Source organism: Hyphomicrobiales bacterium, from assembly GCA_039973685.1.
Taxonomy (GTDB): domain Bacteria; phylum Pseudomonadota; class Alphaproteobacteria; order Rhizobiales; family JACESI01; genus JACESI01.
Genome location: JBDWKL010000053.1, coordinates 1 through 57,671, shown reverse-complemented (window position 1 = coordinate 57,671; position 57,671 = coordinate 1). Strand labels below are relative to the sequence as shown.

At 48.1% G+C, this 57,671-nt stretch carries 56 protein-coding genes (1 of these 56 running past the window's edge); 29 read left to right on the top strand and 27 right to left on the bottom strand.

Annotated features, from left to right (window positions below; genetic code table 11):
• On the top strand, positions 1-2,088 hold the 3' portion of the coding sequence (locus ABJO30_14685) for a hypothetical protein (protein ID MEP3234069.1). Its footprint begins 1,413 nt before the window's first position; 2,088 of the gene's 3,501 nt are visible here — the last part of the coding sequence; the start codon falls outside the window, past its left edge; the stop codon is at positions 2,086-2,088.
• Between the two features lie 24 nt (positions 2,089-2,112).
• Here ABJO30_14685 and fliP read toward each other — a convergent pair whose 3' ends face one another.
• Together fliP and ABJO30_14675 are read right to left on the bottom strand one after the other, a co-directional pair.
• On the bottom strand, positions 2,113-2,973 hold the full coding sequence (gene fliP, locus ABJO30_14680) for a flagellar type III secretion system pore protein FliP (protein MEP3234068.1): 861 nt from the start codon (positions 2,971-2,973) through the stop codon (positions 2,113-2,115).
• Positions 2,973-3,644: a hypothetical protein gene (locus ABJO30_14675; GenBank protein ID MEP3234067.1), complete on the bottom strand. Its 672-nt coding sequence runs from the start codon at positions 3,642-3,644 to the stop codon at positions 2,973-2,975. The genes fliP and ABJO30_14675 overlap by 1 nt, the downstream gene beginning before the upstream one ends.
• 305 nt (positions 3,645-3,949) lie before the next feature.
• On the opposite strand from ABJO30_14675, the gene ABJO30_14670 reads away from it, so the two are divergent.
• The 9 genes from ABJO30_14670 (at position 3,950) to ABJO30_14630 (ending at position 13,040) form a co-directional block, all read left to right on the top strand.
• Entirely contained in the window at positions 3,950-4,366 is a 417-nt protein-coding gene (locus ABJO30_14670; protein ID MEP3234066.1) for a flagellar basal-body rod protein FlgB, read from the top strand.
• A 31-nt stretch (positions 4,367-4,397) separates the two neighbouring features.
• Positions 4,398-4,808, top strand: a complete 411-nt coding sequence (gene flgC / locus ABJO30_14665; protein MEP3234065.1) for a flagellar basal body rod protein FlgC — start codon at positions 4,398-4,400, stop codon at positions 4,806-4,808.
• Between the two features lie 26 nt (positions 4,809-4,834).
• The gene (locus tag ABJO30_14660; GenBank protein MEP3234064.1) at positions 4,835-5,164 is read left to right on the top strand and encodes a flagellar hook-basal body complex protein FliE; all 330 of its coding nucleotides are present in this window, start codon (positions 4,835-4,837) and stop codon (positions 5,162-5,164) included.
• Positions 5,165-5,195: 31 nt separating this feature from the next.
• On the top strand, positions 5,196-5,459 hold the full coding sequence (fliQ, locus tag ABJO30_14655) for a flagellar biosynthesis protein FliQ (protein ID MEP3234063.1): 264 nt from the start codon (positions 5,196-5,198) through the stop codon (positions 5,457-5,459).
• Positions 5,460-5,463: 4 nt separating this feature from the next.
• Positions 5,464-6,225 carry a flagellar biosynthetic protein FliR gene (fliR, locus tag ABJO30_14650; GenBank protein ID MEP3234062.1) on the top strand — a complete coding sequence of 254 codons (762 nt, stop codon included), beginning with the start codon at positions 5,464-5,466 and terminating at the stop codon, positions 6,223-6,225.
• A 9-nt stretch (positions 6,226-6,234) separates the two neighbouring features.
• Positions 6,235-7,314: a flagellar biosynthesis protein FlhB gene (gene flhB, locus ABJO30_14645; GenBank protein ID MEP3234061.1), complete on the top strand. Its 1,080-nt coding sequence runs from the start codon at positions 6,235-6,237 to the stop codon at positions 7,312-7,314.
• 159 nt (positions 7,315-7,473) lie between these two features.
• Positions 7,474-10,065 carry a response regulator gene (locus ABJO30_14640; GenBank protein MEP3234060.1) on the top strand — a complete coding sequence of 864 codons (2,592 nt, stop codon included), beginning with the start codon at positions 7,474-7,476 and terminating at the stop codon, positions 10,063-10,065.
• 198 nt (positions 10,066-10,263) lie between these two features.
• Positions 10,264-11,484 carry an aminopeptidase P family protein gene (locus ABJO30_14635; protein MEP3234059.1) on the top strand — a complete coding sequence of 407 codons (1,221 nt, stop codon included), beginning with the start codon at positions 10,264-10,266 and terminating at the stop codon, positions 11,482-11,484.
• Positions 11,485-11,732: 248 nt separating this feature from the next.
• Positions 11,733-13,040, top strand: coding sequence for a lipopolysaccharide biosynthesis protein (locus ABJO30_14630; protein ID MEP3234058.1), 1,308 nt, complete (start codon positions 11,733-11,735; stop codon positions 13,038-13,040).
• A gap of 30 nt (positions 13,041-13,070) precedes the next feature.
• Here the strand turns inward: ABJO30_14630 and ABJO30_14625 are convergent, their stop codons facing one another.
• Positions 13,071-14,075, bottom strand: a complete 1,005-nt coding sequence (locus ABJO30_14625) for a radical SAM protein (protein ID MEP3234057.1) — start codon at positions 14,073-14,075, stop codon at positions 13,071-13,073.
• Positions 14,076-14,625: 550 nt separating this feature from the next.
• Here ABJO30_14625 and recA point away from each other — a divergent pair.
• The 3 genes from recA (at position 14,626) to ABJO30_14610 (ending at position 19,025) form a co-directional block, all read left to right on the top strand.
• A complete protein-coding gene (recA, locus tag ABJO30_14620; protein ID MEP3234056.1) occupies positions 14,626-15,720 on the top strand; it encodes a recombinase RecA in 1,095 nt (364 codons plus the stop codon).
• 259 nt (positions 15,721-15,979) lie between these two features.
• Complete coding sequence (alaS, locus tag ABJO30_14615) at positions 15,980-18,634, top strand: alanine--tRNA ligase (GenBank protein ID MEP3234055.1); 2,655 nt, start codon at positions 15,980-15,982, stop codon at positions 18,632-18,634.
• A gap of 145 nt (positions 18,635-18,779) precedes the next feature.
• Positions 18,780-19,025: a hypothetical protein gene (locus ABJO30_14610; protein MEP3234054.1), complete on the top strand. Its 246-nt coding sequence runs from the start codon at positions 18,780-18,782 to the stop codon at positions 19,023-19,025.
• Between the two features lie 67 nt (positions 19,026-19,092).
• On the opposite strand, the gene ABJO30_14605 is transcribed toward ABJO30_14610, so the two are convergent.
• Entirely contained in the window at positions 19,093-20,304 is a 1,212-nt protein-coding gene (locus tag ABJO30_14605; protein ID MEP3234053.1) for an NADP-dependent isocitrate dehydrogenase, read from the bottom strand.
• 160 nt (positions 20,305-20,464) lie between these two features.
• Between ABJO30_14605 and ABJO30_14600 the strand changes: the two genes are divergently transcribed.
• The 3 genes from ABJO30_14600 to rpsD all read left to right on the top strand — a co-directional run bounded on the left by ABJO30_14600 (position 20,465) and on the right by rpsD (position 22,879).
• Positions 20,465-21,301 carry an RNA methyltransferase gene (locus ABJO30_14600; protein ID MEP3234052.1) on the top strand — a complete coding sequence of 279 codons (837 nt, stop codon included), beginning with the start codon at positions 20,465-20,467 and terminating at the stop codon, positions 21,299-21,301.
• A complete protein-coding gene (gene murI, locus ABJO30_14595) occupies positions 21,294-22,070 on the top strand; it encodes a glutamate racemase (protein MEP3234051.1) in 777 nt (258 codons plus the stop codon). Before ABJO30_14600 ends, murI begins: the two co-directional genes overlap by 8 nt.
• A gap of 191 nt (positions 22,071-22,261) precedes the next feature.
• The gene (rpsD, locus tag ABJO30_14590) at positions 22,262-22,879 is read left to right on the top strand and encodes a 30S ribosomal protein S4 (GenBank protein ID MEP3234050.1); all 618 of its coding nucleotides are present in this window, start codon (positions 22,262-22,264) and stop codon (positions 22,877-22,879) included.
• A 132-nt stretch (positions 22,880-23,011) separates the two neighbouring features.
• Here the strand turns inward: rpsD and ABJO30_14585 are convergent, their stop codons facing one another.
• A complete protein-coding gene (locus ABJO30_14585) occupies positions 23,012-23,422 on the bottom strand; it encodes a DM13 domain-containing protein (GenBank protein ID MEP3234049.1) in 411 nt (136 codons plus the stop codon).
• Positions 23,423-23,621: 199 nt separating this feature from the next.
• Between ABJO30_14585 and ttcA the strand changes: the two genes are divergently transcribed.
• The gene (gene ttcA / locus ABJO30_14580) at positions 23,622-24,506 is read left to right on the top strand and encodes a tRNA 2-thiocytidine(32) synthetase TtcA (GenBank protein MEP3234048.1); all 885 of its coding nucleotides are present in this window, start codon (positions 23,622-23,624) and stop codon (positions 24,504-24,506) included.
• A gap of 19 nt (positions 24,507-24,525) precedes the next feature.
• On the opposite strand, the gene ABJO30_14575 is transcribed toward ttcA, so the two are convergent.
• Positions 24,526-25,710 carry an aromatic amino acid transaminase gene (locus ABJO30_14575; GenBank protein ID MEP3234047.1) on the bottom strand — a complete coding sequence of 395 codons (1,185 nt, stop codon included), beginning with the start codon at positions 25,708-25,710 and terminating at the stop codon, positions 24,526-24,528.
• A gap of 112 nt (positions 25,711-25,822) precedes the next feature.
• Positions 25,823-26,860 (bottom strand): zinc-dependent alcohol dehydrogenase family protein, encoded by a 1,038-nt coding sequence (locus ABJO30_14570; GenBank protein MEP3234046.1) that lies wholly within the window; start codon positions 26,858-26,860, stop codon positions 25,823-25,825.
• 141 nt (positions 26,861-27,001) lie between these two features.
• On the opposite strand from ABJO30_14570, the gene ABJO30_14565 reads away from it, so the two are divergent.
• Positions 27,002-27,478, top strand: coding sequence for an Lrp/AsnC family transcriptional regulator (locus ABJO30_14565; protein ID MEP3234045.1), 477 nt, complete (start codon positions 27,002-27,004; stop codon positions 27,476-27,478).
• 150 nt (positions 27,479-27,628) lie between these two features.
• Here ABJO30_14565 and ABJO30_14560 read toward each other — a convergent pair whose 3' ends face one another.
• The 7 genes from ABJO30_14560 to purC form a co-directional block, all read right to left on the bottom strand.
• The gene (locus ABJO30_14560; protein ID MEP3234044.1) at positions 27,629-28,174 is read right to left on the bottom strand and encodes a hypothetical protein; all 546 of its coding nucleotides are present in this window, start codon (positions 28,172-28,174) and stop codon (positions 27,629-27,631) included.
• A gap of 267 nt (positions 28,175-28,441) precedes the next feature.
• Positions 28,442-28,774: a Grx4 family monothiol glutaredoxin gene (grxD, locus tag ABJO30_14555; protein MEP3234043.1), complete on the bottom strand. Its 333-nt coding sequence runs from the start codon at positions 28,772-28,774 to the stop codon at positions 28,442-28,444.
• 37 nt (positions 28,775-28,811) lie between these two features.
• On the bottom strand, positions 28,812-29,045 hold the full coding sequence (locus ABJO30_14550; GenBank protein MEP3234042.1) for a BolA family transcriptional regulator: 234 nt from the start codon (positions 29,043-29,045) through the stop codon (positions 28,812-28,814).
• Between the two features lie 34 nt (positions 29,046-29,079).
• A complete protein-coding gene (gene purL / locus ABJO30_14545; protein MEP3234041.1) occupies positions 29,080-31,278 on the bottom strand; it encodes a phosphoribosylformylglycinamidine synthase subunit PurL in 2,199 nt (732 codons plus the stop codon).
• A gap of 5 nt (positions 31,279-31,283) precedes the next feature.
• Positions 31,284-31,952 (bottom strand): phosphoribosylformylglycinamidine synthase subunit PurQ, encoded by a 669-nt coding sequence (gene purQ / locus ABJO30_14540; protein MEP3234040.1) that lies wholly within the window; start codon positions 31,950-31,952, stop codon positions 31,284-31,286.
• Between the two features lie 10 nt (positions 31,953-31,962).
• Entirely contained in the window at positions 31,963-32,202 is a 240-nt protein-coding gene (gene purS / locus ABJO30_14535) for a phosphoribosylformylglycinamidine synthase subunit PurS (GenBank protein MEP3234039.1), read from the bottom strand.
• Positions 32,203-32,249: 47 nt separating this feature from the next.
• Positions 32,250-33,014 (bottom strand): phosphoribosylaminoimidazolesuccinocarboxamide synthase, encoded by a 765-nt coding sequence (gene purC, locus ABJO30_14530; GenBank protein MEP3234038.1) that lies wholly within the window; start codon positions 33,012-33,014, stop codon positions 32,250-32,252.
• Between the two features lie 234 nt (positions 33,015-33,248).
• Between purC and ABJO30_14525 the strand changes: the two genes are divergently transcribed.
• Positions 33,249-33,572: a DUF1476 domain-containing protein gene (locus tag ABJO30_14525; protein MEP3234037.1), complete on the top strand. Its 324-nt coding sequence runs from the start codon at positions 33,249-33,251 to the stop codon at positions 33,570-33,572.
• Positions 33,573-33,931: 359 nt separating this feature from the next.
• Here the strand turns inward: ABJO30_14525 and ABJO30_14520 are convergent, their stop codons facing one another.
• On the bottom strand, positions 33,932-35,209 hold the full coding sequence (locus ABJO30_14520) for a porin (GenBank protein MEP3234036.1): 1,278 nt from the start codon (positions 35,207-35,209) through the stop codon (positions 33,932-33,934).
• A 507-nt stretch (positions 35,210-35,716) separates the two neighbouring features.
• Between ABJO30_14520 and ABJO30_14515 the strand changes: the two genes are divergently transcribed.
• Positions 35,717-36,496 carry an aldolase/citrate lyase family protein gene (locus tag ABJO30_14515; protein ID MEP3234035.1) on the top strand — a complete coding sequence of 260 codons (780 nt, stop codon included), beginning with the start codon at positions 35,717-35,719 and terminating at the stop codon, positions 36,494-36,496.
• Here ABJO30_14515 and ABJO30_14510 read toward each other — a convergent pair.
• Positions 36,480-37,031 carry an alpha/beta fold hydrolase gene (locus ABJO30_14510; protein MEP3234034.1) on the bottom strand — a complete coding sequence of 184 codons (552 nt, stop codon included), beginning with the start codon at positions 37,029-37,031 and terminating at the stop codon, positions 36,480-36,482. The genes ABJO30_14515 and ABJO30_14510 overlap by 17 nt on opposite strands.
• A 196-nt stretch (positions 37,032-37,227) precedes the next feature.
• Between ABJO30_14510 and ABJO30_14505 the strand changes: the two genes are divergently transcribed.
• Positions 37,228-37,827 carry a DUF2314 domain-containing protein gene (locus tag ABJO30_14505; protein MEP3234033.1) on the top strand — a complete coding sequence of 200 codons (600 nt, stop codon included), beginning with the start codon at positions 37,228-37,230 and terminating at the stop codon, positions 37,825-37,827.
• Between the two features lie 6 nt (positions 37,828-37,833).
• Here the strand turns inward: ABJO30_14505 and purB are convergent, their stop codons facing one another.
• The 7 genes from purB to ABJO30_14470 form a co-directional block, all read right to left on the bottom strand.
• Positions 37,834-39,135, bottom strand: a complete 1,302-nt coding sequence (gene purB, locus ABJO30_14500; GenBank protein ID MEP3234032.1) for an adenylosuccinate lyase — start codon at positions 39,133-39,135, stop codon at positions 37,834-37,836.
• A 124-nt stretch (positions 39,136-39,259) separates the two neighbouring features.
• Positions 39,260-39,778, bottom strand: coding sequence for a hypothetical protein (locus ABJO30_14495; protein MEP3234031.1), 519 nt, complete (start codon positions 39,776-39,778; stop codon positions 39,260-39,262).
• 2 nt (positions 39,779-39,780) lie between these two features.
• Positions 39,781-40,461, bottom strand: a complete 681-nt coding sequence (rpe, locus tag ABJO30_14490; protein ID MEP3234030.1) for a ribulose-phosphate 3-epimerase — start codon at positions 40,459-40,461, stop codon at positions 39,781-39,783.
• A 132-nt stretch (positions 40,462-40,593) separates the two neighbouring features.
• Positions 40,594-41,565, bottom strand: a complete 972-nt coding sequence (locus ABJO30_14485) for a dienelactone hydrolase family protein (protein MEP3234029.1) — start codon at positions 41,563-41,565, stop codon at positions 40,594-40,596.
• Positions 41,566-41,815: 250 nt separating this feature from the next.
• Positions 41,816-43,033, bottom strand: coding sequence for a pilus assembly protein TadG-related protein (locus ABJO30_14480; protein ID MEP3234028.1), 1,218 nt, complete (start codon positions 43,031-43,033; stop codon positions 41,816-41,818).
• 381 nt (positions 43,034-43,414) lie between these two features.
• Positions 43,415-44,521 carry a branched-chain amino acid ABC transporter substrate-binding protein gene (locus ABJO30_14475; protein ID MEP3234027.1) on the bottom strand — a complete coding sequence of 369 codons (1,107 nt, stop codon included), beginning with the start codon at positions 44,519-44,521 and terminating at the stop codon, positions 43,415-43,417.
• A gap of 26 nt (positions 44,522-44,547) precedes the next feature.
• Positions 44,548-45,435 carry a uracil-DNA glycosylase gene (locus ABJO30_14470; GenBank protein ID MEP3234026.1) on the bottom strand — a complete coding sequence of 296 codons (888 nt, stop codon included), beginning with the start codon at positions 45,433-45,435 and terminating at the stop codon, positions 44,548-44,550.
• 155 nt (positions 45,436-45,590) lie between these two features.
• On the opposite strand from ABJO30_14470, the gene ABJO30_14465 reads away from it, so the two are divergent.
• Positions 45,591-47,255, top strand: a complete 1,665-nt coding sequence (locus ABJO30_14465) for an electron transfer flavoprotein-ubiquinone oxidoreductase (protein MEP3234025.1) — start codon at positions 45,591-45,593, stop codon at positions 47,253-47,255.
• A gap of 77 nt (positions 47,256-47,332) precedes the next feature.
• Here ABJO30_14465 and ABJO30_14460 read toward each other — a convergent pair whose 3' ends face one another.
• Positions 47,333-47,728 carry a hypothetical protein gene (locus tag ABJO30_14460; protein ID MEP3234024.1) on the bottom strand — a complete coding sequence of 132 codons (396 nt, stop codon included), beginning with the start codon at positions 47,726-47,728 and terminating at the stop codon, positions 47,333-47,335.
• A gap of 143 nt (positions 47,729-47,871) precedes the next feature.
• Here ABJO30_14460 and ABJO30_14455 point away from each other — a divergent pair, with 143 nt between their 5' ends.
• The 5 genes from ABJO30_14455 to ABJO30_14435 are packed head-to-tail and all read left to right on the top strand — an operon-like array spanning position 47,872 to position 52,592.
• Positions 47,872-48,783: a MoxR family ATPase gene (locus tag ABJO30_14455; GenBank protein ID MEP3234023.1), complete on the top strand. Its 912-nt coding sequence runs from the start codon at positions 47,872-47,874 to the stop codon at positions 48,781-48,783.
• 6 nt (positions 48,784-48,789) lie between these two features.
• The gene (locus tag ABJO30_14450) at positions 48,790-49,986 is read left to right on the top strand and encodes a VWA domain-containing protein (GenBank protein ID MEP3234022.1); all 1,197 of its coding nucleotides are present in this window, start codon (positions 48,790-48,792) and stop codon (positions 49,984-49,986) included.
• A 30-nt stretch (positions 49,987-50,016) separates the two neighbouring features.
• Complete coding sequence (locus tag ABJO30_14445; GenBank protein ID MEP3234021.1) at positions 50,017-50,343, top strand: XdhC family protein; 327 nt, start codon at positions 50,017-50,019, stop codon at positions 50,341-50,343.
• Positions 50,344-51,000: an XdhC family protein gene (locus ABJO30_14440; GenBank protein MEP3234020.1), complete on the top strand. Its 657-nt coding sequence runs from the start codon at positions 50,344-50,346 to the stop codon at positions 50,998-51,000.
• The gene (locus tag ABJO30_14435) at positions 50,997-52,592 is read left to right on the top strand and encodes a molybdopterin-binding/glycosyltransferase family 2 protein (protein ID MEP3234019.1); all 1,596 of its coding nucleotides are present in this window, start codon (positions 50,997-50,999) and stop codon (positions 52,590-52,592) included. Before ABJO30_14440 ends, ABJO30_14435 begins: the two co-directional genes overlap by 4 nt.
• Here the strand turns inward: ABJO30_14435 and radC are convergent.
• From radC to sfsA, 3 genes are all read right to left on the bottom strand, one after another.
• On the bottom strand, positions 52,589-53,347 hold the full coding sequence (radC, locus tag ABJO30_14430; protein MEP3234018.1) for a DNA repair protein RadC: 759 nt from the start codon (positions 53,345-53,347) through the stop codon (positions 52,589-52,591). The two genes, ABJO30_14435 and radC, sit on opposite strands and share 4 nt — an antisense overlap.
• Before the next feature lie 4 nt (positions 53,348-53,351).
• Positions 53,352-54,179, bottom strand: a complete 828-nt coding sequence (map, locus tag ABJO30_14425) for a type I methionyl aminopeptidase (GenBank protein MEP3234017.1) — start codon at positions 54,177-54,179, stop codon at positions 53,352-53,354.
• An 85-nt stretch (positions 54,180-54,264) separates the two neighbouring features.
• Positions 54,265-54,975, bottom strand: coding sequence for a DNA/RNA nuclease SfsA (gene sfsA / locus ABJO30_14420; GenBank protein MEP3234016.1), 711 nt, complete (start codon positions 54,973-54,975; stop codon positions 54,265-54,267).
• Positions 54,976-55,101: 126 nt separating this feature from the next.
• Between sfsA and ABJO30_14415 the strand changes: the two genes are divergently transcribed.
• Complete coding sequence (locus tag ABJO30_14415) at positions 55,102-55,644, top strand: RNA polymerase sigma factor (protein ID MEP3234015.1); 543 nt, start codon at positions 55,102-55,104, stop codon at positions 55,642-55,644.
• A partial coding sequence (locus ABJO30_14410; protein MEP3234014.1) for a VWA domain-containing protein occupies positions 55,641-57,671 on the top strand: 2,031 nt, incomplete at its 3' end. The genes ABJO30_14415 and ABJO30_14410, both read left to right, overlap by 4 nt.

Sequence of the window (57,671 nt, the reverse complement as noted above, 5' to 3'; positions counted from 1 at the left end):
CTCCAAGTTCCTCTGGAAAATTCTGCTGGTGTTGTAGAAATTGTTGATCCAATTGTTGGTGATACCTTGCATATCTTGTTGGCTCATGCGCCTGCCCGAGGGCTTTTGCGAGCGCAGAGCTTTGTCAAAGTTGAGATGTTGCCATCGGCGCATGCCTTTGCTGTGGCAACACTCGCCGATGATATTAAAGTCAAACGCCATAAGAAATATGTCGAGATTTTTTCAGAAACTTCATTGAATCTTTCCCCTGTAAAAAACCTTCGCTCTTCTTCGAGTGGAAAATCTGAACAGGCTGAATGGTATGATGTGCCGCTTGAATATGATCCGGCAAATTATGCGGAGCCAGCCGCTTTCCTGCGGAGAGAGGGCGAATTTATTAAGGCCGTTATTACCAGTGGAAAAGAAGATTTACCAAAAGCTCAAATGAAATTGGCGGAGTTTTATGTGGCCAACAACTATGGCCCAGAAGCGCTGGCTGTTTTGGAGCGAGCGATCAAAAGCCAGCCGTTGCTGGAGAACAAACGTCTGTTTGTTTTGATGAAAGCGGCTGCCCAAATTGCCATGGCTCGTAATGAGGAGGCATTGAATACGCTAGCGGTTGAATCGTATTCAAAAGATCAGGATGCCGCCGTATGGCGAACGATTTCGGCAGCAGGTGCGAGTAAATGGGAAATTGCTCGAAAGAATGCGACGCTTGGGCGGTCAAAATTAGCATCCTATGATGCCGATACCAAACAATCGTTCTACTTGTCGGCGGCAACAGCCGCCTTGAAACTTAATGATCTCAATGATGCGAAACGGTACCTGGGCAATATTATCCTTCGGAATGCGAAAGACCAGCAACGGGGAAAATATGAAGTGCTGCAAGGAGAATTAGCACTTGCTGAAGGGCGTCTTGAAGACGCCCGTTTTTTCTTTAACCGTGCTAACGCCATTGACGATATTCGCGTTCAAGCCGAGGCACGTTTGCACCTTGCAATGCTTAATCATGAAACTGGTAAAGCAAACAATCAAGAAACGATTGATGAACTTGAAGCCTTCGCTGCCGTTTGGCGCAATGATGATTTGGAGCTATCAGCATTAAGGTTCTTGGGTAAGGTTCTTGCGGTTGAAAAGAATTATCGGCGGGCTTTTCAATTGGTTGAGACAGCTGCGATTTCTAATAATGAATCACCCATTACCCGTGCCCTTCAAGATGATATGAAAGAGTTGTTTATTAGCTTGTTTCATGGTGGCAAAGCGGATGGACTGGATTCAGTAGATGCTTTGAGCCTCTATTATGATTTTCGCAATCTAATGCCGATTGGTCGCATTGGTGATGAGATCGTGCGTAATCTTGCCCGCCGTTTGATCGATCTTGATTTATTGCCACAGGCAGCTGAACTGTTAGAGCACCAAGTTGAAAAACGCCTAAACGGTGTTGCACGCGCTCGCGTTGCTGCTGACTTGGCGGTCGTCCAGCTTTTGGACAATAAGCCTCACCGTGCTTTGACGACATTGCAAAAATCACGCTCGGCCAGCTTGCCTGCCTCTTTGCGTCGTCAGCGTCGCTTGGTCGAAGCTTATGCCTTATCTGAGATAAACAGATTTGATGTTGCTCTTGAACTACTTGATCCATTGACTGGTGATGATGTGAATCGACTGCGTGCCAATGTGAATTGGGATGCACGCAGATGGAGTGATGCAGGGGAGCTGTTAGAGAAAGCGCATGGTGGCCGCTGGTCTGATGTTGCACCGTTGGAAGCTCATGAGCGCTTAGATATCATGCGTGCAGCGATCGCTTACTCTCTTGCAGACGATGATTTTGCTCTTAATCGGTTGAACCAAAAATTTAGTCAGAAAATGTCTGAAAGTACGGATGCTGGGACATTTGGTATTTTGACTAAACCTCTGACCAATCGTAGTTTTGAACGGGATGTCGCGGTTGATTCAATCTTGAATATCGGCACCACCGATTCCTTCCTTCGCGATTATCGCAGACGCTATTTAACGCCACGTGCGCGACTGGCAAAACCGCGTAAGGCAACGCCAAGTCCAGCTGTTCAAAACGATAATCAACCTGCTGCGCCAAAGGCTGCATCAAGTTAAAGTTTATGCGTTGAGGAATGGCAGCTAACCGCTGCTGAAGCTTCGTACCAAGCTACCTGCGACCAAGTGCCAACCATCCACCAAAACAAAGAAAATTAGCTTGAACGGTAGTGAAATCACAATCGGCGGTAGCATCATCATACCCATCGACATCAAGATGGAGGCGACCACCAAGTCGATGATGACAAAGGGCAGATAGAGCAAGAACCCAATCTCAAAGGCGCGCTTAAGTTCGCTGATCATAAAGGCCGGGATCAAGACGCGCATTTCAAGCTCTTCTGGCGTGTCGGGTAAATCCACCCCGCTCATATCTTGAAACAGTTCCAAGTCCTTTTCACGCACATTGCCTCGCATGAAGGCGTGAAAGGGTTTTGACGCGTTGACCATTGCTTCACTGAGTTCAACCTCTTCCTTGATCAATGGATCAAGGCCGGCGTTATAAGCCTCTTCAAGCGTCGGCATCATAATGAAAGAGGTAAGAAACAACGCCAGACCAATCATCACAGAGTTGGGCGGTGCTGTTTGTAGTCCAATAGCTGACCGTAAAAGGGATAAAACCACCACGATACGGGTGAATGATGTCACCATCACAAGCAGCGACGGTGCGAGGCTTAAAACAGTGACCAAAGCAATGATTTGTATGGCACGCTCGGTGACCGAGGTACCTTCATTAAAATCAATCGTAATCCCCTGCGCGTAGGCGCCGGTTATTGCAATTGTGCAAACACAAAATGAAACCAGAAAACCAATTGCACCATGGCGAAAGATTGCCGTGGATAAATTGCGAAATTGCCGTAAACGGTCCTTAAAAGGGCCTGAGTTACGATCAATTTCGTCTGTTTGTTTTGTTGTTTGCCGCGTGTTTTTACATCGCGGAAGCCACATTATCCCTTAGAGTCCCCAGCTATTTGGTTGAGAAGACGATCCATATCGTTCCCAACCTTAGCTGAGTCGCTAGGTGGCGTTATCACTGGTGTTGTTGTTTTGGGTGGTACAGCTGCTTGTTGCGGTTGTGCAGCCGGTGTTGGCTGAGGTGCTACCGGTGCTGCTGGCTTTGGCGCTGGGGCTTGTTGGGCAGGTGCTTTTGCTTGTTGTGCAGGTGCTTGTTGAACCGGCGCTGGTGCAGGTGTCGCCGGCGTGGGCGCACGTTGTGCAGCAGCTTGTGGCGCGGCACTTTGTGTAGGCGTGGGTGCTGCAGGGGTAGGGGTAGCGGCCATTCTTGCAGCTCCCGTTGGTGCTGGTGGTTGGCTCGGTCGTGGCCCTGCTGCTGAGCGATTTATGCCAGCTTCAACCAAAATGTCGCTGGTTCCACCAATCATAATGAGGTGCTCAACATTATCGCGGCGAACAAGCACGAGGCGGCGTTTGTTATCAACGGCTGCTGCTTCAATAACGCCAAGTCTGTTCTGGCTCTTGTTACCAAACATACCGCCGGTAAATGAGCGTAATACGCGCAATAATATGATGATCAATACGATGACTATTAGAAGGCCAACCCCGATGGCGGCATATGTGCCGACAGCTTCACCCAAAACGCTGTTAAACCACTCTATCATTTTTAATCCCCATTTTTCGGAAAGCTTATCTTGTGCGCAGCATCTTTCCGCCAAATAGTCATAACGCAAATAATGGACTTTCGCGCAATGGTTGTTTTTTGAAAAGCTGCAAAGTGTTGCGAAATTATCGACAAATTCTGATAAAAAACGAAATTTTAAGACTTTGTTAACTATAACTAGGCAAAAATTGCCCAGTTGGTGGTGCGTTTAGGATGATGGCTTGGCGAATTATGGTTCGCCTCCTTGCAGCCTCGTTTTATCGACATCACCTCGATTTTTGCAGCGTATTGCTGGGGAGCAACGCTATGGACTTTTTAGGTTTGCCTGTTTTTGCAGCGCTAAAAGGCAAGATGCAGTGGCATCAAGCCCGTCAAGGTGTGTTGGCTGAGAATATCGCCAATGCGGCGACGCCTGGTTATGTCGCTAAAGACATGGCTCCAATGGGCAAGGGCGGCCTGAAAATGGCGAGCGCTAATGCAACCTCTGGTTTTGCTGCGTTGGTCACCAACTCGAAACATATCCCCGCTGCTATTGCACCAACGAGCGGTCTTAGCGGCGCACGACCTTCCTCCTCTTTCGAGATTACACCAGACGACAACTCGGTGGTTTTGGAAGAGCAAATGATGAAAATTGCCGGTAACCAAATGGATTATCAGGCAGCAACCTCGCTCTATACGTCAAACCTTGGCTTGATCAGGACCGCAATCGGTCGTGGCAGCTAGGTTTTGGTAGAGCACAGATAGGACGTTCACTATGGATTTTATGAAGTCACTTTTCGTTGCTGCTTCTGGTTTGAAAGCACAATCTGGGCGCATGCGGGTGATCGCGGAAAATATCGCAAACGCGGATTCCACCGGACGCACACCAAATGCGGACCCTTATCGTCGTCGTATCCCGACGTTTGAAAGCATTTACGATACCAAAATGCAGGCAAACAAGGTTGAACTAGGCCGTGTTGAAACGGACCGCAGTGATTTTCGTACCCGCTTTAATCCCTCCCATCCAGCGGCTGATACGGAAGGGTTTGTGAAAATGCCAAATGTTGATCGATTGGTGGAAGCCGTCGATATGCGCGAGGCGCAGCGAAGTTATGAGGCAAACCTCAACGTCATTTCTTCGACACGAACCATGCTTGCAAGAACACTCGACATTCTTCGCGCTTAATAAGCCTTAGCTAAAGGAAATTTTCCATGACGGTTCCAACAACAGCTGCAACCAATGCTTATCAAGCAACAGCAAAGCTTGCTGAATCTATCGCTAACGGCGGGAATCAGGCAGGAAGTAATCCAGCATCAGCGATTGGCGATAGTTTTACAGACATTCTAGGCCAAGCGGTTAGTAGCGTTAGAGAAGGCGGCAATAATGTGGAAACACAAACATTGGCCGCAGTACAAGGTAAGGGTGACATGATTGATGTGGTGACAGCGGTTGCTGAAACCGAGGTCGCCCTCCAATCGATGGTTTCCATTCGAGATCGTGTGATCTCGTCTTATGAAGAAATTATGCGGATGCCAATCTAACGCATCCGCCCTAACGGGTTAGGAGAAGCGTGTGACAGGCCAAGAAGTTCTCGACCTTGCACAAGACAGCATATGGACGCTGCTTTATGTCGGGCTGCCGATCATGCTGACAGGTCTGTTTGTTGGTCTGATTGTCGCGCTTATTCAGGCTTTGACACAGGTACAAGAGCTTACCCTCGTCTTTATCCCGAAAATTATCGCAATGTTTCTCGCTGCGATTATTGCACTGCCATTTATGGGGGCGATAATGAACAGCTATACCGAGCGAATTTTCGAACGGATTATATCAGGATAGATGCGTGACCATTGATTTCCTGCCCCAGATTGCCTTTGCTTTCATCTTGATTTTTGCGCGGGTGGCAATGATTGCGACCTTGATCCCGACGATCGGCTCGCAATCCATTCCGCAAAACATACGGCTAGCGATCGCCCTCTTAGTGACATTGCTTCTCGTGCCAGTGGTGTCCGATGTAATTCCACCTATGCCGACCACGGTTCCGGGGTTGGCGTTTTTAATCGTGGGTGAGATTATCATCGGGTTCTTTATTGGTGGCACGGCGTCAATGCTGACGGCGGCGTTGGAAACGGCGGGTGCGACGATTGCGTTTCAAACCAGTTTGTCTGCGGCGCAAAATACCAATGTGCAAACGCAAGTGCAGGGTACCTTGGTTGCAAGTTTCCTTTCCATCATCAGTGTGACCTTGGTCTTCGCAATGAATATCCACCACCTCGCACTCGCGGCCATGCATGACAGCTACCAGCTGTTTAAACCGGGCAACTTGATGCCTGTGGGGGATATGACGACGGCTGCTGTCGATGTGTTTTCTAAATCCTTCAAAATAGGGATACAGCTGTCTGCGCCGTTTATCGTCATTGGCTTTGTTTTTAACGTGGGCGTCGGTATTTTATCGCGCTTAATGCCACAGTTCCAAGTCTTCCTCGTTTTGCTACCAGCCAACTTGCTTATTGGCTTCCTTGCATTGGCCGTGCTGATTGGCACGATGATGATGTGGTACGTTGAACATCTTCGCGATGGCCTTTCCATCTTCTTGGTCAATTAGGGGACGGGTATGGCAGAAGAAGCAGAAGATGGTGGTGAAAAAACCGAAGACCCAACCGACAAGAAATTGCGGGACGCGCATGAGAAGGGCGATGTTGCCAAAAGCCAAGAGGTCAATGCTTGGTTTGTGATGGCTGCTTCTCTGGTTGTTGTGGGAGGCTTTGCAGGCGGTACAGCCTCAAAGCTGATGGTTTCTTTTCGAGGTATCGTTGAACAGTCGGATTCGATTTCAGTCGATAGCGCGGGTTTGGCGAAACTTTGGTCGGAGATGGGTAACGTCCTTATGCTGCCCATGCTTTTGCCGATGCTGGTTATTGGCTTTGCAGGCTTGATGGGCAATATGATCCAGCATGCCCCGCTCTTATCCACGGAACCGATTACACCTAAGCTATCAAAAATTTCGCTGATTGCTGGATTTGGGCGCTTGTTTTCCAGCCAAAGTCTTTTGAACTTTGGCAAAGGCGTGATGAAGATTGTACTTGTCACCATGGTTATGGTGGCGGTGTTGTGGCCGCAGCGCGATCGCCTTGATTTGATGGTGCATACAGATTTGAACCTGCTCTTGCCGATTGTCCAAGAGATGACGGTGCAAGTGGTTGGCGCGGTCCTCATCCTTTTCACTGTTATTGCTATTGTTGATTTCATTTATGAAAAGTGGAAATGGATGCAAAAGCAAAAAATGACGCTGAAAGAAATCAAAGACGAACATAAAGCGCAGGAAGGTGACCCACAGCTTAAAGGTCGTATCCGCCAAATTCGCTTAGAACGTTCGCGCAAACGGATGATGGCGGCTGTTCCTAAAGCCGATGTTATCGTCACCAACCCGACCCACTTCTCAATCGCCTTGAAATATGAGCGCGGTATGAATGCGCCGGTGGTGCTTGCTAAGGGTGTTGATGATGTGGCGTTTCGTATTCGAGAAGTTGCCAATGACCACAAAATTCCGCTCGTGGAAAACCCACCACTCGCGCGTGCACTTTATGCGACTGTCGATATAGATCAGGAAGTGCCAGAGGAGCACTACAAGGCTGTGGCAGATGTTATTAGCTATGTCATGAAGCTGAACCATCGAGCGGCGTGGCGCTCATAAAGCACTCAAATCAAGTTGGAATTAAAAATTCCGTGAATAGCGACGATTTCACTGAACTATGGTTACGCTTTTACCGCGACTTAAAGGTTTCGCTTGCATACAATATGCCAACGAAATCAGATCGAATCAGTTGATTTTTACCTTAAAGGGCGAAGTGCCGTGAACGCCAACGAAAACAAGAATGAAAAAACCGAGTACAACTTGGTACCTGCTTATGGCGAACAGCGCATGCAGTTGAAGAAATCAGGGGTTGGTTTGCTCCTCCTGATTGGCATTCTCATTGCGGCCCTCGTTGGCACCTTCATCTATCTTGGTGAAGAAGTGGCGCGCCCATTTTTGCTATTCATTTTGGGCGTTTTAGCTGTTTTCGGTATTTTCACCTTGTTTGCAGCAGCCGTTGGTTTGTTACGCTTTGGCGAAGGTGCGCCAGTGCGCCGCCATGAATATCCGTTTTTGGAATCTTTAGAAGGTGCACACACCATCACCAACAAAGATGGCCAGATGATTTTTGCAGATCTCACCTATGCCAAACTTATTGGTGCGGTGACGGAGCAAGACATTCGCTCTGTAGAGCGGGTATTTGGTTTGGAAGAGGGGCTTTCAGAACCCATTTTCAGGCTTTCTGTTGCGGCCAGTGAAGGGCGTCCTGTTAGCGAAGAAGTTCGCTTGGAAAATGCGATTGGTGAAACAAACCAAGATACGAACGAACCGCGTTGGTACCGTATTTCGGTGCGTCCAGTGCGTTCAGCGAACAACGATAAACTTGACATGGAAGCCAGAACTATCTGGCGTGTCGAAGACATTACTCGCGATCGCGAAGACCAAGAGTTTGCCTTCCAAGAATTGCAAAATGTCATCAATTATCTTGATCACGCTCCGGCTGGTTTCTTCTCCGCACAATCTGATGGCAAGATCACTTATCTCAACGCAACGCTTGCTGGTTGGTTGGGGCTAGACCTCACTGAGTTTGAACCGGGTAAACTGCATCTTCACAGCATCGTACGTGGCGATGGCGCTGCGCTGTTGAATGCGGTGAAGGCATCTCCAGGCGAAGTGCGTACTGAGACTATTGATCTTGATTTTGTTAAACGCAGTGGCCAAAGCCTGCCTGTTCGATTGCTGCATTTGACACCGTTTAAAGCTGATGGTGCGCCAGGCCCAACGCGGACCGTTGTTCTTAATCGTTCAAATATTGAGCAAATGGACGACGCCAATGTTGATGGCGGCGCTCGGTTCCAACGGTTCTTTAATTCTGCACCGATTGCGATTGCAGGCATTGACCGCCAAGGTCGATTGGCGCGTGCCAATGCCGCTTTCATTCGTCAGTTCCAAACGGGAGCCTTGGAAGACAATCAAGTGCAACTGCTCGACCTGATTTCTGACACGGATCATGAAAAGCTGACATCCGCTATTGGGGCGGCAATGGATCAGCAAAGCGAGATTCAACCGGTTGATGCAGCCTTGACTGGCGAAGAGCAAGGCAATGCGCGTTTGTTCATCAGTGCGGTAACAGGCATCGCAGCGCAAGGTCCATCGGACCAAGAAGTGGCGGTTGTTTATGCGATAGACACCACACAGCAACGCGCGCTTGAACAACAATTTGCCCAAGGCCAGAAGATGCAGGCAATTGGCCAGCTTGCTGGCGGTATCGCGCACGACTTTAACAACATGTTGACGGCGATCATCGGGTTTTCAGACCTTATGCTGCAAAATCACGGACCGAGTGACCCGTCGTTCCAAGACATTATGAACATCAAAAATAATGCAAACCGTGCGGCCGGACTTGTTCGTCAGTTGCTTGCATTCTCACGTCGCCAAACGTTGCGACCAACGGTTATTGATCTTCGTGATGTGATTGAAGATTTGAGTATCTTGCTTGAGCGTTTGCTGGGTGAAAATGTTCGTCTATCTGTCACTCATGGCCGCGACTTATGGGCGGTGAAGGCTGACCTCAACCAGCTTGAGCAAGTGATCATCAACCTTTCCGTCAACGCCCGCGATGCGATGCCGGATGGCGGTGATCTAACTATCTCAACTTACAATCTTACACCTGCAGAGTGTGACCCACTGCAAATGAAGGGGCTGATTGCTGCTGAATATGTGGTGATCAATGTCACGGATACAGGCACGGGCATGACGGAAGAGGTCATGGCTAAGATCTTTGAACCGTTCTTCTCGACCAAAGATGTGGGCAAGGGGACAGGGCTTGGGCTTGCGACTGTTTATGGCATTATCAAGCAAACTGGTGGCTATGTTTATCCAGTCAGTGAAATTGGGACGGGCACAAGTTTTAAAATCTTGCTGCCACGCCACATTCAAGAAGAGGTCGAGGAAGAAGTTCAAGTGGTGGAGCCGCCACGTGATCTATCTGGTTCTGCCAGCATTCTTTTGGTGGAAGATGAAGAAGCCGTTCGTGCGTTTTCCGCCCGTGCCCTCCAAGCGCGCGGATATACCGTTCATGAAGCCTCCAGTGGTGTTCACGCTCTTGAGGTGATGGAAGAGGTGGAAGGCGAAATTGACCTTGTTGTCTCTGACGTTGTGATGCCGGAAATGGATGGCCCGACTTTGTTGGGTGAGCTGCGTAAAGTGCGCCCAGATTTGAAGATCATCTTTGTGTCAGGCTACGCAGAAGAAGCATTTGAAAAACACCTTGCAGAAGGGGAGAAATTCCACTTCTTGCCGAAGCCATTCTCTTTGAAGCAACTGGCGACCAAGGTGAAAGAAGTGCTGGATGGTTCTGAAGTGCTGTAAGGCTATCGCTATTCTTTAGGCGATGGAATTTTATTGCCTTTTGAAAAATTTCGTTTTAAATGGACTAGCTCGCGATGATGGCGTTGTCGCACATGAGCATGTGTTTTTGCTGCCCTAGCGCAGTTTTTTCACTGTCCTGTACGCCCGGATTTTTACCGGGTTGCTTGACCAAATGCCCGGTGCAATTGGGAGAGCATTATGCCAAATTCTCAAACACGACCTGATTTCTTTGTCTCGCATAATGGTGAGAAAGCTCGACTGCCGTTTTCTAATGTGGAATATGAAAGACGACTTAAAACTTTGCGCTCCATTATGGATCAGCAGGGTTTAGAGGCCGTATTGCTGACCAGCATGCATAACATCGCTTATTATAGCGGCTTCTTATATTGCTCATTTGGGCGCGCTTACGGCTGTGTGGTGACGAAAGATCAATGCACCACCATTTCCGCCAATATTGACGCTGGCCAACCGTGGCGGCGGTCGTTCGGTGACAATCTAATTTATACAGATTGGCGCAGGGATAACTATTGGCGAGCTGTCGCTCACGTTCTTGGCCCTCAAAAGCGGCTTGGTATCGAGGCGGACCATATGACGCTGGCAATGCGCGAAACACTGGCATCCATGCTCAATGCGCCTGATGTGATTGATATTTCATCTGCTACTATGGAAGCGCGGATGGTGAAGTCTGCTGAAGAAATTACCCTGATCACAGAAGCCGCCCGCATTGCCGATATTGGCGGGGAGGCGGTTCGTGATGCGATTGGTATTGGTGTTCGTGAAATTGATGTGGCCATGGCAGGGCGCGATGCGATGGAGCTTGCGATCTCTCAATCGTTTCCAGATAGCGAAATGCGCGATAGTTGGGTTTGGTTTCAATCGGGTTTGAATACTGATGGAGCGCACAACCCTGTAACTTGCCGCAAGCTTGAACGGGGCGATATTCTAAGCCTCAACACATTCCCTATGATCTCAGGTTATTACACCGCGCTTGAACGGACCTTGTTTGTTGGTGAAGTGGATGATGCAAGTTTGAAAGCATGGGAAGCTAATGTGGCGCTTCATGAATATGGGCTTTCACTGATCAAGCCGGGTGCCTCATGTTCTGGAATTTGCGCTGAGCTGAATGAACGGGCAGAGGAGCTTGATATTCTGCAGTACCGCTCCTTCGGATACGGCCACTCCTTCGGCGTTCTGTCCCACTACTATGGTCGCGAGGCGGGGCTAGAGCTTCGAGAGGATATCGATACAGTCTTGGAACCGAATATGGTTGTGTCCATGGAGCCGATGATTTGGTTGCCTGAAGGCATGCCGGGTGCAGGTGGATATAGGGAGCATGATATTTTGGTAATTGGCGCGCAAAGTGCTGAAAATATTACAGGTTTCCCTTATGGGCCTGAGCATAATATCATCGCTTGTTAATCGAAAAAATAGTTACATCGGCAAAGGTTTTTAGGAATGTTTGTCGATGTGACGGCTTTGTTAGGCGTTGGTTTACCTAGCTGAAATTTTTCGGTGCCCGTTTAGGCAGGTATATCTCATAATTAACTTTAAGGTGGTAAGTTCTGAGTTCTTGGGACGAGCGGTGTGGGGTCGTATCTTTTTTGAAGATGCGTCGAGTACTGCCAAATTAAAGCATTACGTTTATGAACCGAACCTTTCGACCTATCATGAAAGCCACCAAAAACGAGAACCTGGTAGGGATCGTTTCTGCTGTTTTGTTGAAAGCGTGCGCTGCAGCTTGTTCCTTTTTGTTGTTTTCTTTGGCCTCCAACACCCGTTCAGGTGATGAATTTGGTACATTCGCCATTATTTTGAGCGCAGCGTCCATGATGATGGTGCTTGCAGCCTTTGGTCAGGAAATGATGGTCATTCGCATCTGGAATGAACATGGAGCATCCAATAATTCATCGATGGTCAAGGGAGGCATCCTTTCAGGATTTTTCACTTGTTTGTTTGGCGGGGCGTTAGCGGGCATTGTTCTTGGTACTTATTTTGGGGTGTCAGAAAGTGCAGGGCTTGGCGTGGCTGTTGGGCTTTTTGTTGCCAGTTTGACCCTCTTAGCATTTACCACTCATATAGGGCGCGTTGTTTTTGGTGTTCTTGTTGGTGATGGTAATCGAGATATTCTCGTGCTGGCCCCTGTTATCATTGTATTGGGTTTGTCCCTTTTCTTCCTTGGGGATTTTTCTAACACCAGTATTTTATTCATTATGGCTGGTTCGAACTTTGTGGGCGTGATTGGTCTTTTGACCGCAGTCTACTTTAGAATCAAAAGAGATTTCCCTGCCGTTTTGGAGGCAAAAGCCGGTTACGACTTTAAAAAGTGGCGCTCTACATCTGTAAGTCTTTGGGGCGCCAGCTTGCTAGAAAGCTCTAATCAATATCTTGATGTTGTTTTGCTTGGTATCTTGATGAACCCTATGGCTGCAGGCATCTACTTTATTGCGACTAGATTAGCGAATGTATTTTTAACAGCAGCTTCTGCTATGCATGCGTTCGGTTCCAAAAAGATCCCGCATAACTATTATCACAAGCTTGAAAACGAGATGGCGCAAACCCTTAAAACCATGGCCTTTATGACGGGCTTAATTGTCTTGGGTGGTTTGTTGTGTGTCGCAGTTCTAGGTGAGTGGGCACTTGGTATATTTGGTGCTGAATATGTTGAATTTTATGGTGTGTTGATGGTTTTGTGTCTCGGCACCGCAAGCGTTACAGCGATTGGTGCCTCTCCTGTTATTTTGATGGTAACTGGATATGAGAAGAACTATCTGAAAGCGCTCGCAATTAGTGTCGCAACACGCCTTGTTGGTTTTGTGGTGTTGGTTCCTATATGGGGCATTTATGGGGCGGCAATTGGCGCAACATTTTCACTGGTGTTGATGGCTTTGCTGCTTGCAACCAGCGCAAAACGCCTGACCGGCCTTGATGGCACAGTCTTGCGGTTTTTAACGGCGACACCTGTTGTTCGCTCGTAACGACTTCATCTGATCAAATTGATAGTGCAGCTATTCTGAAACGCTACAAGCACCACCGCCAAGCACACAGAATTTCGAACAAAACGAATGATTGAGCTGCACCCGTTTGCTGCTTTCTTTCAAGGTTGAAGCGAATTCAAATTCATCTTCATAAGGAAGCAATGTGCAGGCGATAACGGCAGGTTTGTCCGCCCCTTTGCGCTTCACAACCATGCGTGAGCTTGCGCACATGATAGACTTGGGATCCACGTTCAAAATGCCCCAGCATTCGTTGGTGATTTCCGGTACTTCTTTGTTTGGTTCCATCTCAGGAAAGAGCACCAGTTGCTTGCGGCTTGATGCGTCTAATTGAATATCATTCTCAGTAAATAAGCCTGCATAGCCAGCACGAAGTTCGTCTTCATCTTCGCCCCAGCGGGTGCGGCCAGCAATGTCGATATTAAACTTGTTATGAGAGAGCCATGTGAGGCCCTTGAGCATCGGTTCCCATGTTTTGGGGCCACGTTCTTCTTCGTGCAGTTCAGGCGAATAGTGATCGACGGAGATGCGTAGCGTTAGCTGGTCGCCAAAGCGCTCGTTCAACTCAATTAGCTGCTCGGTAAAGCGCATCATAGGGCGCATGGCGTTTGTGAGGACAATCAGGTTAAATCCGCGCTCTAAGCAAGATGTCATGATCTTGAGAATGTCGCGGTTCATAAACGGTTCGCCGCCGGTTATGCCAATTTCCTTCGTGCCAAGCTTGTCGCTTTTGATCTCATCAAGATAGGCGAGAACCTCATCATGGGTGATGTAGACTAGACGATCGTTGCGGGGCGACGATTCGATATAGCAATTCACGCATTCAATGTTGCAAAGGGTGCCGGTGTTGATCCACAGCGTATCGAGAGTGTTCAAATCCACAAAGCCACGCTCTTCCCCTTTTGCAGTGATATAGGGGTCAACAAACTTCTCAGCCGGACGTTTTACAAGGGCTGTTTCCGTTGGTTCTGTCTTCTCATCGTCTTGCAACGCATCTTTATAAGTCAAATTTTCCATGAAATATTCTAGAAGCCCTTTAGTCGCTGAGAATAAGGGTTATCATTTCCTCATTATCACAAGAAGCAGAAATTGGCACAATCGTTATTATCTCACCATCAATCTAATGTCATGCACACAAAGCAGGCATTTAAGCTTAGCGCATTCAAAATTGTTCACTAAAAAGAGCCCTTTGTATGATCATCGTGCAGGCGATCGGACGCCAATCAAGTTTTGCCTCAATGCTTTAACGGCGGAGCATCATTGCGAACAACCAAAATTTATACTGATTCTCTGGCCCAATTCACATGTTTGATCGTAAGGCATGAGGCAAACGCAGGCTTCTTAGGTGTTGGCGTGTGTTTTAGAAACTATGAACAGGTTTGTTTGTCCTGAATTGCGGGGGAAAATGACCGTGAACAAAAAATGAATAAAAGTATATTAGTCCATATATTTCAATAACTTGTATGGGTGTTGTAAAATGAGAACAAAAGTGGTACATTGTTCTCAAGTCAAGCAGTGCTTGAAAAATGATTACAACCAACTTGTGTGAAAAATAAAGGGGATTATCGTGGGCCAAAATGCATTGCGATTGGTGGAAGGTACCAGCATGGATAAAACAAAGGCGCTAGATGCGGCTTTAGGTCAAATTGAGCGAGCTTTCGGCAAAGGCTCGATTATGAAGCTTGGTAAAGCGGGCACAGAACTTGATATTGAAACAGTATCAACAGGCTCTTTGGGGCTTGATATTGCGCTTGGTGTTGGTGGTTTGCCACGCGGACGTATTATCGAGATTTATGGACCTGAATCATCTGGTAAAACAACGCTTGCTCTTCATACCATAGCAGAAGCACAAAAGACGGGTGGCATTTGTGCCTTCGTTGATGCGGAACATGCACTTGATCCTGTTTATGCTCGCAAGCTTGGTGTTGATCTTGATGAACTTTTGATCTCTCAGCCTGATACAGGTGAGCAGGCTTTGGAAATTACCGACACATTGGTGCGCTCAGGTGCGGTTGATATTTTGGTGATCGATTCTGTTGCTGCTCTCACACCTCGTGCGGAGATTGAAGGCGATATGGGCGATAGTCTGCCTGGTTTGCAAGCACGGTTGATGAGCCAAGCGCTTCGTAAACTCACAGCATCTATTGCGCGCTCGCGTACAATGGTGATCTTCATCAACCAAATTCGTATGAAAATCGGTGTGATGTTTGGTAGCCCTGAGACCACAACAGGTGGTAATGCGCTGAAATTCTATTCATCTGTTCGATTGGACATTCGCCGTATTGGCGCGATCAAAGAGCGTGATGAGGTGACAGGTAACCAGACCCGCGTGAAAGTGGTGAAAAACAAAGTTGCGCCGCCATTCAAGCAAGTTGAATTTGACATCATGTATGGCCAAGGCGTTTCCAAGACTGGCGAGCTGCTTGATCTTGGTGTGAAAGCAGGGCTTGTCGAAAAATCTGGTTCTTGGTTCTCTTATGACAGTCAACGGCTAGGGCAGGGACGAGAAAATTCGAAACAGTTCCTGACTGATAATCCTGATTTGGCCAATGAGATTGAAACGGCGATCAGGCAGAATGCTGGATTAATCGCTGAAAAATTCTTGGAAGAAGGCTCGCCTGAACCTGAAGTTGACAGTCCTGATGGGGATGATTTGGAATAAAGCGACAAGCTTTTTCATGGCTCAATGTGTTCCTTGCTTAAACACATTGGCTAAACAAGAATGAGACCAGATGAACACGGGATATGCGCTATCATACGCATATCCCGTTTTCATTTGTGGTGTTGGTGCGTGTTCTTAGTGGACAAGCCCCGCGGCTCTTACTAAGAAGTAGGCCTGAGAATAGTGAGAAGAAAAATGGTCATTTGATCATTCATGATTTTGCGATCAATTGAGCAAGCAAGCTGGAGACGTAAGTGCAATGACGGGTGTCAACGATATTAGAAAAGGCTTCCTGTCTTATTTCGGCGGTGAGGGCCATGAAGTGGTCAACTCTGGACCATTGGTTCCACGCAACGATCCAACCTTGATGTTCACTAATGCGGGCATGGTGCCGTTCAAGAATTATTTTACTGGCCTTGAAAAACCCACTTACCCAAGAGCTGCAACATCGCAAAAATGCGTGCGCGCTGGCGGTAAGCATAACGACCTTGATAATGTCGGATATACCGCTCGCCATCATACATTTTTTGAAATGCTGGGTAATTTCTCATTCGGAGATTATTTCAAAGACCAAGCGATCGAACATGCGTGGAATTTGATCACCCGCGATTTTGAAATCAACAAAGACCGTTTGCTCGTGACCGTCTATCACGATGACGATGAAGCATTTAAACTTTGGCAAAAAATTGCGGGCCTGCCAGAAGAGCGCATCATCCGCATCGCCACGTCAGACAATTTTTGGTCAATGGGCGAAACAGGGCCTTGCGGTCCTTGCTCGGAAATTTTTTATGATCACGGCGATCATATTTGGGGCGGACCTCCCGGCAGTGCAGAAGAAGATGGCGACCGCTTCATCGAGATTTGGAATTTGGTGTTCATGCAATATGAACAAATTTCAAAAGATGAGCGCATCGATCTGCCAAAACCGTCCATTGATACGGGCATGGGCCTTGAACGTATTGCAGCGCTTTTGCAAGGAAAGCACGACAATTACGACACGGATTTATTCCAATCGTTAATCGCAGCATCCGTTGATCTAACCGGCGTTAAGGCCGAGGGCGAAACACAAGCAAGCCACCGGGTCATCGCTGACCATTTGCGGGCGACTAGCTTTTTGATTGCAGATGGTGTGTTGCCTTCCAATGAAGGGCGCGGCTATGTGCTTCGTCGTATCATGCGCCGTGCCATGCGCCATGCTCACTTGCTTGGTTCGAAGGATCCACTTGTCTATCGCTTGGTTCCAACGCTCATTTCTGAGATGGGGCAGGCCTATCCAGAATTGGTGCGCGGTGAAGCATTGATCACTGAAACATTGAAGCTTGAAGAAGAACGTTTCCGCAAAACATTGTCGCGCGGCCTTGGCTTGCTTGATGATGCAACATCAAGCTTCAGCGCTGGTGATGAGCTAGACGGTGAGACAGCCTTCAAACTCTATGACACATATGGTTTTCCACTTGATCTAACGCAAGATGCTTTGCGTGCCCGTGAAATTGACGTCGACCTTGATGGCTTTAAAACGGCGATGGAGCGTCAAAAAGCAGAAGCGCGCGCCTCTTGGTCGGGGTCTGGTGATGCAGCGGCGGAGACTATTTGGCTCACCCTGCGTGAACGCCTCGGTGTCACTGAATTCTTGGGCTACGAAATGGAACAGGCAGAAGCCGTTGTGACGGCCATCGTCAAAGATGGGGCAGAAGTTTCAACGCTTAATGCTGGTGATAGCGGCGCGATCATCTTCAACCAAACACCGTTCTACGGGGAATCGGGTGGTCAGGTTGGTGATCATGGTTCTGTTCGCGTTGGCGACAATCTTTTCCGCGTAACCGATACGCAAAAGAAAGCTGATGGTGTTTTCGTTCATCACGGCAAAATGGAAAGCGGTGCGTTGTCCATTGATGATGCCGTGGAGCTTGATGTCGATCATCAGCGCAGAACCCGCGTTCGGGCAAATCACTCTGCCACTCACTTAGTACACGAAGCCTTGCGCGAAGTGCTGGGTGACCATGTGGCTCAAAAAGGTTCGCTTGTCTCTGATGAGCGACTGCGGTTTGATTTCTCGCATCCAAAACCAATGAGCGAAGAAGAGCTCATCCGCGTAGAAGAAATCGCCAATAACATCATCTTGCAAAATGCTGAGGTTTCCACTCGCGTCATGGCTGTGGATGATGCGATTGAAGCGGGCGCTATGGCGCTGTTTGGTGAAAAATATGGCGACGAAGTTCGTGTCGTATCCATGGGGCTTGTGGATGAAGGCGATAAGGCAGGCGACATTTATTCGCTCGAATTATGCGGCGGCACCCATGTAAAACGCACCGGCGATATTGGTCTTGTGAAACTCGTGCAAGAATCGGCAAGCGCTGCAGGCGTTCGTCGTTTAGAAGCTCTCACAGCAGATCGCGCCCGTGAAGAATTTGGCGCACAAGATCGCCAACTCAAAGAAATTGCCTCCTTGCTGAAGGTCGGTGTGGGCGATGTATCATCGCGCATTTCAACCCTTGTTGAAGAACGCAAACGCCTTGAAAAAGAGTTGAAAGATGCCAAGAAGCAATTGGCCCTTTCAGGCGGAGCAGGGCAGACGGATGACAAGCCTGTGGACGTCAATGGAACTCAGTTTATTGGTCGTGTTGTGCAGGGTATTGCGCCGAAAGAGCTGAAGGGCATTGTTGACGAAGCCAAGCAGACGCTAGGGTCTGGTGTCGTTGCGCTTGTTGGTGTTTCTGAAGATGGTAAAGCTGGCATCGTCGTCGGCGTGACATCAGATCTAACAGACAAATTTAGCGCTGTAGATTTGGTCCGTGCAGGCTCTGAAGCACTCGGTGGCAAAGGTGGCGGTGGCCGACCTGATATGGCACAAGCCGGTGGTCCTGATGCAGAAAAAGCAGAAGCAGCTGTTGAAGCAATTCGCTTGATGCTTTGAGGTTGTTACAAAACCAACTTTCCTAAATTGAGAAAGAGACGCTAAGCCAACTGTTGAGTTGATGCATTAGAGTTATTCAGCTAACAAATAGCGCGTTGATGCATCGTCGATCTGTGAATTGTTGGAAAGTCTCGTAGGAATAGAAATGAAACGTATCGTTGTAATGAGTTTTGTCGTTAGTTCTTTGCTGTATCCCAGCATTTCATTGGCTGATTTCAAGGTTGCCGAGTTTACTTTTTTGCCAGTTAAATCAAAAAATGTGATCAAAATTAAATCGACAGTTCGCGATTCACTTAAAAAAGACCGCAGTCAAAAACAAATTGATCAAGATATTAAGTTGAGTGACAAGCAGATTGAAAAACTCATAGGCAATATCGTTTTGAATAAATAAAAACACCGCCATAAAGGCGGTGTTTTATTTTGTATATCAAAAGCTTCGGGTATTCGAAGCTGAGCTATTAGCTCATTGCTTTTTGAAGGTTCTCATCAACTTTATCAAGGAAGCCGATTGTTGAGAGCCATGGCTGATCTGGGCCGATCAACAAAGCCAAGTCTTTTGTCATAAAGCCTGTTTCAACTGTGTTGACGCAAACCTCTTCAAGAGTTTTAGCAAACTTCGCCAATTTTTCGTTCTCATCAAGTTTGGCACGGTGAGCAAGGCCACGTGTCCAAGCGAAGATGGAAGCGATTGAGTTGGTCGATGTTTCTTCACCTTTTTGGTGCTGACGGTAGTGACGTGTCACTGTGCCGTGGGCTGCTTCTGCTTCCACAGTTTTGCCGTCTGGCGTCATCAATACAGATGTCATGAGACCGAGTGAACCGAAGCCTTGAGCAACCGTGTCAGACTGCACATCGCCATCATAGTTTTTACAAGCCCAAACATAACCACCAGACCATTTAAGGTTTGATGCAACCATGTCATCAATCAAACGGTGTTCGTAGATGATGCCAGCAGCGTCAAATTTTTCTTTGAATTCTGCTTGGTAGATTTCTTCAAAGATGTCTTTGAAACGACCGTCATAAATTTTCATGATGGTGTTCTTCGTTGAAAGGTATACAGGCACATTGCGCTGAAGGCCGTAGTTCAATGAAGCGCGGGCGAAATCAACGATTGAGTTATCAAGGTTGTACATGCCCATTGCGATACCTGAAGAAGGGGCATCAAAGATGTCGTATTCTTCTTCTGTGCCATCTTCACCAACGAACTTCATGGTGATTTTGCCTTTGCCTGGGAATTTGAAATCCGTCGCGCGGTATTGATCACCAAATGCGTGGCGGCCAACAATCACTGGCTGTGTCCAGCCTGGAACCAAACGAGGAACGTTTTCGCAGATGATAGGCTCGCGGAAAATAACGCCACCAAGAATGTTACGGATTGTGCCGTTTGGCGAACGCCACATTTGCTTGAGGTTAAACTCTTCAACACGGCCTTCATCTGGTGTGATGGTCGCGCATTTGATGCCAACGCCATACTTTTTGATGGCTTCAGCCGAATCGATTGTGATTTGGTCATCTGTACGATCACGTTCTTCAACACCGAGGTCGTAGTAGTGAAGGTCCACATCGAGATACGGGTGAATGAGCTTTTCTTTGATGAATGCCCAAATGATCCGTGTCATCTCGTCGCCGTCTAGCTCGACGACTGGGTTTGCTACCTTAATTTTATCCATAATATACCTCTTTGGCGCTGCCTGCGAGGAGATGCAGGCTTGTTTCGCCCCCCCTATAACAAAGCAAAGGCTTTGCTGAAAGACCTCTTTAGTCAAAAATCTGTTGGTTCTGACGATTGGCTTTGTTAAACCCACCTCAATCTTGATCAAGGTAATGGAAATGTCAGGCACAGCAAAAGACAAAACACTGCTAACGGGCGGACCTGTGGTCATTCTCGTCGAGCCGCAATTAGGCGAAAATATTGGTACTGCGGCACGCGCTATGGCAAATTTTGGATTGTCTGACTTGCGATTGGTCAATCCGCGTGACGGTTGGCCGTCTGAACCCGCACGCAATGCGGCCAGCGGAGCGCATCATGTTATTGATAGTGTTCAGGTTTTCGAAACGCTGGAAGAGGCGATTGCGGATCTTCATTTTGTGCTGGCAACAACGGCGCGAGAGCGTGACATGAACAAAGCTGTCTCAGAACCACGGGCCGCCGCCGAAGGCTTGTTAAAGCGAGAGCAGCAGGGGGAAAAATGCGGTATTTTATTTGGTCGCGAACGTTGGGGGCTTAAAAACTGGGAAGTTGGCCTTTCAAATGAAATCGTCACATTTCCTGTTAATCCAGCTTTTGCCTCGCTCAATATCGCGCAAGCTGTGTTGTTGATGTCTTATGAGTGGATGCAGACCAAACGCGCTCATGATGCTGTGGATGTGGAAATCGGCTTTGAAACCCGCGAAATTGAACCAGCGACCCGTGAAGATATGGTTGGACTGCTTGATCACATGGTTGAGGCGCTGGACCGCGTGGATTATTTTTATCCAGAAGGGCGGCGGGAGCCTTTGACCCAAAATTTACGTCTTACCTTATCAAAAGCGAACTTCACCCAAATTGAAGCAAGAAATTTTCGTGGGGTGATTGCAGCACTGGATCGGCGCAAGACACGCGGGCAGTTGGCAGATTTAGCGGCTCTTAATAAGGATGAAGAAGAAGGCAACACGAGCGATGAGTGACGTGCAGGGGGAGGCCAAAACGGTTCTAACCTTTGATTCTGGTTTTGGCGGCTTGTCGGTGTTTCAACATCTGCGCGAAGCTTTGCCAAACTGCAATCATGTCTATGTGGCTGATGATGTTGGCTTTCCTTACGGTGATTGGGAAGAAAGTGCGCTGATTGATCATTGTGCTGAGACGATGGCGACGTTGATCGAACGCTTTAAGCCTGACATTGCTGTGATTGCCTGTAATACAGCCTCAACCGCGCTTCTGCCCGTTTTGAGAGAAGCCCATGATATTGAGTTCGTTGGCACTGTTCCTGCTATTAAACCTGCGGCAAACCTTTCAAAAAATGGCATGATTTCTGTGCTTGCAACACCTGGCACAGTGAAGCGGGATTATACGCAAGCGTTGATTGATACATTTGCAACCCACCAAGACATTACTCTTGTTGGTTCCCCCCATCTGGCAGCCCTTGCTGATCAACATATGGCAGGTGAGCCAATTGATGAGGATGATATTTTTCGCGAGATATTGCCGTGTTTTCAGGAACAAGATGAGCGCCGCACAGATGTGATCGTTCTTGCTTGCACACACTATCCACTTTTGCTTGGCTTGTTTGAGAAATTGGCACCTTGGCAGGTGACGTTTGTTGATTCTGGTTCTGCTATTGCGCGGCGGGTGGCAGACCTTTTACCAACCTTTGATGGTAAGGCGCGGGCTCCCCGATTTGAGTTTACCTCTGGTGCAGATTTTCCCACGGGTTTGGTCGCGCGATATTCTGCTTAAATAGGGTCTTAAAACCGCCCGTTTGGTTGACATTTAAACTGAGTCCCCATATATCTCCGCCACTTGCTTCAAAGGGAGCAGGTGACCCCCGTGAAATGATGGCACCGCTGCTGGAGTTTCTGTCGTCTTTTTCTCAATAGAGAGAAGGAAAAGGAGGGCGTGTTTCTTAAAACCTAATCAAGGAAACCACGATGGCAAAGCGTGAACAAGCTAAGTATAAAATTGACCGCCGCATGGGCGAAAATATCTGGGGTCGTCCAAAGAGCCCGGTAAATCGTCGCGATTATGGCCCAGGCCAGCACGGTCAGCGCCGCAAAGGCAAACTCTCAGATTTCGGTCTACAGCTTCGTGCAAAACAGAAGCTTAAAGGCTACTACGGCAACATTTCAGAAAAACAATTCCGCCGCATCTACGGTGAAGCTGTTCGTTTGAAAGGCGATACATCAGAAAACCTAATTGGTCTTCTAGAGCGCCGTCTTGACGCGATGATCTATCGCGCGAAGTTCGTGCCAACTGTTTTTGCTGCACGTCAGTTCGTTAACCACGGTCATGTGACAGTGAACGGCAAGAAGGTGAACATTCCATCTTACCGTTGTAAAGTTGGCGACGTGATCGCAGTGAAAGAAAGCTCTAAGCAGCTTATCATGGTGATTGAAGCAACAGGCCTCACAGAGCGTGAAGTTCCTGAATATGTTGAAGCAGATCACAACAAAATGGCTGCAAGCCTTGTGCGTGTGCCTACATTGTCTGACGTTCCTTACCCAGTAGTGATGGAACCAAACCTAGTGGTCGAGTTTTATTCTCGCTAAGGTTAGACAAAACCAGAATTCAAAAAGGCCGCCTCATGGGCGGCCTTTTTTATTGCTGTCTGTTTGTGCTGAATAAAAAAAGCCACCCAGAAAACTGGGTGGCTTTAAAAGTTTTCTTAGAAGCTCGAAAGCTTAGCTAAGAGGTGCAACAGCTAGGATCACTGTGAATTTTTCGCAGTAGATGTATAGCTCTTTATATTTGCTTGTATCGATACCTGCAGGCACGGTGAATGTTGCTTCACCTTTTTTCACTGTAAGGGCATCGTGAATTTTTGAGCCTTTAGCGTATTGCTCGCCGTTACCGAAACCAATTTTGATGTCTGGTGGGTTTTTTGTAGGGTCAAATAGGTAATCGCTACCTAGAATAACTTTTGTTCCGCTACCTGATTTTTTAACAGTCACTGAACCCTTAACTTTGTAACCTTTACGGCCGCTAAGTGAACCAGTGCGTTTTGAACCTGCAAGTGCTGGTACTGAACCAGTTGTAACAGCAACAGCTGCACCAACGGTAAGACCTGCGAATTGACGACGTGTAAGAGACATGATTGCTCTCCCCTGTAAATTAGTTTCAAGTGGGTTAAATGTAGTCATAGATGAGAAATTACCAAAGCACGTGTTATGACAATTACTCACGAGGACTTGAACAGGCGTGAGGCTATGTCAATGTTGGTGATAGTCAAAGCCTGGCTTATTCCATCATTTCAACAGTTGACGATGAAGGGTGGGACTGACAAAAAGCCTTATGAGCAAAGCATTAGACCCAATAGTTACGCCGGAAACTGAGAGCATGGATGTATGCCATCCATTGTTTTTAACCGCACCGTCCTCTGTTACATTTAAGAAAGTGCGCAAGCGCCTTTTGCGGCAAATGCAAGCCGCGATGGATGATTTCGGCATGGTGCAAGAGGGTCAGAAGTGGCTGGTTTGTCTTTCTGGAGGGAAGGATTCCTATACTTTGCTCTCGCTTTTGCTCGATTTGAAATCGCGCGGCGTTTTGCCCGTTGAGCTTTTGGCTTGCAATTTAGATCAGGCGCAACCCGGTTTCCCGCAGCACATATTGCCAGCATTCTTTGAAAAATATGACATCCCAAACCGGATCGTGCGGGAGGATACTTATTCAATCGTCAAAGAGAAAGTGCCGGAGAACTCGACTTATTGCGCGCTATGCTCACGATTAAGGCGCGGCAATCTTTACAGAATCGCACGAGAAGAGGGCTGCTCTGCTGTCATCCTTGGTCACCACCGTGATGATATTTTGGAAACCTTCTTCCTCAATCTCTTCCACGGCGGGCGTTTGGCCTCCATGCCGCCAAAGCTTGTGAATGATGAAGGCGATCTCTTTGTGATGCGCCCGCTTTCTTATTGTGCGGAGGAAGATATTGAGAAGTTTTCTAACGGCATGGAATTCCCCATCATCCCGTGTGACCTCTGTGGCTCGCAAGATGGGCTGCAACGCAATCTCATGAAGCAAATGCTGAGTGACATTGAAGCGAAGATGCCAGGCCGCAAAGACGTGATGATCCGAGCCCTCACCAATGCCCGCCCGTCACATTTACTGGACCGGAAGCTGTTTGATTTCGCGGGGCTGTCTTTGGATGGATTGGCGAAAGGTGAGGCGGCTGAGTGAGAACTTGCTCAAGTAATGTTTAAGCCCGCAACATCACATCATGCACTGCATTGGTTAGTTTGCTTATATCTTCAGGGCTGAGGCGGGCGAGATTGACCCGTCCACCACTGACAACATGAATTCCATGATCACGCGTCAGCGCGATTTCTTGTGGCTTGGTAAGCGGCAACAGGGAGAACATGCCCGATTGCTCCGCAATGTAAGACAATGTGTCCGTTCCAAAGGTATCACGCTCTTTAGCACTCACCTCTTGGCGCACCTTTGCTACTCTTACGCGCATCAAATCAAGTTCTTCAAGCCAGAGTTTCTTTAAATCTTGATCTTGCAAGATCGTGCGCACCACAGATGGCCCATGATCTGGCGCATGAGACGCCCCAGATCGCACGATGGCAGATACGGCGCGTTCAACGCGGGCTCGGTCGGCGTTTTTTGTTTTGATGAACAAAGCGCCTGCACGGTCTCGGTAGATGCCAAAGGATTTCGACAAGGTGATGCAAATGATACATTCGGGAAACCTTGCCGCGATTTTACGGGCCATGGTGCAGTCAGCTTCGAAGTTTTGCCCAAAACCTAGGTAGGCCAAATCAATCCATGGGATGATGCCCTTTGCCTCTAACAAGTCCAGTACTGTATCAAATTGCTCAGCCGTCATGTCCGCGCCGGTCGGGTTGTGACATACCCCTTGCATCAAAAATACATCGTCCGATTTAGCTGCTTTGAAACCGTCTAGCATTTGCTCAAAAGTGATCTTGCGTTCGATGGCATCATAATAGGGCACATGCGAATAATGTGCGCCAGCGGCATTCATGATTGGCTCGTAGTTTCCATATGTCGGGGTTTGCAACCAGATCGTGGGTTTTTGCGGCATTTGAGACAAGAGATCGGCCATAACGCGCAAAGCAACCGCCCCACCAGAGGTCTGTGCTGCAACCCACTCGTCATCGTAAGCCGTGCTCATCAAGGCTTTCCCAAGCACGCTGCAATAGTCTGCATCACCAGTTAGGGCGAGGTAGGATTTGCTGGTCTGGGTTTCCATTACCTGCTTTTCAGCCAGTTTCACGGCCTTTAGAACGGGGGTTTGACCTGCGTCATCTTGGTAGATACCGACAGTTAGGTTTAGCTTATCTTGGCGCGGGTCCTGTGCGAAATAGTTTGCCCCGATCATGATTGGGTCGACAGGATAGTCCTCAACTTGATCAAACATATCTTATCCTTTTCCCAGCTCTATGGCGTGATCATGTCAGGCTGCGATGGTGGCAGCGCAAAGTGTCGTTTGCAAAGTTAGTGGTGCCGATGAAAGCAATCTTTTCCACCCCTTAGAAACTCGAAATAACGGTGGCGCCGACGGAGGCAAATTTATCCATATTCATAAGCGCCTGTGGTGCATCGTTTATCCCGATTTTGTCTCCCACCAGCTGAGCTGGATCCAGCTTGCCGCTTTTGACCATATCCAGCATCGCCCCATAGCGGTGCGCTTGCATTCCGTGGGATCCCAAAATTTCAATCTCTTGCCCAACAATTTTAGGCATCGGCACATTGGGGGTGGAATGCTCGCCCAACATCAAACCGACCTGAATGTGTTTGCCTCTAGGGCGCAGGCAAAGGATTGAATTGGTCATTGTTGTTGGGTGGCCTAGTGCATCTAACGATACATGGGCACCGCCCTTTGTTACATCGTGTATTGCTGGTGCAACATCTTCCACAGCTCCGTTGATCGTGGCGACCGCGCCAAATTCCTTGGCCAGTGCAAGCTTGGCTGGATCGATATCGACAGCAATGACATTGGCTCCAATCGCATTGGCAATCATCACGGCTGAAAGGCCAACGCCGCCGCAGCCATGGACTGCGACCCATTGTCCTGCAGATACCTTGCCTTGGTCTACAACGGCCCGAAATGACGTTGCAAAACGACAACCAAGGCTGGCAGCAGTCGCGAAATCCATCTCCTCTGGCAGCGCCACCACATTTAAATCTGCCTGATGTATCCCGACATATTCTGCGAAGCTGCCCCAATGGGTGAAGCCGGGCTGTTCTTGATGCAAACAAACTTGTTGATGGCCTGCGTGACACTCACTGCATGTACCGCAACTGCAAATAAACGGCACCGTCACTCTGTCGCCAGCTTTCCAATTGGTGACATCCTTACCCACAGCAGCAATCACACCTGCCAATTCGTGGCCTGGGATGTGAGGCAGATCAATATCGCTGTCATGGCCCATCCAGCCATGCCAATCACTGCGGCAAACTCCCGTTCCTTCGACTTTCACAATAACGCCGTGTGACTGCGGGGTCGGATCATCCACGGTGACCACTTTGGGCGCTTCTTGGAATTTTTCGAACAGAACAGCTTTCATGACAGGATCTTTCAACATGTGGACTAGATAAGAAGGTTTATAATACTGAATTTAGAAATCACCTTGCTAAACTCCCCTTGTTTGTCCATGAATAGGGCAATTCATGCTATAAAAACATTATAATATAGGGATTTCTAGCTTATGTTTGAAATTGACGCTACGAACGCTCATATCCTCGACCTCTTGCAACAAGATGGTCGCATGACCAACGCAAAATTGGCTGAACAGCTTCAAATGACAGAGACCCCCTGTTGGCGGCGGCTTAAGCGGCTTGAAGAAATGGGCGTTATTGAAGGATATCAAGCCAACGTGAACCGCCGCAAACTGGGCCTTGGGGTCATGGCGTTCGTTCAAATCAGTTGCTCAGAGCACGATCAAGCCTCGATGGCGGAATTTCAACGGATTATCGAAGCGACGCCTCAAATCCTCTCTTGCCATAACACAACGGGTGAAGATGATTTCTTGTTGATTGTGGTGGCCCGCGATTTGGACGATTACAGCGCTTTCGTTGATAAAACCCTGCGGCGGTTGCCCGGTATATCGAGCATTCGCTCAAACCTATCATTGAAGGAAATGAAAGCGTCAAGCAAATTGCCCATTAGAGCTGTTAAGGCTTGAATGAAGCAAACAGCAGCTTTTTGGGGGTGCTAGATGTTTGGTCACTATGTCGCCAAAGCTTACGAACGATGAAAGCGTCTGAGTAGGGGGGCTGGGTTAGGGGTGTTAAAGTCCGCTTCGAGCCCAAGTTGGACATTCGGAAAACCAAATTTAGTTTGTCACAATTTTAATCCATTCTTTTGGATGCGTTCCTGTGTCATCCGGATAATTGAGGGTGTCAGGCCCCACAAACAAAACCTCTCCATCAAATAGTTTTTTGAGTCTAACGAATTCAGTTGCCGCAGTCTTTACTCCGCGCTTAGGCTCATCGCAACTGAGTATTGGCTCGCGATAGGAAATATTTTCCAAGTCCAACTTATCATCACGTTTATCTATCATCAGTTTTAGGTGAAGCTGGAGACCGCATTGTGTGGGTCGATATTCAGCATTGAGCATTGTGATCTTTCCACTTTTAAAAAGTTCGAGGTACTCTTCTGCTGAATAACTCCGTCTCCGTTCTTGCTCCACCGAACTATCTGACCATACAGAGTTACGCAAATCTGCTTTTAATGGTGCGTCAGTAAGAGCGCGCAGCCCAGCATCCATATTATCATTCGATATGCTCGGTAAATAACCTACGAAAAAACACATGCCATGATTACTTATTTCATCGATGATGTAATCAAATTCCTGCCAAAAGAGTTCAAAATTAAACATAATAATAATTCTTACAATAAATCGGCTTTGAGATTGTTACCAATTTGAGCAAATATGCACTTTAGAACAAAAATCGGCAACGGCAGAAAAGTCCGCATAGCCGCCATTTAGCAAACTTGTCTGATGTGATGAATTCTGCTGCGCTACTCTGGATTACTGGATTACTGGATTACTAGATTAAGTCAGGTAATGGCGAAGTAGGGAGGAACCTGCCCAATAAAAAACCCGCCGAAAGGCGGGTTTTTAAATTCGATAGCTAAGCCAGCGTTACGCCGTTGCTTGGCCTTCCATAGGGATGCCTTGTTCTTCTAGGTAGCTTTGAAGCTCGCCTGCTTGGAACATTTCACGGATAATGTCGCAGCCGCCTACAAACTCACCTTTGATGTAGAGCTGTGGAACGGTTGGCCAGTTTGAGAAATCTTTGATGCCTTGGCGAAGGTCATCGTCTTCCAACACGTTAATGCCTTTGTAATCAGTGCCGAGATAGTCCAAAATTTGGATGACTTGGCCAGAAAATCCGCATTGTGGGAAGTTCGGGGTGCCCTTCATGAAAAGCACCATGTCGTTTGCTTTCACTTCGCCTTCGATGAATTCTTTCATTTCGATCTCCTTGGAGTCGTCGTTTTGTGTCTATCTACTACTTGGGTGCACTTGTCTGTAATGCAAGGGCGTGCAGGACGCCACCCATATTTCCTTTAAGCGCATCATAAACCAGTTGGTGCTGTTGCACACGGGTTTTGCCCTTAAACGCTTCGGAGACCACATTAGCACGATAATGATCACCATCACCTGCTAAATCCTCTATCACGATCTCGGCATCAGGAAGCGCTTCCTTGATCATGCTCTCAATATCAGCCGCACTCATTGGCATTGAAACGTCTCCATCCGTTTTTAAAAAAGCTCGTTCAGCCCATAAATTCTGGGAACCAACCTTCATATGCTTCGCGCAAGGTTTCAAGAGAAATCGTACCACCAGCTTCAAGATTATTGCCGCCAGTCTTACCAATGGCTTCAATTTCAATGCCTGCTTTCTCAGCGGTGTCTAACACGGCATCGCGTTGTTCGCGTGTACAGGTGATGACATAGCGCGCTTGATCTTCTGAGAAGAGGGCGGTTGCAGCGTCACCGGGTAGGGTGATTGAAGCGCCGATATCGCCTTTAATTGCCATTTCAGCAACCGCAACACCAAGGCCGCCTGATGAAATATCATGGCAAGCAGTCACAAGACCTTTGCGGATGATGTCACGAACGAAATCGCCGTTTTTCTTCTCTAATTCAAGATCGACAGAAGGCGGTGGACCAAAGTCGCCGCCTGTTAGTTCACGAAGGGCTAGGGTTTGGCCCATATGCGAACCGTGACCACCGACAAGCAGCACAGCGTCATTGTCATTTTTAAAGGCAACAGTCGCCATTTGATCAACATCTGGCAAAATGCCAACGCCGGCCATGGTTGGGGTCGGCAAAATGCCAACGCCGTTAGTCTCGTTATATAAAGACACATTGCCAGAGACGATCGGGAAATTGAGAGCGCGACATGCTTCGCCAATGCCCTTAATGGCATGAACGAATTGCGCCATGATTTCTGGACGTTCTGGGTTGCCGAAATTGAGATTGTCGGTTGAAGCGAGTGGCTCAGCGCCGACAGCTGAAAGGTTGCGCCATACTTCGGCTACAGCCTGCTTGCCGCCTTCATAGGGGTCTGCTTCGCAATAGACAGGGTTTACGTCTGAGGAGAAAGCGAGCGCTTTCTTGGTATCGTTACCATCTCTATCAGGAACACGTACCACGCCTGCATCACCGCCAGGGCGTTGAGCTGAATTGCCTTGGATGTAGGTGTCGTATTGCTCATAGACCCAACGGCGTGAACTGCCATTTGCTGATCCGATTAGCTTTACAATCAAATCGGACACCGCTTGGCCTTCTGGCATCTTTACGTCAGGAATTGGCGCGGGCTTTGGTGGCTCGGTCCAAGGGCGGTCATATTCTGGTGCTTCATCGCCAAGTTCTTTGATCGGCAAGTTTGCAACTTCTTCGCCATCAAACATAATGCGGAAGCGTAGATCATCTGTGGTGACGCCAACAATCGCAAAGTCGAGGCCCCATTTTTCAAAGATTTTTGAGGCGACTTCTTCTTTTGATGGATCAAGCACCATAAGCATGCGCTCTTGGCTCTCAGATAGCATCATCTCATAAGGTGTCATGCGCTCTTCACGCACAGGCACGTTGTTGAGGTTTAGCTCGACGCCTAAATTACCACTTGCACCCATTTCAACGGCAGAACAGGTAAGACCAGCAGCACCCATATCTTGGATGGCGATCACAGCACCCGTTTTCATCAGTTCAAGACAAGCTTCAAGCAAGCATTTCTCGGTGAACGGGTCACCGACCTGAACGGTTGGGCGTTTCTCGTCAATGTCATCGCCAAATTCAGCAGAGGCCATGGTTGCGCCACCAACACCGTCACGGCCCGTTTTCGCACCGAGATAGACAACGGGAAGGCCGACGCCTTTGGCTTCTGACAAGAAGATTTTGTCCGTATCAGCAAGGCCAGCAGCAAAAGCGTTTACGAGGATGTTGCCGTTATAGCGTTCATGGAATTCAACTTCGCCGCCCACTGTTGGTACGCCGAAAGAATTGCCGTATCCGCCAACGCCTGAAACAACACCAGATACAAGGTGCTTGGTTTTAGGGTGATCTGCTTCACCAAAGCGAAGCGCGTTCATGGCAGCGATGGGGCGTGCGCCCATGGTAAAGACATCGCGCAAAATGCCGCCAACACCAGTGGCAGCACCCTGATAAGGCTCAATGTATGACGGGTGGTTGTGGCTTTCCATTTTGAAGATGACAGCCTGACCGTCGCCAATATCCACCACGCCTGCATTTTCGCCTGGCCCAAGGATGACACAGTCACCCGTTGTCGGCAGTGTTTTTAGCCAAATTTTGGAGGATTTATAAGAGCAGTGCTCATTCCACATGGCCGAGAAGATACCAAGCTCGGTAATGGTCGGCTCACGGCCAATAAGATCGAGGATACGCTGATATTCATCCGGTTTGAGGCCGTGTTCAGCAATTAGATCATCAGTAATTTCAATAGAATTTGTCACGGGGCTTAAGCCACTTTGGTAAGAGCGCTTTCAAACAGACCGCGGCCATCCGCGCCGCCATGAAAGGCTTCAATGAGGTTTTCAGGGTGAGGCATCATGCCAAGCACGTTGCCTTGTTCGTTTAATATGCCAGCAATGTCGTTGATCGAGCCATTAGGGTTGGTACCCTCAGCATAGCGGAAAGCAACACGGTTGTTGTTCTCTAACTCATCAATGACAGACTGTTCTGCAAAGTAGTTGCCATCATGGTGGGCAACAGGGCAACGCAAGATATCGCCTTTTGCGTAGTGATGAGTAAAGGCGGTGTCTGCATTTGCGACTTCGAGTTTCACTTCGCGGCACACAAATTTTAGCGAGGCATTGCGCATTAACGCACCAGGCAACAAGCCTGCTTCGCACAAAATTTGGAAGCCATTACAAACGCCAATAACTTTCACGCCTGCTTCTGCCTTTTTACGGATTGTATCCATAATAGGAGAGCGGGCAGCGATCGCGCCTGCGCGTAGATAATCACCGTAAGAAAAACCACCGGGCACGACGATAAGGTCGACATCGCCGATCTCAGTATCTGTGTGCCAGATTTTTGCAGGTTCCTCGCCAGAGATTTTACCGAGGGCGGCGATCATATCGCGGTCGCGATTGAGGCCTGGGAAAAGGATGACGGCTGATTTCATCAGTTCTCTCCTAGACCCATTCGATGGCGTAATCTTCAATCACCGTGTTGGCGAGAAGCTTTTCGCACATTTGCGCGACTTGGTTTTCAGCAGCCGATTTATCGCTTGCTTCAATGTCCAAATCGAAGACCTTGCCTTGGCGCACGCCATTGACACCAGAAAACTCTAGTGAGGAGAGGGCGCCTTCAATAGCTTTACCCTGCGGGTCCAGTACGCCATTTTTAAGCGTTACAGTCACACGCGCTTTCATGTTTCAAATCTTTCTTTTGTTATGTAACCAGACTTATGTATTCAGGCTTATGTAACCAAGCGAGGGCCTGTGCCCTTAACAGGTTCATTTTCCATCAAAATTCCAAGACGTTTTGCAACTTCACGGTAGGCTTCTAACATGCCGCCCAAATCTTCGCGAAAACGATCTTTGTCCATTTTGTCTTTGGTTTCAGTGTCCCACAAACGGCAGCTATCTGGCGAAATTTCATCCGCGACGATAATCCGCATATTGTCGTTTTCCCAATGGCGACCACATTCCATTTTGAAATCGACAAGCTGGATGCCGACGCCGAGGAAAAGACCTGACAAGAAATCATTGACGCGAATGGCGAGTGCCATCATGTCGTCTATCTCTTGCGGGCTTGCCCAACCGAAGGCCGTGATGTGCTCTTCAGATACCATCGGGTCATTCAGCTCATCGTTCTTATAATAGAACTCGATGATTGAGCGAGGCAAAACGGTGCCTTCTTCAATGCCAAGGCGTTTTGATAAAGAGCCAGCTGCGATGTTGCGAACGACAACCTCAAGCGGCACGATTTCGACTTCTTTGATCAATTGCTCGCGCATATTGAGGCGACGAATAAAGTGGGTCGGGATGCCGATGTTATTGAGATGGCCGAACACGAATTCTGAAATTCGATTATTCAGCACACCTTTGCCATCAACAATTTCATGTTTTTTGGCATTAAAAGCGGTGGCATCGTCTTTGAAGAATTGAACTAGAGTTCCAGGCTCTGGACCCTCATAGAGAATCTTGGCCTTGCCCTCGTAAATACGGCGGCGGTTTTTCATGAATTTTACCTGTCGTTTGAGCATCGTCATGCTGAACGCAAGGTGAGAATAAGTGCTCACCCAACTAAGCTGATAGTTAGTGCAAGTGGTGCGGTGATACAATCGTGAAAAGGGTAGAATTGGCCAACAATTGCGTTTGCCCGCAACTTTTTTATGTTTTGCTGGGTGAATGCCTTCAAACTACCATAAGTTATTCCTATATCAGGGGTAGAACTTACGTAAAAAGGGGTTGATATGACCGGAATTGATGATCGTGGTGACGCGTTTGAGAATAAATTTGCCCACGACGAGGCATTGCAATTCAAGGCAATGGCGCGCCGCAACAAATTGTTGGGTGTGTGGGCTGCTGAAAAACTCGGATTGAGTGCGGACGAGACTGCTGATTATGCAAAGTCTGTTGTGCGCTCCGATTTTGAAGAACCGGGTGAGGAAGATGTCTATCGCAAGATTAAAGGAGACTTTGATGAAGCGAATGTTGATGTTTCAGAAGCTGACATTCGTGCGGCGATGAGCGACTTAATGGTTCAAGCGCAAGAGCAAATACAAAACGAGGGGTGATTTTATCACCTTTAGATAAGTAAAATGCCCAGGAAATTCCTGGGCATTTTTGTTTTCGCTAAAAAGTTTTCTCAAGTTTTTTGCCAGTCTTTTCTTCAAATATACCCGGTCGCTCGGGGATTTCTTCCCCCTGCGTAAATAAGTCAGGGTCATTATCAAAATCCACTGCAGTTGATGCACATCCGGCCAAAAGAACGGAAATTAGTATCATTGTCGTGAGATTGAGTAGCTTAGAGATCAACATTTGGACTTTTCTCTCGGTGCTCAGTGCTGGTGAGTAAATTGTGCCACAATCAGTACATAAAAGAAAAGGCCCTTTTGGGGCCTTTTCCGTTGTCTTTAAAATTTAAGCTGAGAGCTTAGAATTTGATACGGCTACCTGCGATCACTACGTTGATTGCTTGAGTGTCAACCGCGGCTGCACCTGAAATATCAGCATCATAACGGATGTATGAAACGTATAGTTCAGCAGACAGGGCATCAATTTTCTGGACCAAGTTCACGTCAATCCAGTCGCCATCAATGTCTGTTACGCCAGCTGGAGCAGCTGCAGCAGTTGAGTTATCAGCACTGTAGTAACTTGCCGCAATTGCGGTTTTACCAAGGTCAGTGAGGTTACCTTGCCAGCCACCACGAACGAACCAAGCAAACTCTTCAGCGTCTACAACGTCTGAATCGCCATCGTCTGCGCTTAGAAGGCCACCAACTGCACCTGTTAAGCTAAGACCAGTTGCTTTGTGAAGGACAGAAAGTGAGCCTGAAGCAAAAGTTTCAGCATCGCGTGAGTTTGCAGCATTTTCGTTGTTGTTGCTTTCGAAATAAGCAGCTTTCGCTTTAACAGCAAAACCATTCAAATCTTTGGCAGCATAGCTTAGCGCCACATCAAACGTTGCTTCTGATTCAATACTTGCAGAAAGTTGGAAACCACCAAATTTAGGTGAGTCGTAGCGAAGGCGATTGTCACGTGACAAGCCATCAAAGCCACCAAAGATTGAACCAACGGAGAAGCCTGTTGCGCCACCGAGTTGGTCAACGAAATCTAGGCCGCCGTCATCAACTGTTGAGTCACGAACAACTGAAGTACCTGAGAGGTCTTGCTCAAAAGAGCCATCAGAGGCTGTTGCGCCTTGACCGAGAGAGAGTGAACCGAACACTTTGTCGATGAACACAACTTCAACTTTACGGAAATCAAAGTTTGGAGAATTGGAGTTATTACCCGCTGCTTCACCAAAGTCTTGATCAGTTAAGTCAATTGCTGAACTTACGTTTGTTTCAACATCAAGTTCGATGTTTGTTTTCGCTGAAAAACGATCATTCAATTTCGCTTCACCGAGAATACGGAAGCGTGAAGAAGAAGCATCGTTGTCAACAAACTGAACGCCAGAATTTTCGCCATCACTAGCAAAGCGAGCTGCTGTGTTGATTTGACCGTTCACTGTAACGCGAACTTTGTCTGTGCCGCTGCGTACAGCTTTTTTATTGCCAGGGCCGATGATTTTCTCAAGGCGCTCGATGCGCGCTAGAAGATCGTCGTCTGACAAGTTGTCGAGATCAGCTGCGCTTGCCACGTTTGCTGTGCTCAACAGCGCGAAAGATACGGCAGTACCTAGAAGCGCTTTTGTCGAAAAAATAGTCATTTGCATGTCTCCGGACATCTTAAATTTTTGAACTCTGAACAGGATCTATATAGCCATCATCTTAAGTCAGATTTGTGACACCAACACCGCTCTCCACCAAAACGCCACAAAAAAGCCAATATGTAAATGGTTGCTTGACCCTCACCAAATGGGGTCAAAGATTGAAGCCTGCGGGCAAAACGAGCAATAACTTGCGCATTTTTGTCTAGTTTTCTCTATTATTGCCTAAAAAATAGGCATATACTGAAAAAACCATTTATTTCATGAGGTGAATCTAATGATGTGATGGGAACAATGCTCTTTGGCGATTGTATTCAACGACTGCTAATTTCAGTAAAATGTAAGGTTAGTGAAAGTATGTTGTAAATAAATCACAGCATTGAGAGGCGCATTGTCTCTAAATTTGCTTTAGATAACTGGTTTTTCGCTATTTGAGCAATTTAGGGCAATAGTGAACTGAAGAAGTGATTCGTTTGATGTGAAACACGCTTTTTTTGAGGGGATTTAATGGAATATCTTGCAGATAAATTGAGGGCAGATCGGACAATCTATACATCATGGCATGGGATTGCTCATAGCGATGTCGTTGATGCGGTCGCGGCTGGTGGTCTTGAATGCGTGGTGTTGGATGTGCAGCACGGCGGCATCGACTTTGCGAGCTTATTGTCGATCATTCCCGTTGCAACTTATGGCAATTGTGCTGTTGGTGTTCGGATCGCAGCAGGGGATTATGCGTTTGCTGCAAGAGCTGTTGATGCGGGTGCTCAGTTGGTCATCGCACCGCTGGTCAATACTGCAGATGATGTGCGTGAGCTGGTGCAAGCGGTTAAATACCCGCCTCTCGGTGGCCGCTCTTGGGGGCCGGGGCGTGCTATGCGTTACACGGGGATACAAGATCCGCGCGAACAATTGGCACGTGCCAATGATCATGTGCTTGCTTTTGCGATGATTGAGACGCTTGAAGGGATTGAAAATGTTGATGAAATCATCGCAGTCAACGGACTAGATGGAATACTCGTCGGCCCTTCCGACCTATCAATTGCTCTTTCTAATGGTGAAAAATTTGATGCCTTTGGAGAGCAGTCGATGCCCGTAATTAAAATGATAGGTGAGAAGGTGAGGGCGGCAGGCAAACTTGCAGCAATCTTTTCCATTGATCCAAAAGACACAGTGACAAGTGAGAAACTCGGGTTTCGGTTGATCTCAATTGGCATGGATAAAGGATTTATTGCGAGCGGCTTAGCTGCTGCGTTGGAAGCGATCGAAAAAGCTAAAGCGTCGACATAAAATTCGCAAAACTAAGCAAGCCTTCAGGCCACGGACCTTGGCCGCTTTCTGAATTGATGTGACCGCTTTCACCGGCGTTTTCAAATTTTGAACCCCATGCATAAGACAGGTCTTCTGCAACATCGAAAGCGCAATAAGGGTCGTCGGTGCTGGCCACTAGAACAGATGGGTAGGACAACGGAGACGTAGGGGTAGGGGCAAATTCAGCCGTCTCTGGATAGTCGTCAACCAGCGTGTTCATGTCAGGGGGCGCAACAAAATATCCACCCGCGACTTTTTGGTGTGGAAACTGAGGGCTGGCGTGAATAGCCAGCATGACACCAAGCGAATGACCAACCAGAACGACAGGCTTCTCGGCTTGCTCAACAGCGTTGATTATTTGCTGGTTCCACGCTTCTAAATCCGGTTTGTTCCAGTCGGCTTGTTGGACACGTTTTGCTGATTTTAATTTGGCTTCCCAACGTGCATACCAATAATCTTCAGTGCCACCGCCAAGGCCAGGTAAGATAAGTATTTCTGCTTCTGATATCTTCATTTCATTTCCATGACCTAATATAAATGTAACTTATATTACGCTGAATTGTAGTTGTTGGTAATATTTCGTTTGCAACTTTGTGGCAAAACGTCCTTGCATTTGCGCCTCTAGTTTTGTTGAGCATGCGGCCCTAGGGGATAGCAAATGCGAGTTTAAAACTATCGTACCAATGTACGTTGTTTTTTGGAAAGCCGCGATGAAGAACTTTAAGACTTATGCACCAATTGGCACCGGATTTTTGTCGGCGCTCTTGCTTGGCTTCGGCTTATGGAGTGTCGCTCCAGTCGAAGGCAATCATGAAGATATTGCAAGTTTTGGTATTGACCAAACAACCGTCGCTGCGATTCCCGCTAGCACTGCGCCAGATACCACTGCGCGAGATAGCGTGGCCCTTGTTGCTACAGCCCCCAAAGCACCATTCGATGATCCCTTAATGAATGAAGCTGTTCGAATTTCTCATCTTCATCTCGATAAATTCGATGCTAAGTTTAACCAATGGCCTGAAGCAACATTCTGGGTTGAAGCTGTTTTAAGTGACGGTAATCGCAAAGAGCTGCTTTGGTTGAAGGTCTCTGAGCGTGTGATTGACGGATATATCGCAACGGTTGATGAGGCATTTGGCATGTCGAACATTGTGCCAAAAGGTGACCCAATTCATTTGTCGCAAGCTGAAGTCGTCGACTGGCGCATTGATAATGCAGGCACGCTTTACGGCGCCTACACAACACGTGTGCGGTTGAGCCAAGTGGCCAGCCCCGCTGCACTTAAAGTGCTTTCCCAGTTTAAAGACCTATAGGCGGCTCTAGCCAAACACCCGCTTGAAGATCGTATCTACATGCTTTGTGTGATAGCCAAGATCAAACTTTTCGCGGATTTGCTCTTCTGACAGGGCAGCAGTGACTTCTTCATCACCTAGCAATTCTTCCAAGAAATCAGCACCTTGCTCCCAAACCTTCATCGCGTTGCGCTGGACGAGGCGGTAGCTGTCTTCACGGCTTTGACCTGCTTGCGTTAGAGCAAGCAACACGCGCTGTGAATGCACGAGACCACGGAACTTGTTCATATTGGCCATCATGTTGTCTGGGTAGACGACCAACTTGTCGATAACACCAGTGAGGCGGCCAAGGGCGAAGTCTAGGGTGACAGTTGCATCTGGCCCGATCATACGCTCAACAGAAGAATGCGAAATGTCGCGTTCATGCCAAAGCGCCACGTTCTCCATGGCTGGCAAAGCCATACCGCGCACCAAGCGAGCAAGACCGGTTAGGTTCTCAGTCAAAACAGGGTTGCGCTTGTGCGGCATTGCAGACGAACCTTTTTGGCCCTTTGAGAAAAACTCTTCGACTTCTAGCACTTCTGTACGCTGCAAATGGCGCACTTCGGTTGCGAGCCGCTCAATGGATGAGGCGACAACGCCGAGTACTGAGAAGAACATGGCATGGCGGTCACGGGGGATGACCTGTGTTGATACAGGCTCAACTTCCAGACCCAAAGCCTTTGCAACATGCTCTTCGATTGCCGGATCAATATTGGCGAACGTGCCCACGGCGCCTGAAATCGCGCAAGTGGCAATTTCTTTGCGAGCCATTTTCAAGCGTTCCAAGTTACGGTCAAATTCTGCGTAAGCTTGGGCTAGTTTCAAGCCGAAAGTCACAGGTTCTGCGTGAATGCCGTGTGAGCGACCGATAGTTACCGTGTCTTTGTGCTCGTAGGCGCGGCGCTTCAAGGCTTCGAGCAGCTTTTCGACATCTGTGATCAAGAGATCCGCAGCACGAACCAATTGCACATTAAAGCAAGTATCCAAAACATCCGATGATGTCATGCCTTGGTGGACGAAACGGGCATCATCACCAACGATTTCAGCCAAGTGGGTCAAGAACGCAATCACATCGTGCTTAGTTTCGCGTTCGATCTCATCAATGCGATCAATATCAAAAGTTGCTGAGCCACCTTTGTCCCAAATGGTCTTGGCAGCACTTTCAGGGATAACGCCAGCTTTCGCGAGGGCATCACAGGCATGAGCTTCAATTTCAAACCAGATACGGAATTTGGTTTCTGGTGACCAGATCGACACCATTTCATCACGGGCATAACGAGGGATCATTGTTTTGACCTTTGGTAAGACATTCCAAGCGGGAGTGTTGGGCTATGGGGGAGTGTTGGGGAGGCTTTAGCAAAGCCTGTTGCACGTCTCAATGGCGAAAAGGGCAGTTTTTCGCCTTTTCCGTTTAATATTCATCATTTGAGCGGCTTTGATGAGAAATGAAGCAGTAAAAGGCACTCATAAGAAAAAGGCTCACGACACCTAGCGGTAGAAATAGCCGTGCCGTTGACGCTGCGAATGCATAGCCGCTGGCCAATGTATAATAGGTTAGATCCCAAGCAGCTCTGGAAAGGGGAGTGACGGCGATGTCATCAAGGAAAAACGGTAAGTTATAAAGGGCAACCGCAAGACAGCTTGCCCCGCCTGTACCAATAGTGAGCAGCATAAAGATTGCTGCAAAGCGGACGGTTAAAGGACGACGCTTGAAGAGGAACCGTTCAATCAAAATCGCAATGATCGCGCTTAAAAAGGCGGCGATTGTGACAAGAGTAATTAAAGTGACTGAACGTTGGTCGACGAAAGTGTTCCAAAACAATGTGTCGAACAGGAAAGAAAAGAAAATCAGCAAAGCCCAAATGAGGGCAGAGATAAATAGCTCAAGTCCGGGACGTCGTTTTCGTTGAGGCCGGAACTGATACGACATGTTTACACCGCAATTGCTTGTTCAGCTGCTTGGCGAATATTCTTGATGTTCTCAGCATAGGCCGCAGGGCTGTCGCCTTTGAACACGGCAGAACCAGCGACAAGAACATTAGCTCCTGCTTTGGCGCAAAGGGGAGCGGTTTCAACGGTCACGCCGCCGTCGATTTGAAGATCAATGGCGCGCTCTCCGATCATCGCGCGAAGCTCTGCGATTTTCGCAAGCTGGCTATGGATGAACTTTTGCCCACCAAAACCCGGGTTCACTGTCATCACCACAATAATATCAATGTCATCCATCATCGGGCCAATCACTGATGCGGGCGTGCCAGGGTTCAGCACAATGCCTGCTTTCTTGCCAAGTGACTTGATGGCTTGAATGGTGCGATGAATATGCGGACCAGCTTCTGCATGAACTGTGATTTGATCAGCACCTGCTTTTGCAAAGTCTTCGAGATAAACGTCGACTGGCGAGATCATCAAATGAACATCCATGAAGGCATCTGTCACCGGACGAATTGCGCCAAGCACAACCGGACCAAATGAAATATTCGGCACAAAATGCCCGTCCATCACATCCACATGAACCCAATCCGCACCACCATCAACAATGGCTTTAACCTCATCACCAAGCTTGGCAAAGTCGGCGGCGAGAATAGAAGGGGCAATCAGGATGGGTGAAGGCATGATATGGCATCCAATAAGAGTTTTGGATGCTATAACTTGAATGGAATAGGGTTGCTAGCCGAAATTGATGGATGTCGCGGCTTTCCACGAGTTAGGGAGATCGGAACCGCTTCTCGTTCATTTATATGTTCGTCACTTTCGCGAAATATCCGCCCAAATCAGTTTGTTTAATTCAGGACCAATGCTGTAATACCAGTGTGTGTGGCCTGGAATGACGAAGAGGCTAATGTCGTGGCCTGCATTGGCGAATTTGTTGGCGGTGGCTTCTGCTGCGTCGACTTTGAAAATATGATCATCATCGCCGAGGTAGAATGAAATTGGGATTTGTTTAGGAAGACCAAGTTCAATCTCGCCTAGAGAACCAGTGCCTTCAAAGCCTGCGTGGGTTGCAATGGCACGGAAGGGTAGGGATTGTTTTGCAGCTAATTTAGTAGCCAATCGTCCACCAGCAGAATGGCCGAACAAATAGACTTCTTCTTTGTCGATACGCGCCTCTTCATCTGCATGATCGATGAGACCTTGGAAAAAATCTCGTTGAGTGGTGATGGTCGACCATCCTTTGCTGTGATAGCTGTCAGGAGCGACGAGGTATAGATCATAAAGGTCGGCTGTTTCTTTCCACATATCAAGCAGCGAGACACCAGTGCGCCCGCTCCCATGTAGCAAGACGACGGTTTGATGCGGGGTATGGGCTGTCGCACTTTTTCCGAGATAAGTATGGTAGGTGCGCCTTGTGAAACCTTGTCTGAATTTGTGTTTTTTGAATTTGCCAACTGGTTCAGTGTAACCACTATAATTTCCTGATGGTTGAGGTGACGGGGAAAGTTCTTCAACCAGAACGCGACCACTCGATTCAACGATTTCAACACTTGGTTCGATAATGTCCTCAGTTGCGGCCTCAACTGATTTCTTAGCAGTGGATTCGTCAGTTTTAACCGCAGGCACGATCTTTTGTGTCGAAGGGGCAACAACCTCGCTTGTTCCCTGCGTTTGGAACGTTGGTAAGCTAAAGGGCTCTCCAGATTGTAAAACAAGCAAAACGTAGTAGGTGATTGCGAAAACCAACACGAAAAATGCTGCACTGAAGCTTGCAAATCTTAGCACTGTACTCTCACTTATAGACCAGAATTTTTTTAGAGATTACATAATAACGATTAAAATATACTGACAAAAAATAGGTTTATTATTCTAATTTTGTGTCGTTTCGTTTTTTGTTGACGATGTTAGTCATGAAAATAGACGAGGTGATAAGGCTGTGTGAAGACACGATCATGGGCTTAATGAGGGGCTTGGATGCAATGCCTTGATTAGACTAAGCTTGCTTGATGTAATTGATAGTTCCTGACTCTAGCCTTTAGTTTTTTAGGAGCAACCCGTTGCCGCCTGCAATACCTTCTGGCGCAGGAATTGTTGACGAGGCGAAATCTGAATTAATAACGATATCTGGACCGCTGCCGATGGTAATGCGCCTAGCGACGATGGCTGTCCAATTAGATTGTTGGCCAACACGACTTCTCCCATCAATGAAAAGAGTTCCGTTGGGCAGGTAGGTAACCCCTTCAAACTTTTCTGCGTCTTGGCTGCGAATTGTGAAACTGCGGTAGAGAGGGCTTGTTCTGTCTTCAAAAAATAGCACGCCAGAAAGGGGGCCAGATTCGCGCGCGCTTAGCGCAATTCGTGTATTTCTATCGAAATCGAATGTCGCGCTGTCGCCAGTAAAGTAGAAACTTACATCCTCTCCGATGATGGCTCCATTTCCTTGTACAACCAAGGGGCCATCTTTGATGATGTATTCGCCCGGAGCTAAATTAGCTGTTAAATTTGGCCCTATGTAAAGGCCACCGCAATATACCCCCGGGTTCAATGTCGAATTGCTTTTTTGAGCGCTAAAATTATTGAAATCACATGAGCCGACTACTGGCGGTGTTTTTTGTAGCAACGGATCTTCTATTACTGGTCCATCAGTTACTGGTATTGGTTGAAAGCTATTTAAAGGGCCATCAAATCCACCTGCTGTTATAACAGTTTCACCTTCTAAAGAAGCGGCTTGAATAACGGAGATGCTGTTTTCACCGGTCGAGTTTGAATGAATGATGCAATCGTTGGCTGTTATATGGCCATCTCTACCGCCAAGATCGATCGCGCGATCATTAGTTGTTTCCAATGCTAAAACGCACAAATTCGCTTTGCTCGTAAGCGTTGCGGTTGCCGAGACAGCTACCGATTTAACGTCCTTCGTAATATGTTGAAGAACGAGCGGTTCCCATTGGTAAGTTAGGTTGATTGTAACATCGGTTCTTTCATCGGAGATTATAGCATCTAGTGCAAGATCTTCTCCATTTGCTGTATTCTTGTTAGTGCTGGATATATTGGCGATCACAACATTCTTGGCATATGAGCGGATTGATTCATCACTGGATCCAGCCAGACCAAGTTGGCGTGCGCTTGCTAGCGCTGCTGCATCGACAGCATTTTGAAGCTTCGCTCGGGTTCCAGTAAGGGATGTATAATCAACAGCCATGCCAGCAGCAAACACTAGCGGCAAAGCTGCTACTGCTGCTGTTGTTGCTATCGAAGCTCTTTTGTCTGCGAAGATGTTCTTAATTGTACTGCTGCCATTACTAGTTCCAGCTAGTTGAATACCAACAAAATATTAAATTTTTTGGAATGAAGACGTTTTGTAAAAATGACCATTTTCCAAATGGGAAAATGTAGAGAATTTAAAAAAATCATTTTAAAACAATTAGTTGAGTTTTTATCGCTTGTTTTTATATTCAAATTTTCAGGAGCAGTAGTGCAATTAATTAACAGTATTGTTGTTTTTTTTGGGTTTGATTTGAAGTAACCGCGTGTAGCTTGTTAATTGAATACATGTTGATTTCATGCTCTGCAATTTCAGAGCAATATGCCATAAAATCACTCATCGGTTTGTATCAGGAACTCAATTCGCGCTTTAATTCAGCGGAACAACCGTATTATTTTCCCAGCGGTGGATGGTGTAATCGACAAGGTCTGCGTCGCCTTTTTCGTCGAATTTTATCACGCCTAAGGGTGTTTGGAATTTACCAGTGTTCATAGCGTCGATCAAAGCATCAAATTCTGTGCTTTTGGCGCGGCGCATCGTGCTTTCGATGATTTTTACTGAGCTGTAGCCACGAAGGGTGTAGCCGACAGGGTTGATTTCATTTTGTTGGAAGCGAACCACAGTGTTCTTGGCAGTGGGTAGAAAGCGTGGGTCTGGAGGGAAACTTACAAAGATGCCGTCGAGGTTTGCGCGTTTGTCGTTTTCTTCCAATATCAGTTTTGGGAACTCAGCATTAACAAGGCCGTCACCGCCGACGAAGTTGATCTTGTCGCTTAAGCTATCCAGTTCGCGGATGATTTTAGCGGCATCTGCGTGTGTGCCTCCGATGAATACAAAACGCGCACCCGCATCAACGATTTTCGATGACAGAGTTCTATAGCGTTCTTGTCCTGCCTCAAAGCCTTCGTTTAAGGCTGGTTTAATGCCCGCCTCATCCAGACCAGTGACAACCGCATCAGCAAGCGCTTTGCCATAGACGGAACCATCGTTCAAAATAACGATCTTTTCCTTAGCGCCAGCGACCGACAAAAAGCTAATTAGAACATCAGCTTGTTGAGTGTTTCTTGCAGCAAAGCGATAAGTGCCGCCTTTTTCAAGCGGGCGGTTTTCTGTGAAGGCAGGGTTTTGGCTTGCAGGCGAAATCTGAATGACTTTGTTTTCAGCATAAACGCTGGCGGCCTCAATGGAGGGGCGGTCACACATATGGCCGATGACGAAGGCGACATCTTTGCCGATCAATTGGTTCGCAACGGCTTTTGCGTTTTCCGGTTTGCATTTGTCGTCGATTGCTTCGATCACAATCTTTTCGCCAGCAATGCCGCCAGCTTCGTTGATCTCTTTGGCCGCTTGTTGAGCACCAATTTCGATTTGTTTGCCAAGGGGCGCATAGATGCCCGTTAGAGGAGCGGCGATACCAATAACGATATCGGCACGCGCAGCACTAAAGCCGCCCGCAACAACACTGCTAATCGTCATCAAACTTGCCAGTAAAAGCGCGCGCATCATGCTTTCTTGGGTCCAATCTCTTCAAGACGCTTCTTTAGCATTTGAAGGTCTTGCCATGCCAGTCGTTTTTGCGCGGTTTGGCGCAGAAGGTAGGCTGGGTGCAACGTTGCGATGGCATCAATTTTTCGTTCCCCAAGGGTATAAGGATGCTTTTTGCCGCGTAATTTCAAAATGCCGTTTGTCGTTTGGAGTAATTGTTTTGTGGCATCACCACCTAAAGGCACCAAAATGTCAGGGTTCACCAAAGCAATTTGACGTTCAATGAAGGGGCGACATAGCTCGATCTCTTGAGAGGTTGGTGCGCGGTTTCCGGGTGGACGCCACGGCACGAAGTTAGAAATATAGACGTCGGTGCGATCGAGCCCAATGGCGGCGAGCATCTTGTTTAAAAGTTCACCAGTGGCCCCAGCAAAGGGAACACCTTCAATATCTTCGTCGCGGCCCGGCGCGTCACCAACCAGCATAATCTGAGCATTTGGGTTGCCATCTGCAAAGACCAAGCTTTTGGCGGTGCGTTTTAAATTACACCCATCAAATTGTTCAAGCGCTGCGTGAAGGTCTTCTAGCGTGTTGGCTGCATTGGCAAGTTTGCGGGCTGCTTCCACATTTGCTGCATCGGGCACGGTTTGAGTGGCAACGCGGGCAGGCGCTTCGTGTGCATTTGAGGCGGGGGCACGTGGCAGTGATGATTGCTGATTTATCTGTGCATTGTTTTGTGCGGAATGATGATTCTGCGTCATTGCCGCCATTTTGGCTGCTCGCGCGTCGCGCATTTCTGCAAAACGGTCATGCGGCTGGTCATCAATCGCGCAATCCACACCATTGGCTGCGTAAAACTCTAAAAGAGCTTCCATTTCAGCGGCATGAAAGGCGTTTGTATTCACAATTAAGACCAATTCGGTTGGATATATAAAGCCAGTTTAGACTAACACTTTTTAAAAGGGCTGTAGGTCAATTAGTGTTGAAACAAAATAAAGGCTAGCGCAATGCCTGCTTTATCCGTTATTTACGAACAAACGACCTAAATTGGGAGACGAGGATGTCTGACGAGATGCCTGAACGCGAAAGCATGGATTTTGATGTTGTGATTGTTGGGGCGGGGCCTGCGGGTCTTGCTGCTGCGATCCGGCTGAAACAATTGGATGCTGATTTATCTGTTGTTGTGCTTGAAAAAGGATCTGAGGTTGGCGCCCACATTCTTTCTGGTGCTGTGGTTGACCCGATTGCGGTGGACCGTTTGCTCCCAGAATGGCGCGATGAGGCTGACACACCCTTTAAGACAGAAGTGAAAGCAGACCACTTCCTTGTGCTTGGCCCTGCGGGTTCTTTGCGCTTGCCGAACTTCCTAATGCCAAAGCTGATGAACAATCATGGCAACTACATCGTCTCTCTCGGCAATGTGTGCCGTTGGTTGGCTGAAAAAGCTGAAGCGATGGGTGTTGAAGTTTTCCCAGGCTTTGCAGCAGCAGAAGTTCTTTATGATGACAATAACAATGTGATTGGTGTTGCAACTGGTGACATGGGCATTGGTCGTGACGGCAAGCCTAAGGGCGGCTTTGAACGCGGTATGGCGTTGCTTGGCAAATATACCTTCATTGGCGAAGGTGTTCGTGGTTCGCTTGCAAAACAATTGATTGCGAAATATGGCCTTGATGAAGGCAAAGAGCCACCAAAGTTTGGTATCGGCATTAAAGAGCTTTGGGAGGTTGATCCTTCAAAGCACAAAGAAGGTCTGGTTCAGCACTCCTTCGGTTGGCCATTGGGCAACAACGCAGGCGGCGGTTCATTCCTTTATCACCTTGAGAACAATCAAGTGGCGGTCGGTTTTGTGACGCACTTGAATTATGAAAACCCGTGGCTGTCTCCGTTCGAAGAATTCCAGCGCTTCAAAACTCACGTTGCCATTCGCGATGTGTTTGAAGGTGGCAAGCGTATTTCTTATGGTGCGCGGGCGATTACTGAGGGCGGCTATCAGTCGGTTCCAAAACTAACCTTCCCAGGTGGCGCGCTGCTTGGTTGTTCGGCTGGCCTCGTCAATGTGCCGCGCATTAAAGGTTCTCACAACGCAATGTTGTCTGGCATGATGGCGGCTGAAGAAGCGGTGAAGGCAATCAAGGCTGGTCGTGCGCAAGATGAGCTATCTGATTATGAAGAAAGCTGGCGTGCAAGTGACATCGGCAAAGACCTTCATAAGGTACGCAACATTAAACCGATGTGGTCGAAGTACGGCCTTGTCGGTGGTGTGGCACTTGGCGGTTTGGACATGTGGACCAATGAGCTGTTTAACTTCTCATTCTTCGGTACGCTCAGCCATGGCAAGCCTGATTATGCGACATTGAAACCAGCGGCTGAATGCAAGAAACTTGAATACCCGAAGCCTGATGGGAAAATCTCGTTTGACCGTCTATCCTCTGTCTTTATGTCTTCAACAAACCATGAAGAAGACCAGCCTATCCATTTGAAATTAAAAGATAAAGACGTTCAGTTTAACTCAGAACTTAAAGTCTTTGAGGGGCCATCAAATCGGTATTGTCCGGCAGGTGTTTATGAATGGGTGACGCCTGATGAAGGTGGAAATCCGAACTTTGTGATCAACAGCCAAAACTGTGTTCACTGCAAAACTTGCGACATCAAAGACCCGAACCAGAACATTAACTGGACAGTCCCAGAAGGTGCTGGTGGGCCGAACTATCCAAACATGTAGGGTGGTCTGCTCTTAACAAAATGATTCAAGTTGGGCTGGCAGAAATGCTGGCCCAATTTGCTTTGGTGCTTGGAGAATTATTTTTGAGTGTAATGCTTGACGCTGGTCATAAAGGTTTCACCAAAGCCGGAAGCAAGCCAATTGCTAGCGTATGCAACCTTGTTAGGAAGGTTTGGCAGAATAAACCAAAGAACCACGAAGAAAATCAAATTGTAGATTATTGATAGGCGCAGGTTTTTCACGCTGTATAATTCATAAAATCCCGCGTCATCAAACTCTGTTCCATAGTACCAATCTGTAAAGCTGTAATCACTCGATACGATGATATCCATTTTGTGGCTATCTGAGAGGCGATCTGGGTATACATTGAAAACAGCTCGGCCAACATGGCAAAGCACGCCAGCACAAACAGCGATAAGCAGTCCAAAAAGGAAATGCCAAAAGGATACAGGGGTTTGCAGGATTTCTTCCATAGGTTGAATCTACCATAAGAACCTTTCAGTTAACTTGAGCAATAAGCTTTCTGCTTCCTTAAAGAAAAAGATCAAACTGTAACTTCACTCTTGCTCTCCTTTGCAATCCCCTTACATTGCTTTGTTCGAGGAGACCTACATTCATGACGAACTTGCCAAACTCAATTGATGAAACACTGACGTTGCTAAGTGGTGCTGACTATGTGACCGACCGCAGTTTGTCGACCGTGCTTTATTTGAGCTTGAAGTTGCAGCGGCCCTTGTTTCTTGAAGGCGAGGCGGGTGTTGGCAAAACTGAGATTGCCAAGGTGCTGGCGGAGACACTTGATCGGCCGCTTATTCGCTTGCAGTGTTATGAGGGGCTGGATGTTTCTTCTGCTGTTTATGAATGGAACTATGCGCGGCAAATGACGGAAATTCGTTTGTCGGAAGCAAGCGGCGGTGCTGATAAAACTGAACTTTCCAAAAGCATTTATTCTGAAGACTTCTTGATTGAACGGCCCATCTTGCAAGCCATGCGCGGAGAGGCGGGACGTGCGCCTGTTCTATTGATTGATGAGTTGGACCGTGCCGACGAAGCGTTTGAGGCTTATTTGTTGGAAGTGCTTTCAGACAATCAAGTGACCATCCCTGAGATTGGCACCGTCAAAGCCAATGAGCCGCCGATTGTGATTATTACCACCAACCGCACCCGCGAAATTCATGATGCGTTGAAGCGGCGTTGTTTGTATCATTGGGTGGATTATCCAAGTGCTGAGGTGGAGCTTGAAATCATCAAGCGCAAAGCACCGCAGGCCGGAGAGCGCTTGTCTGCTGAAATTGTGGCTTTTGTTCAAAAGCTACGTGAAGGCGATCTGTTTAAAAATCCAGGCGTTGCAGAAACCCTTGATTGGGCAACGGCGCTGACAGAACTCAACGAGATGGCGCTGGACCCTGAAACTGTCTCTGACACGCTGGGCGTGCTGCTCAAGTATCAAGATGATATTCAGCAAATCCAAGGAAGCGAAGCGGCCCGTTTGGTGGAAGAAGCGCGTTCACTTGCTCGTGCGGGCTAGTATCTTATGAGCGGTTTGATCCCTGATAATATTGCCCACTTTGCCCGCGCCTTACGCCGTGCGGGTTTGCCTGTTGGTCCGGCCTCTGTGGTGGATGCGGTGCAGGCTGTTGAGGTTGGCGGCTTTGGTAAGAAAGACGATCTTTATTGGACGCTTCATTCAGTCTTTGTAAAACGACGCGATCACTCGCCGGTTTTTCATGAGGCGTTTCATTTGTTCTTTCGCAAACGCGATTTAATTGAGAAAATGCTGGAAATCTTATCGCCCGTTGTAAAGGGAGATGAGCGCGAAAAGGAAAAGCCGAAGGCGGGGGCGTCGCGCGTTTCAGATGCTTTCTTCCAGCAAAACGAAAAACTACAAGACGACATGGTGCCAGAAGTCGAGGTGGATGCGCGCTTTACAATGTCGTCTAAAGATGTGCTGCGCGAGAAAGACTTTGCGCAAATGACGGCACAAGAAATTGCAGATGCTAAACGGGCCATTCAGCAAATGGTTTTGCCAGTAGATAAGCTCCGCACACGCAGGTTTCATTCTTCAAGCAAACCCATCCGACTTGATCCACGCCAAACAGTGCGATCATCTTTGCGTTCGGGTGGTGATTTGTTATTGCCCAAGTTTAAGAAGCCGAAAGAGATCGCGCCGCCTGTTGTAGCGCTTTGCGATATTTCTGGTTCAATGAGCCAATATTCGCGCATCTTCCTGCATTTCCTTCATGCCTTAAGCGAACACAATAAGCGGGTGCATACGTTCTTGTTTGGCACACGGCTTACTAATGTTACCCGTCAACTTCGAGCAAAAGACCCTGATGAGGCGTTGGCTGCTTGTTCTGATACGGTGCTTGATTGGTCTGGCGGGACACGCATTGCGACCACGGTGAAGCAATTCAATCGCGATTGGTCGCGCCGTGTGTTGGGGCAGGGGGCGATTGTCTTGCTGATCACTGATGGGTTGGAACGGGATGGGTCTGATGATTTGGCTCATGAAATGGACCGCCTGCATCGTTCCTGTGGTCGGCTGATTTGGCTCAATCCGCTTTTACGATTTGATGGCTTTCAAGCCCGCGCTCAAGGCATTCGGGTGATGCTTGAACACGTCGATGAATTTCGTGCCATTCATTCCATTGATAGTATGGATGCCCTTTGTTCGCTCTTGTCAGAACCGAAGCGATCAGGGCATGATCCACGTCATTGGTTAGCAGCTTAAGAGGGGCTCGCGGCCTAAGAGGAGCATTTTATGCAAAACCCCGATCATCTTGATGTTTTGACAATTGCGGAGCGATGGCGAAACGAGGGGCGCAATTTGGCGCTTGCAACAGTTGTCAAAACATGGGGCTCTGCACCGCGTCCTGTGGGTGCGCATTTGGTTATTGATAGTGATGGCAATTTTGAAGGTTCTGTCTCTGGCGGGTGTGTTGAAGGAGCCGTTATCTCAGATGCTATTGATGTGATTGAAGACGGCAAACCGCGTACTCTTAGTTTTGGTGTGGCAGATGAAACAGCTTGGGAGGTTGGGCTTTCTTGTGGTGGTGAAATTGCGGTTTATGTGGAGCGGGTCAGTTAAATGGAACTAAGCCTGCTAAAGCGCCTCAACGAATGCCGCGCTAACCGTGTTCCTGTGCTGGTTGCAACAAACACCACGACGCAAGAACAACGCCTGATCGAGCGGGAACAAGCCTCAAGCGATAGCGAGATAGCGCGGTTTTTATCCGGTAAATCGGGCATGGAAGGCGACGTTTTTTATGCCGCCTATTTGCCGCCTCCGCGCTTGGTAATCATCGGTGCTGTGCATATTTCACAACACATGATTGGCCCTGCAAAAGCCTGTGGTTTTGATGTAACCGTGATTGACCCGCGCACAGCCTTTGCAAGCGAGGAACGTTTTGCAGGCGTCACGCTTCATGCGGAATGGCCTGATGAGATTTTAGCAGGCGAGCCCCTTGATCGATATACGGCCTTGGCAGCGCTTACGCATGACCCGAAAATTGACGACATCCCTTTGCAAAAAGCTTTGGAAGCGGAATGCTTTTATGTTGGTGCGTTGGGTAGCCGCAAAACCCATGCAAAGCGCGTGGATCGTTTGAAAGCGAATGGATTGAGTGACCAACAAATTGAGCGGATTGATGCGCCAATTGGTCTTGATATAGGCGCTGCTAATCCCGCAGAAATTTCCGTTGCAGTACTCGGCACCATCATTGCGTCTTTGAGGGGGCGGGTGTGAACTTTGGTGAAATCGACCTAAAGCGCGCCGCAGGCTGCTATCTCGCCCACACGTTAAAGGTGGCGTCAGGCACCTTTAAAAAGGGGCATCTGCTGAGTGAAGACGATGTGGACGTGCTGCTTTCATGCGGGGTTGGTCGCGTACTCGTGGCGGAGCTTGCTGACGGCGATATTCATGAAGCAGAAGCAGCCTTACGTATTGCAGATGCAGTTCGCGGTGGGGCTGTTCGAAGAGACGAGCCTTTCACAGGACGGGTCAATTTATATGCTCGAGAAGACGGGATATTCGTTGCGAATGAGCGGTTGGTAACAAGTCTCAACAAGATGCATCCAGCTGTCACAATCGCGACCTTGCCAAATTATACGCCAGTGGAAGAAGGCCGGATGATTGGGACCGTCAAGATCATCCCGTTTGCGGCTCCTGAATCTGCCGTGTCCGCTGCTGAAGCTTTAGGCGCGATGGTGCGTGTCCATGCTTATCAACGTCAAAATGTGGTTTTGGTCGCGAGTACGCTCGACAGTTTGAAGCCTTCGACAATGGATAAGACGCGGAAGATTTTGAACGAACGCCTTAGTAATGCTGGCGCCGCGATTAGCGAAGAAATACGCGTTGCTCATGATACTAAATCCATAAGCGATGGACTGATTGAAGCTTCCAAGCAGAACCCAGATTTGATTATTCTGTTTGGTGCGTCGGCAACGGTTGACCGTGATGATGTTGGTCCTGCGGGGTTGAGCGAAGCTGGAGGGCAGCTCCACCATTTTGGTATGCCAGTAGACCCGGGTAATTTGCTGTTCTTGGGGGAACTTGATGGCTCTCCCGTAATTGGTGCGCCTGGTTGCGCGCGTTCTCCGGTTGAGAATGGGTTTGATTGGGTCTTAAATCGATTGATCGCCAATGTGCCTGTTACCCGCGATGATATTATGGGCATGGGCGTTGGAGGCTTATTGATGGAAATCACCTCAAGACCGCAACCGCGCGAAGGCGGTCTGGGTGCGAAAGATCAAATTGCGGCAGTCGTCCTTGCTGCTGGCCGTTCAAGCCGTATGGGTGAGGCGAACAAATTGCTGGCGACGATCAACGGTAAAACGCTGGTTAGCCAAGTGGTCGAAACTTTAGAGAGCACGAAGGTTGATCAAGTGGTCGTTGTAACAGGCCATGAGCAAGAGCGCATTCGCCAAGAGCTTGAAGGGCTGGACGTTACATTTGTTCATAATGAAAATTATGCCGATGGCCTTTCAACATCACTTAGGGCGGGCGTTAGTGCGCTTGGAGATGAGATTGATGCGGCAATGGTAGCGCTCGCTGATATGCCGTTTGTTGGCAGCGATGGTGTTGATGAAATGATCGCGACCTACCGTGAGCGGGACGATGTTCATGCGGTGGTCGCAACATCAAAAGGCAAACGCGGTAATCCTGTTTTATGGTCGCGGCGGTTTTTTGATGAACTATGCGATGTGCAAGGGGATACAGGTGCGCGCCACCTGATCGGCAAGCATGCCTCTGTTATTGCTGAAGTTGAAATGGGCGAGGCGGCAAGCCTTGACCTTGATACGCCCGAAGCGCTGGATGCCGCGGGCGGTAAGCTCTAGATAAACCGCAAGGCCTTTAAGCTGGTGTGCCCGCTTTTTCCGATGATGACATGATCATGTACGGCGATGCCCATTGGCGTCGCGGCTTCGATGATTTTCTGTGTCATCAAGATGTCTGCTTGCGATGGTGTTGGATCGCCTGACGGGTGATTGTGCAATAAAATGACGGCGGTTGCTGAGAGTTCCAACGCTCGTTTAACCACTTCACGGGGATAAACCGGTGTGTGGTCTATGGTGCCGACCTGTTGCACTTCGTCAGCGATCAAACGGTTTTTCTTGTCGAGGAATAAGAGGCGGAATTGCTCTTTCTTCTCATACGCCATGGCACTGTGGCAATATTCTATAAGCTCTGTCCAAGAGGATAAGATGGGTTGTTCCATGATTTGATCTTTGGCGAGACGCTGACCCGCTGCTTGGATAATTTTCAAATCGACTGCAACCGATTGCCCAATGCCCTCAACTTCTTTCAACCGCTCAATCGGCGCTGACAGAACTTCAGCTACGGTGCCGAAACGGGTAAGTAGAGCTTTGGCGATGGGTTTGGTGTCACGTCTTGGAATGGCGCGAAACAAAATCAGTTCTAAGAGTTCATAATCGGCAAGCGCTGTCGCGCCACTTTCTTTGAAGCGGTCTCTTAAACGGTCGCGATGGCCAGAGTAATGCGGCTTAGGTTTTATCGTTTTTTCAGAAAGGACGGGGTTGGCTTCTTCAAAGCCAGATAGTTGCGGTTCGTCCTTTTTATCCCCCCCCATCATGATCTCAGCTCACATAAGGCGGCTTGTCATAGCCTTTGGGGGATTTGGTGAAGATACGAACGCCATCTTCTGTAACGCCGATGGAATGTTCAAATTGAGCTGTTAGCGATCGGTCTCGCGTCACGGCGGTCCAGCCATCTGGCAGCACTTTTACATGAGGGCGGCCAAGGTTGATCATCGGTTCAATAGTGAAAATCATGCCAGGGCGAAGCTCTACGCCTTCGCCTGCACGTCCATAATGAAGCACGTTTGGCACGTCATGAAACAATTTGCCGACACCGTGCCCGCAAAAATCTCGTACAACACTGCAACGTTCGTTTTCTGCAAACTGTTGAATCGCAGCACCAATATCGCCCGTCGTTGCACCCGGTTTAACCGCTTCAATGCCAAGCATCAGGCTTTCATAGGTAACATCAATCAAACGCTCTGCCGCCCGCTTAATGGCACCAACACCATACATACGACTTGAATCGCCGTGCCAACCATCCAGCACATAGGTGATGTCGACATTGATGATGTCACCTTCGCGCAGTGGTTTGTTATTGGGAATGCCGTGGCAGACCACATGATTGATCGACGTGCAGCACGATTTGGTAAAGCCGCGATAATTCAATGTTGCAGGTGGTGCGTTGTGATCAAGACCGAACTGATGCACGAAATCATCAATCTCTTCGGTCGTCACCCCCGGTTTTACCATTTCAGCAACATGGTCGAGTGCGCGCGCGGTCAATTGACCAGCTGCGTTCATCGCTTCAAAATCTGCATCATTGTAAAGCCGCACTTGTCCAGTGTTACGCAAAGGAGCCGTTGCAGCGTCGATGTAGGTGACCATTAGGTAGATGCCTCTTAGGGAAACAAGATTGGTTGTTTCTTACCACAACCAGTAATTCGTGAAACTAACAAAAAACGGATGTTTTTCAAGCCAACTTTGGCTTAATTGGCAGCGATTTTGTTACTGTGACGTCTTCAGTTGTTAAATGGCACTCATAAGCGATGGCTTCAACACCGCGCTTGGTCGCTTCTTCGAATGCTTGAGCATAGTTGGGGTCGAGGTCTGCGGCAAATGACATGCTTTCCCCATCTTCTCGTTGAACGAGATAAACCATCACGGCGCGGTGGCCTTGATCGACCATGTTTGCCAACTCACCCAAGTGTTTTGCGCCGCGTGCCGTGACGCTATCAGGAAACTCAATCAAGCCTTTTTGGCGAGACAAGTGGACGTTCTTCACTTCCACATAGCAATCCGCTTTATTTTCATCGGTGAGTAGAATATCAATCCGGCTGTTCTCGCCGTATTTCACTTCGCGCTTGAGATTTTCATAACCAACAAGCTCCGTGATGGTGCCGTCTAAGATGGCTTCTTCGACAAGCTTATTGGGGTGGCCCGTATTGATGCCAACCAATGTGCCGTCTGCTTCAATCAGCTGAAAATCATATTTCAGCTTCCGGTTCGGGTTGTTTGCTTCAGATACCCAGACAACGGAATCAGGGTCTTTAAGACCCAGCATTGCACCGGGGTTGGCACAGTGAGCGGTGATTTCTTCGCCTGTGTCTAAAACGATGTCAGCCAAAAAGCGTTTATAGCGTTTGATCAATCGGCCTTTGATGAGGGGGGCTGGAAACTTCATGTTGCATTCATAGTGGTTTTCGTATGCTTTGACAGCTGGTTACTGGAAAAATACTAGTTTTTGACATTTTTTAAAAAACCCACCAAGGATTTCAAGGTGGCGTGCGTCTTATAAAGTGACATGCATATGCAAAGCAGTGACGAAATTGAGGTTGAGCAGGCAATCGCGGGTGACCGCGCGGCTTTCGCACGCCTGATTGCGCGTCATTATGATTTAATTTTCCGCGTGGCGTTTCGCTTGCTTGGGACAAAAGCAGATGCAGAAGATTTGGCGCAGGATGTTTGTATTGAACTGCCTGCAAAGCTTAAAAGTTTCAAAGGGCAATCGAAGTTTTCGACATGGCTTTATCAAGTGGTCATGAACAAGGCCCGCGATAGCTTACGAAAACGGGCAACCCACGCAAAAGCTGCCAGCGGCTGGGGAGAGCGTGAAGTGCTGTTGAAAGCAGAGCACGTGGAAACCAGCGAGGCGATAGATTGGCTTTATACTGCCATGAGTGGGCTGAACGAAGACTTGCGCGAAACGGTGGCCTTGGTGCTTGGTGAAGAAATGAACCACACGGAAGCAGGCGAAGTGCTGGGTGTTTCTGAAGGCACGATAAGTTGGCGAATGAGTGAAGTGCGTAAAGCGCTTAAAGAGCAAGCGAAAGCAGAGGACATGTTGCAATGACAGATGAACTCGACAAGCTAAAACTATCTTTGAAGAGTGCGACGCCACAACCAAGTGATGCGGCCAAAAAAGCAGCCCTTATGCTTGCTCAAGAAAGTTTTGAAAAAAATTTCCAAGGATCAGCAGATGAGGCGCGTCCTATGAATAATCGGCCAGATGAAAAGGCCGGATTGTTTAAAGGATTTTCAAAAATGGTTTCTCAACTCACATCAAAACAAGCCTATCTGGGAACCGCCTCTTTTGCCGCTATTATATTGGCCGTGGGTGTTTCTCAAAACTTCGATCAAATTTATCCGCAAAACCCATTGAAGGGTAACGTTGCAAGCAATAATCCAACGCCAGTATCAAAATCTAATGAGGCGCGTTTTGAAGCGGATGATGCCAAGCCATTAAATGATGCTGCGGTTTCAACTGATGCGGTTGTGAGTGCGCCTGTGCAAACTGCTGCACCAGTGCCTATTGCTGAACCGCTTGCTGTGGACGAAATCGTGAGTGCTGATAAATTCTCAGCGCCTCAAACTCAAGGGCTTGAAGTTGCTTCTGGTAAGGCCCGCTCTAAGGCGGCTGTTCGCTCGACAGCCAAGCTCTCCCATGTCCGACCACAGCCAATAGAGCCGATTGCTATTCCTGAAGCAAACACGGAAGCGTTTCCTGAAGCAGAGGCCAACCCGTTAAAATTGACTGCTGACAATCCGGTTTCAACCTTTTCCGTCGATGTGGATACGGCGTCTTATTCTTTCGTGCGTTCGGCCATCAATTTTGGCAAGTTGCCTGTTAAAGATGCGGTGCGCACGGAGGAGCTGATCAATTATTTCAGCTATGATTATAAGAAGCCAACAAGCGGTTCTATTCCGTTTTCCACCAATGTGTCGGTGATGCAAACACCTTGGAATACGGGCACCAAACTGATGCAGGTCGGCATCAAAGGTTATACGCCGTCGTTGAGTGAACAACCGCCGCATAATCTTGTGTTCTTGATCGACACGTCTGGTTCCATGAACCAAGCAAACAAACTGCCTTTGTTAAAACAATCGTTCCGCTTGTTGCTTTCAACACTTCGTCCAGAAGATAAGGTCGCGATTGTCACTTATGCAGGTAGTGCTGGCATGGCGCTGGAGCCGACCAGTGCATCTGATGCTGATAAGATTATGGCAAGCCTTGATAACCTTCGTGCGGGTGGTTCAACCGCAGGGCAGGCGGGTCTTCAACAGGCTTATGCCATTGCTGAGAAGATGTCTGGTGATGAAGGTAAGGCGCGGGTGCTGCTTGCAACAGATGGCGATTTTAACGTCGGTCTGTCTGACCCAAAAGCTCTGACGGATTTCATCAAACAGAAGCGTGAGAGCGGCACTTATCTCTCTGTCCTAGGCTTTGGCCGTGGCAATTATCAAGATGCAACCATGCAAGCGCTCGCTCAAAACGGAAATGGTTTTGCCGCCTATATCGATACTTTGTCCGAAGCGCGCAAAGTGCTGGTTGATCAAGTGGCAGGCTCTCTCACCACCATTGCAAATGATGTGAAAATTCAGGTGGAGTTTAATCCTGCAACCGTCGCTGAATACCGTTTGATTGGATATGAAACACGCCAGTTGAAGCGCGAAGACTTCAATAATGACAAGGTGGACGCTGGTGACATTGGCGCAGGTCATACGGTCACTGCGATTTACGAAGTGACACCTGTTGGTTCTGATGCGCGTAAGATTGATCCGCTTCGCTATAATGAGGCCGCCAAGTCGGAACCTGTGACTGTTGGTAAGAATGACGAGCTGGCTTTTGTCAAACTCCGTTACAAATTGCCGGGTGAAGACAAGAGCAAGTTGATCACCACACCAGTGCAAGCAGACCGCGCGGATATTGCTGAGACTGAAGCTAATTTTGCAGCAGCCGTGGCAGGTGTTGGCCAGATACTAAAAGGCAGTGATTTCACTGGCACATGGTCTTTGAAAGATGCTGAAGCACTGGCTAGCAGTGCACGTAGTAATGACCCGTCCGGCTACCGTGCAGAATGCCTCTCACTGCTTCGTTTG

Excerpts from the sequence above, each read along its gene's own strand:
- fliP (MEP3234068.1), bottom strand. The coding sequence starts at position 2,973 with ATGTGGCTTCCGCGATGTAAAAACACGCGGCAAACAACAAAACAAACA.
- ABJO30_14675 (MEP3234067.1), bottom strand. The coding sequence starts at position 3,644 with ATGATAGAGTGGTTTAACAGCGTTTTGGGTGAAGCTGTCGGCACATAT.
- ABJO30_14670 (MEP3234066.1), top strand. The coding sequence starts at position 3,950 with ATGGACTTTTTAGGTTTGCCTGTTTTTGCAGCGCTAAAAGGCAAGATG.
- flgC (MEP3234065.1), top strand. The coding sequence starts at position 4,398 with ATGGATTTTATGAAGTCACTTTTCGTTGCTGCTTCTGGTTTGAAAGCA.
- ABJO30_14660 (MEP3234064.1), top strand. The coding sequence starts at position 4,835 with ATGACGGTTCCAACAACAGCTGCAACCAATGCTTATCAAGCAACAGCA.
- flhB (MEP3234061.1), top strand. The coding sequence starts at position 6,235 with ATGGCAGAAGAAGCAGAAGATGGTGGTGAAAAAACCGAAGACCCAACC.
- ABJO30_14635 (MEP3234059.1), top strand. The coding sequence starts at position 10,264 with ATGCCAAATTCTCAAACACGACCTGATTTCTTTGTCTCGCATAATGGT.
- ABJO30_14630 (MEP3234058.1), top strand. The coding sequence starts at position 11,733 with ATGAAAGCCACCAAAAACGAGAACCTGGTAGGGATCGTTTCTGCTGTT.
- ABJO30_14625 (MEP3234057.1), bottom strand. The coding sequence starts at position 14,075 with ATGGAAAATTTGACTTATAAAGATGCGTTGCAAGACGATGAGAAGACA.
- alaS (MEP3234055.1), top strand. The coding sequence starts at position 15,980 with ATGACGGGTGTCAACGATATTAGAAAAGGCTTCCTGTCTTATTTCGGC.
- ABJO30_14610 (MEP3234054.1), top strand. The coding sequence starts at position 18,780 with ATGAAACGTATCGTTGTAATGAGTTTTGTCGTTAGTTCTTTGCTGTAT.
- ABJO30_14605 (MEP3234053.1), bottom strand. The coding sequence starts at position 20,304 with ATGGATAAAATTAAGGTAGCAAACCCAGTCGTCGAGCTAGACGGCGAC.
- ABJO30_14600 (MEP3234052.1), top strand. The coding sequence starts at position 20,465 with ATGTCAGGCACAGCAAAAGACAAAACACTGCTAACGGGCGGACCTGTG.
- murI (MEP3234051.1), top strand. The coding sequence starts at position 21,294 with ATGAGTGACGTGCAGGGGGAGGCCAAAACGGTTCTAACCTTTGATTCT.
- rpsD (MEP3234050.1), top strand. The coding sequence starts at position 22,262 with ATGGCAAAGCGTGAACAAGCTAAGTATAAAATTGACCGCCGCATGGGC.
- ABJO30_14585 (MEP3234049.1), bottom strand. The coding sequence starts at position 23,422 with ATGTCTCTTACACGTCGTCAATTCGCAGGTCTTACCGTTGGTGCAGCT.
- ttcA (MEP3234048.1), top strand. The coding sequence starts at position 23,622 with ATGAGCAAAGCATTAGACCCAATAGTTACGCCGGAAACTGAGAGCATG.
- ABJO30_14575 (MEP3234047.1), bottom strand. The coding sequence starts at position 25,710 with ATGTTTGATCAAGTTGAGGACTATCCTGTCGACCCAATCATGATCGGG.
- ABJO30_14570 (MEP3234046.1), bottom strand. The coding sequence starts at position 26,860 with ATGAAAGCTGTTCTGTTCGAAAAATTCCAAGAAGCGCCCAAAGTGGTC.
- ABJO30_14565 (MEP3234045.1), top strand. The coding sequence starts at position 27,002 with ATGTTTGAAATTGACGCTACGAACGCTCATATCCTCGACCTCTTGCAA.
- ABJO30_14560 (MEP3234044.1), bottom strand. The coding sequence starts at position 28,174 with ATGTTTAATTTTGAACTCTTTTGGCAGGAATTTGATTACATCATCGAT.
- grxD (MEP3234043.1), bottom strand. The coding sequence starts at position 28,774 with ATGAAAGAATTCATCGAAGGCGAAGTGAAAGCAAACGACATGGTGCTT.
- ABJO30_14550 (MEP3234042.1), bottom strand. The coding sequence starts at position 29,045 with ATGCCAATGAGTGCGGCTGATATTGAGAGCATGATCAAGGAAGCGCTT.
- purQ (MEP3234040.1), bottom strand. The coding sequence starts at position 31,952 with ATGAAATCAGCCGTCATCCTTTTCCCAGGCCTCAATCGCGACCGCGAT.
- purS (MEP3234039.1), bottom strand. The coding sequence starts at position 32,202 with ATGAAAGCGCGTGTGACTGTAACGCTTAAAAATGGCGTACTGGACCCG.
- purC (MEP3234038.1), bottom strand. The coding sequence starts at position 33,014 with ATGAAAAACCGCCGCCGTATTTACGAGGGCAAGGCCAAGATTCTCTAT.
- ABJO30_14525 (MEP3234037.1), top strand. The coding sequence starts at position 33,249 with ATGACCGGAATTGATGATCGTGGTGACGCGTTTGAGAATAAATTTGCC.
- ABJO30_14520 (MEP3234036.1), bottom strand. The coding sequence starts at position 35,209 with ATGACTATTTTTTCGACAAAAGCGCTTCTAGGTACTGCCGTATCTTTC.
- ABJO30_14515 (MEP3234035.1), top strand. The coding sequence starts at position 35,717 with ATGGAATATCTTGCAGATAAATTGAGGGCAGATCGGACAATCTATACA.
- ABJO30_14510 (MEP3234034.1), bottom strand. The coding sequence starts at position 37,031 with ATGAAGATATCAGAAGCAGAAATACTTATCTTACCTGGCCTTGGCGGT.
- ABJO30_14505 (MEP3234033.1), top strand. The coding sequence starts at position 37,228 with ATGAAGAACTTTAAGACTTATGCACCAATTGGCACCGGATTTTTGTCG.
- purB (MEP3234032.1), bottom strand. The coding sequence starts at position 39,135 with ATGATCCCTCGTTATGCCCGTGATGAAATGGTGTCGATCTGGTCACCA.
- ABJO30_14495 (MEP3234031.1), bottom strand. The coding sequence starts at position 39,778 with ATGTCGTATCAGTTCCGGCCTCAACGAAAACGACGTCCCGGACTTGAG.
- rpe (MEP3234030.1), bottom strand. The coding sequence starts at position 40,461 with ATGCCTTCACCCATCCTGATTGCCCCTTCTATTCTCGCCGCCGACTTT.
- ABJO30_14475 (MEP3234027.1), bottom strand. The coding sequence starts at position 44,521 with ATGACGATTAGCAGTGTTGTTGCGGGCGGCTTTAGTGCTGCGCGTGCC.
- ABJO30_14465 (MEP3234025.1), top strand. The coding sequence starts at position 45,591 with ATGTCTGACGAGATGCCTGAACGCGAAAGCATGGATTTTGATGTTGTG.
- ABJO30_14460 (MEP3234024.1), bottom strand. The coding sequence starts at position 47,728 with ATGGAAGAAATCCTGCAAACCCCTGTATCCTTTTGGCATTTCCTTTTT.
- ABJO30_14455 (MEP3234023.1), top strand. The coding sequence starts at position 47,872 with ATGACGAACTTGCCAAACTCAATTGATGAAACACTGACGTTGCTAAGT.
- ABJO30_14450 (MEP3234022.1), top strand. The coding sequence starts at position 48,790 with ATGAGCGGTTTGATCCCTGATAATATTGCCCACTTTGCCCGCGCCTTA.
- ABJO30_14445 (MEP3234021.1), top strand. The coding sequence starts at position 50,017 with ATGCAAAACCCCGATCATCTTGATGTTTTGACAATTGCGGAGCGATGG.
- ABJO30_14440 (MEP3234020.1), top strand. The coding sequence starts at position 50,344 with ATGGAACTAAGCCTGCTAAAGCGCCTCAACGAATGCCGCGCTAACCGT.
- radC (MEP3234018.1), bottom strand. The coding sequence starts at position 53,347 with ATGATGGGGGGGGATAAAAAGGACGAACCGCAACTATCTGGCTTTGAA.
- map (MEP3234017.1), bottom strand. The coding sequence starts at position 54,179 with ATGGTCACCTACATCGACGCTGCAACGGCTCCTTTGCGTAACACTGGA.
- sfsA (MEP3234016.1), bottom strand. The coding sequence starts at position 54,975 with ATGAAGTTTCCAGCCCCCCTCATCAAAGGCCGATTGATCAAACGCTAT.
- ABJO30_14415 (MEP3234015.1), top strand. The coding sequence starts at position 55,102 with ATGCAAAGCAGTGACGAAATTGAGGTTGAGCAGGCAATCGCGGGTGAC.